Source organism: Micromonospora sp. DT15 (genome assembly GCF_049841475.1).
Classification (GTDB): domain Bacteria; phylum Actinomycetota; class Actinomycetes; order Mycobacteriales; family Micromonosporaceae; genus Micromonospora.
Window position 1 is genome coordinate 1 of record NZ_JBNCKJ010000009.1, and the last position, 55,155, is coordinate 55,155.

The window sequence follows — 55,155 nt, forward strand, 5'->3', positions numbered from 1 at the left end:
CCAAGCAATCATCGACGCCGAACCTAGCGGCAACCAGCCGAACCGATCACCACGTACATAGAAGCGTCTTGCAGTTTCGGTTGTCGAGAAGCGTGGAATGCCACGGATGTCGGGACAGTAAGTGCAAGATCGCGGCCAGACCCGGTGGATCATGGAGTTATGGTGCCTGGTTTGGCGTCATTCGAGGGCTTTGTCCCCCACCACAACTCCATGATCGACGGAGCGGGCCGGGGCAGGAGCGGGCCGGGGCAGGGCGGGGCGGGCCGGAGCGGGCCGGGGCAGGAGCGGGCCGGGGCAGGGCGGGGCGGGCCGGGGCAGGGCGGGGCGGGGTGAGGCCGGGGCGGTCGGGCCGGGGGTGGGGCGGGTCGGGTTAGTGCGGGGTGTGGTTGTGACTGGTTAGGCCGGTGGTTATGCGGACGGTGGTGCCGGCGGTGCCGGTGACCACCTCCATCGCGTCGGTCAGCTCGCGGGCCAGCCACAGGCCCCAGCCGCCGGCGGTGTCCGGGGCGGGCCGACTGCGGTCGCCCAGTCGTTGTGGGCTGATCCCGTGCCCGTGATCGGCGACCTCGCAGACCAGCGCACCCGACTCGTGCCAGAGTCGCAGCCAGCCGCGCCCGCCGCCGTGCCGCACCGCGTTGGTGATCAATTCGTTGATCGCGAGCACGAAGTCGTCCAGCCGTTGGCCCCTGAGGCCGGAGGCATGCGCGCAGGAGGTGACCGAGTGTCGAATCTCGGTCACCTGGGCCTGGTCAAAGGCTTCGGCGATCAGGAGGGCAGGTTCGATGGGCACAACCGTACGCGGTGCGTGCGGATCTGCGTTTGTCATGGGCCCGTCCCGGCGGCACATCTCGGAGTAATTCGCGGCTTTTCCACCGTACGTCAGGGTTTCCTGAACCGCACTCGCTGCTCGCCGTGTGCCGGCCCGGTTGTGGCATCCTGACCGCCATGCCGTCGCCGCCGGGTGGGTTCGAGGTGCCGCTGTGGCGTGCGCTCACCGTGTTCAGACTGGCCTCCCTGGCGTACGTCTGCGTGCTCGCGGTGCGCGACGCCGACCGGTACGCCCACCCGTACGCCGTCGGTGCCCTGATCATTTTGATGATCGCCTGGACCGGCGCGACAGCGGTCGGGTACGCCCGGCCGGCCTGGCGGCGCTGGCCGCTGCTGCTGGCCGACCTCGGGGTGGTGGTGGCCATCGTGCTGGCCACCCCGTGGGTGGTGGGCCGGACGGCGCTCGCCCACGGCGTACCCACCCTGGGGGTGGCCTGGATGGCCGGCCCGGTGCTGGCCTGGGCCGTCTCCGGTGGCCGGCGGCGGGGCACCGTCGCCGCGCTGCTGGTCGCCGGCGCGGACCTGGCCACCCGGGAGCGCATCGGTCAGTCCTCGTTCACCGGGGTGATCCTGATGCTGCTCGCCGGGGTGGTGGTCGGGCACGTGGCCCGGCTCGCGGTGAGCGCCGAGGAGCGGTTGCAGCGCGCGGTGGAGCTGGAGGCCGCCACCCGGGAGCGGGAGCGGCTGGCCCGGGACATTCACGACTCGGTGCTCCAGGTGCTGGCGCTGGTGCAGCGGCGCGGCGCCGACCTGCCCGGGGAGGCCGGCGAACTGGCCCGACTGGCCGGTGAGCAGGAGGTTGCTCTGCGGGCGCTGATCGCCGGGGCCGGCCCGGCCGCCGCGAGCCTCCCGGACGGCGGCGAGGCGGTGGACCTGCGGACCATGCTCGGCCGGTACGCCTCGGCGGCGGTGGCGCTCTCCGCCCCGGCCAGCCCGGTGCCGCTGCCCCGACGGGTGGCCGCGGAGTTGGCCGCCGCGACCGGCGCGGCCCTGGACAACGTGGGGCGGCACGCCGGCGGGCGGGCCTGGGTGTTGATCGAGGACGAGGGGGCGACGGTGACCGTGTCGATCCGCGACGAGGGGCCGGGCATTCCGGATGGCCGGCTGGACGAGGCGGCCGCCCAGGGTCGGCTCGGCGTGACCCAGTCGATCCGGGGACGGGTGGTCGACGTGGGCGGCACCGTGCGGATCGTGTCCGCCCCCGAGGCGGGCACCGAGATCGAGCTGAGCGTGCCGAGGTGACGGCGGCGAACCCGGTCCGGGTGATGGTGGTGGACGACCATCCGATGTGGCGGGAGGGCGTGGCCCGCGACCTGACCGAGGCCGGTTTCCTGGTGGTGGCGACCAGCGGCGAGGGACGACAGGCCATCCGCGTGGCCGCCGCCGCCCGGCCCGACGTCGTCGTCCTCGACCTGCAACTACCCGACATCTCCGGCGTCGAGGTGATCCTGGGGTTGCGCGCGGCGCTGCCCGCCGTACGGGTGCTGATGCTCAGCGCCAGCGGCGAACAGCAGAGCGTGCTGGACGCCGTGAAGGCCGGGGCCACCGGTTATCTGGTGAAGTCGACAGCGCCCGCCGAGTTCCTGGAGGCGGTGCACCGCACCGCGGCCGGCGACGCGGTCTTCACTCCGGGCCTGGCCGGGCTGGTGCTCGGCGAGTACCGCCGGCTGGCCGCCGGACCGGGGCGGGGGCCCGGCCCGGCCGGCGTTGCCGAACCCGCGACGCCCCAGCTCACCGAACGGGAGACGGAGGTGCTGCGGCTGGTGGCGAAGGGGATGTCGTACAAGCAGATCGCCCAGCGGCTCGGCCTGTCGCACCGCACCGTGCAGAACCACGTGCAGAACACCCTGGGCAAGCTGCAACTGCACAACCGGGTCGAGCTGACCCGGTACGCCATCGAACGCGGTCTGGACGACTGAGCGGACGTCAGACCGAGCGGGGCGGCTCCGTCTCGTGGATGGCCAGCTCCTCGGCGGTGGCCCCGCCCCCGGCCGATCCGGCGTCGTACGCCACCGAGTCGGTTTCCTGGTCGGTGTGCGCCCCCTCGTCGGGTTCCACCAGCCGGCCCACCGTGGCGTCGGCAACGGTGCCGAGCTGACCGTGGTCGTAGAGGGAGACCGGTGAGTTCGGGTCCGAGGTCGGCCCGGGATCCATCACGTCGGCGTCCAGCTGAGCCTCCGCCGCGGCTTCCAGGTTGTCCGCCTCGAAGGCGATCTTCGGGTCGATGGTGCCGGCCAGCGGGTCGTCCGCCGGGCGCTCGTAGACCTCGCGGTCGAGCTTGTAGTCCAACGACTCACCGTCGAGCTGCTCCTCGGCGGTCGTGCCGAACCGGTCCACCGCCACCGGCGTCCGGTCGCCGGGGAGTTGGGCCGGGTCCGGGCCGTCCGCCTCGCGCCCGGTGAGGACGTCGTCGTTGGCGGTCGAGTCGTCATCGGCGGTGTCGGGCAGCCCTTGCGCCTCGGTGTCGGACACGGGGGTCGGGTACTCGTTGTCGCGCATGTCTGATCACTACCCGCTGCCCTGCCGCCGTAACCGGGCGGCAGTCGACGGTACGGCGCCGAATCGGGCGCCGACGGCGAAAGCCCCGTCAGGCGGCCTCGTCGTCGGGGTGCAGCACACACCAGACGACCTTGCCGTCCGGTACGGCAGTGCTGCCCCAGCGGCGGGTCACCGTGTCGATCAGCAGCAGTCCCCGACCGCCGGCCCGGTCTGGTGGGGACATCCCGGCGAACGTCGGCTGACGCGCGGAGTGGTCGCGAACCGCCAGGTGCAGGGTGGTCTCCCGGGGCGCCAGCCGAACCGTCATCGGGGTCCGGGCGTGCGCCACCACGTTGTTGACCATCTCGGTGATCGCGATGCACGCCGGGTCGGTGAGCGTCGGCATGCCCCAGCGCTCGCAACCGGTGCTGACCAACTCGCGTGCCTGCCTGGCGGCTCCCACCGCCGGAATTAGCTCGGCGCTGAGGACCGCCGCCAGTGGTGTCGCCGCCACAGCGGCCAGGGCCCCGTCGAGCGTCGGCCAGGCCGGCACACCGTCGAGCGCGGCGTCCGGGTGGGCGGGCCCGTCGACCGCCGGATCACACAGCAGCAGATCCGCGGCGGGCCAGTCGGCGACCTCCCGGCGGACCTCGGCGAAGACGCTCCGCCCGGCCGGGTCGACGACCCGCAGACCGGTGACGTCGGCCACCACCGGGCCGGGCCGGTCGGCCAGGCGGGCGAGCAGCGCGCCGCGTACCTCCTCGGCGCTGGCGGCCTCGAGCACACCGGTCAGCCGGACCACCGCTGACGAGTCGTCGATTTCCACGAGACAGCTCGACATGATCGCCCCATTGTGCGCGCCGGTGACGGTCAGCGCATTCGGGCGCTCGACATCCGCCATCAGCGGTCCGACCGGGAACGGCGGTTGATGGCCGCCAGGGTGCCGACAGCGGTGCCGGCGGCGGCCAGACCGAACGCGGCGGTCATCCGCGCCAACTGTCGCCGCCGACCGTGCCAGCCACCGTCCTGGCGCGCCTGAGCATCGGGGTGGAACACGTTGCCGCTGCTGTCCACCCGGGCGCCCGGGCCGAACTGGGTCCGGTGGGCGTACCAGCCGAGGGTGCGCTCGACCAGCGCGGGCGCCAGCCGCCACTGGAGGCCGATCAGCCGGGCGGCGCCGCCGGCGTACGCCTCGCGGCGAGGCCGGCGCAGCAGCCGGACGATGGTCTCGGCCACCACCTCCGGCGGGTAGATCGGAGGAGGTGGCACCAGCTCCCGGCCGCTGTGGTTGCCGGTGTGCCGGAAGAACGGGGTGTCGATCGTGGCCGGCAGCACGGTGCAGACGGAGACGTGACCGCGACCGGTGACCCGCAGCTCCTGTCGGACGGTGTCGGCCAGCCCACGGATGCCGTGCTTGGTGGCGTTGTACGCCGACTGGTACGGCATTGCCACCTCGGCCAGCACCGAGGCGTTGTTGACCAGCACACCGCCGCCGGCGGCACCCAGGTAGGGCAGGGCCGCCTTGATGCCGTGCACCGTCCCGAGCAGGTTGACCTCCAGCACCCGGCGGAACTCGGCGACCGGGATCTCGTCGAACAGCCCCACCGCGCTCACCGCGGCGTTGTTCACCCAGGCGTCGATCCGGCCGAACTCGGCCGCCGCCTGGTCGGCCAGCCGCCGCACCGACTCCAACTCGGTGACGTCGGTCGGTACGACCAGCGCCCGGCCGCCCAACTCCCGGCAGCGCTGCGCGACCTGTAGCAGGGCCGGCTCGCTGCGGGCGGCCAGCACGACGGCGGCACCACGGCGGGCCAGCGCGTACGCGGTCGCCGTGCCGATCCCGCTGGACGCACCGGTGATCACCACTGTCGAATCGGCGAGACTGCGGGTCAGCGGCATTTCTGAGCGGTACCCCCGGCCGGGCCTGGTCACACCGACGACGGCTTGTCGATCATCGTCGAAGTGCTGTCGCGTGTCGCGTGTGCTTGCCGTGGCGCAAGTGTCGGTGGCACTCGCGGGGACTCTTCCTGATCTGCCAGGTTTCGGCTCAGCGTCGCGGGGTTAATGGGACGCTCTGACCGGGAGGACCACCGCCGAGGAAAGATCGCAGGGAGGTGACCCATGCGCGTCGGCCTCGTCTGCGCGCACGCCAGTTCCTACCGCCACGCCGACGGCCCGCCGGTAGGCACCCGACAGCACACCGCGAGGGTCGCCGCCGAGCTGGCCGAACGAGGCCATGACGTCCGGCTCTACGTGCGCCGGGACGACCCGACGCTGCCGGCGACGATGAACGTCGACGGCTACCAGGTGCACCAGGTGCCCGCCGGCCCGCCCACCCCACTGCCCACCGCCGAGCTGATCCCGTACGTGACGGAGGTCGGCCGCTGGCTGGCCGACGAGTGGTCGGGGTCCTGGCGGCCCGAGGTGGTGCACGGGCACTACTGGGTCGGTGGCCTGGCCGCCGCGCACGCCGTCCGGGAGACCGACATTCCGGTGGTGCAGACGTTCCACTCGCTCGGCATCGAGCAGCTGCGTCACCTGGGTGGTCACTACGACGGGCCGGGCCAGCGGATCACGCTGGAGCGCGCGTTGACCCGCGCCGTCGACATCGCCGTGGCCCAGTCCAACGACGAGGTCGACGAGCTGACCCGGATGGGTCTGCAACGCAGCTCGGTCGCGTTGGTGCCGGCCGGCGTCGACATCGACCTGTTCCATCCCGACGGCGAGGCGGCCCCGCGCGAACAGCGGTCCCGGATCCTCTCGGTGGGCTCGCTGGCCGCCGGGCACGGCCAGGAGGACCTGATCCGGGCGATGCGCCTGGTCGGTGACGCCGAGCTGGTGATCGCCGGCGGGCCGCCGGCCGACCAGTTGGTCAACCACGCCGAGGCGCGACGGCTGCGCGAGTTGGCCGAACAGCTCGGCGTCGTCGACCAGGTACGGCTCGTCGGGGCGGTGCCGCACGACCAGATGGCCACCTGGTACCGGTCGGCGGACGTGGTCGCCTGCACGCCGCACTACTCCTCGGCCGGACGGGTCTCGCTGGAGGCAATGGCCTGCGGTGTGCCGGTGATCGGCTACGCGATGGGCGGTCTGGCGGACGCCGTCGTCGACGAGGTCACCGGCCGCCTGGTGCCCCCCGGTGACGTGCGGGCACTCGGAGTGTCGCTGCGCCGGCTGCTCGGCGACAACGCCGGTCGGTTCGCGTACGGGCACGCCGCTGTGGACCGGGTGCGCAGCAGCTACACCTGGGAGCGAACCGCCGGTGCGCTGGAGCGTCTCTACGAACGGGTGGTGAGCCGGCGCAAGCCGGTCGAGGCGTGAGTCGGCGGAGCTGCGGGACCTCAACCGTGGTGCGGTGCCGGACGGTCAGCCCGGCTGGCCGGCACCGACCATGGCGGGGTCCCGACGGCGTGTCACCGAACGGTGCTGCTGCGGTTCGGCGTACCGGGTCAGGCCGATGACCGCGGCCAGGGTCACCAGGAAGCCGACCGCGGCCAGCCACTCCCGCCCCGGCCAGATCTTGTCGTTGAGCAGCAGCAGGCCGACGATCGCGGCCGGCACCGCGCCGGCGGCGTCCATCGCGGCGACCGCGGCGGTCGTCGAACCGCGCTGCATGGCCAGACCGAGCAGCAGCTGACCCACTATCGAGTGGGCGATCAGCAGGTAGAACAGCGGGTCGGCGAGGAACGCCTCGGCGGACGGCGCGGATGCCAGTGGCCGGGCGGCGACAGCGGCCGAGCTGAACGCCAGCCCGGCCAGTGAGCCGAGGGCCACCGAACCCGGCGCCCCGTGCAGCCGGACGGCGAAGAACCCGAGCACCGCTATCACGCCCAGCGCCACCAGCAGGGCGATCGAGCCGGCGGTGCCGAGCTGCTTCGACGGCGCCGGCCGGGCGGACAACACCAGCGCGGTGATCCCCGCGAAGAGCAGCGCCAGCAGCACCACCTCCGCCGCCGGCAGCCGCCACTTCAACACCAGCACCCCGAGGATGGCGGTCACCCCGAGCCCGGCGGCCACGCTGGCCTGCACGAGGAACAGCGGCAGGTCCCGCCGGGCCAGGAAGGCGAGCACGAAACCGGCGATCTGACAGCCGAGACCGACCAGGTACGTCCGGTGCCCGGCGAGGCGCAGAAGCAGGCTCGGATCGAAGGTGTGGTGGACGGTGGTGCGGGCCGCCGCCACCGACTGGAGCAGATTGGCGAAGCCGTACGCGACGATCATCGCCGCGAGGAAGCACCAACCGGAGGAGACCACCTGGCGAGGATAGAGGTTGCCGGGGGTCAGCGCTCGGCTGGTCGGTTGAGGCGCACGAGGATGTCGGCGTGCAGCACACCGTTGGTGGCGACCACGCTGCTGTCGGTGCCCGGAGCGCCGGCGGGAGCCGGTTGTCCGGCCAGATCCGTGACCGTGCCACCCGCCTCCGTGACGATCGGCACCAGCGCCGCCACGTCCCACAGTGACAACTCCGGCTCGACCATCACGTCCAGTGCCCCCTCGGCCAACAGCATGTAGCCGTAGAAGTCGCCGTACGCCCGGTTGCGCCAGCTGTCCCGCATCAGGTCGAGCACCGCGTCGAGCCGCCCGGCTTCCTCCCACCCGTTCAACGACGAGTAGCAGAAGCTGGCATCCGCCACCCCGCGCACCGCGGACACGCCGATCCGCTCACCGGCCGTGGGGCCCGGCCCGGCGTACGCGCCCGCGCCCGCGCTGGCCCACCAACGTCGTCCGAGCGCTGGTGCGGACACCACGCCGACCGCCGGCCGGTCGCCGTCGTAGAGCGCGATCAGGGTGGCCCAGATCGGCACGCCACGGACGAAGTTCTTGGTGCCGTCGATCGGGTCGATGATCCACCGGCGGCCGTTCGGGTCGGCGGACGGCTGCGCGCCGAACTCCTCACCGAGCAGCCCGTCGGCCGGTCGCTGCTCGGCCAGCAGGGCGCGGATCTCCCGCTCCACAGCGGTGTCCGCGTCGGAGACCGGGGTCAGGTCGGGCTTCGCCTCGACGCGCAGGTCGAGCGCACGAAACCGGGCCGTGGAGATGGCGTCGGCCCGGTCGGCGAGCAGGTGGGCGAGGGCGAGGTCGTCGGCGTACCCGGTCATGCCGGCAACCTAGCCCACGCCCGTCGCGTCACTCGTCGGGGCCGCGCCGGTCATCCTCGCCGGGGCCGCGCTGGTCGCTGTCGCCGCGCGAGTCGCCCTCGCCGGCCCGGGAGGCGAGCAACCGACGGTACGAGGCCAGCCGGCGCGGGTCGGCCTTACCGGCGGCCACCCAGGCGTCCAGCCCACACTCGGCCTCGTCGGCCGTGTGGGGGCAGTTCGGTGGGCAGTCGACGGTGCCCTCGACCAGGTCCGGAAAGCCGTGCAGCAGGCTGTCGGCCGAGACGTGCGCCAACCCGAAGCTGCGGATCCCGGGCGTGTCGATGATCCAACCCGGGTCGGTGTCGATCCCGGGCACCGGTGGCAACCGCAGCGCCACCGCGCTGGTCGAGGTGTGCCGGCCCCGGCCGATCGCGCTGACCACGCCGACCGCCCGCAGCGCGTCCGGAACGAGGCGGTTGACCAGCGTCGACTTGCCCACGCCGGAGTGCCCGACCAGCACCGACACCTTGCCGCTGAGCAGCGCGCGGAGCGCGTCGAGGTCAGAGTCGGGGCGGTTGAGCACGTACGGCAGCTCCAGCTCGGTGTAGTAGCCGAGCACCTCCTCCGGCCCGGCCAGGTCGGCCTTCGTGAGGCAGAGCAAGGGCTCGACGTCCGCGTCGTACGCAGCCACCAGGCAGCGGTCGATGAACCCGGTGCGCGGCGGTGGGTCGGCCAACGCGCTCACGATCACCAACTGGTCCGCGTTGGCCACCACGACCCGTTCCAGCCGACCCTCGGCGGTGGTCTCGTCGTCGTCGGCGGTGCGTCGCAGCACCGAGCGACGTTCGGCGATCCGGACGATGCGGGCGAGCGCGCCCTCCGCGCCGGACGTGTCGCCGACCAGGCTGACCCGGTCACCGACCACCACCGACTTGCGGCCCAACTCGCGGGCCCGCATCGCTGTGACAGTGGGCAGCTCGGCGCCGACCACGCCGCGTTCGGCCCCGGAGAGCACACAGGTGTAGCGCCCTCTGTCGACGGCGATGACGAACCCGTCGACCGCGTCGGCGTGCTGCGGGCGGGTGCGCGTACGTGGGCGCGACGACTTTCCGGGCCGGACCCGCACGTCGTCCTCGTCGTACTCCCGCCGTTTGGTCGCCAGGACCTGTCCTCTTCTCGCGTCAGCTCTTGCCGGTCACCATCGCTGACCATAGTGCCGGGAACTCGGGCATGGTCTTGGAGGTACACCCCACGTCGTCCACCTCGATGCCCGGAACGGCGAGCCCGGCCACCGCGGCGGCGTGCGCCATGCGGTGATCGTGGTAGGTGCGGAAGACGCCGCCGCGCAGCGGTCGGGGCCGGATCTCCAACCCGTCAGGTGTTTCGGTGATGTCCGCTCCGAGCCCGCCGAACTCGCGCGCGAGCGCGGCGAGCCGGTCGGTCTCGTGGCCGCGGATGTGCCCGACGCCGGTGAAGACCGACGGCGAGTCGGCCAGCATGGCCAGCGCGGTCAGCACGAGGGTCAGCTCGCCGACGTCGGAGAGGTCGGCGGTCAGACCGTGCACCACGCCGGTGCCACGGACGGTCAGCCCGTTGGTGGAGAGGGTGACCTCGCCGCCCATCCGCTGCAGCAGCGAGCGGAGTTTCTCGACCGGCTGCGCGCTGCTGTGCGGCCAGCCTTGCAAGGTGACCTCGCCGCCGGTGACCAGTGCGGCGGCGAAGAACGGCACGGCGCCGGAGAGGTCCGGTTCGATGTCCCAGCCGCGTCCGGTGAGTGGGCCGGGCTCGACGGCCCAGACATCGGGGGTGCTGTCGTCGACCGCCGCGCCGGCGGCCCGCAGCATCTGCACCGTCATCCGAAGATGCGGCGCGGAGGGCACCGGCAGCCCGACGTGGCGGACCACGACGCCCCGGTCGAAGCGCGGGGCTGCCAGCAACAGCCCGGAGACGAGTTGGCTGGATGCGGACGCGTCGATCACGACCTCGCCGCCGGTGACCCGGCCGGTGCCGAGCACTGTCAGCGGCAGGCTGCCCGTGCCGGTGACGTCGATCCGGACGCCCAGTGAGCGCAGCGCGTCGACCAGCGGGCCGAGTGGGCGGGTGCGTACGTACGGGTCACCGTCGAAGGTGACCTGCCCGTCGGCAAGGCCCGCCACCGGTGGCACGAACCGCATCACGGTGCCGGCCAGCCCGACGTCGACGTGGGCGGGGCCGGCCAGCGGGTGCGGTCGGACCAGCCAGCGCTCGTCGTCGCTGATCGAGACGTGCGCGCCCATCGCCCGCAGGCCCGCGGCCATCAACTCGGTGTCACGGGCGCGCAGTGGACGGGCCAGCGTCGACGGGCCGGCGGCCAGCGCGCTGAGCACCAGGGCCCGGGCAGTCATCGATTTGGAACCGGGCAGGCGCAGCGTCGCCGCCACCGGGTCGGATGCGGTCGGTGCGGTCCACGGCTGCGGCGGCCGGGTCGCGGTCAGGTTGCCCACCGTTACATTCTGCCGTGTCGGCGGGCGGGCGGCGGTACCCGGCGTTCGTACTCCCGGTTGGCGGGACAGCCGACAGGGCCTCCGACGCGTTAGCGTGTGCCCCATGTGCGGCAGGTACGCGACGACCCGGAGCTCCGGCGAGCTGAGCGCGCTGTTCGAGTCCTCCGACGACTCCAACGGCCTGGTTCGGGCGGACCACAACGTCGCGCCGACCGACCCGGTGCCGCTGGTCCGGGTCAGCCCGGAGGGGCACCGCAGCCTCTGCGTCGGCCGCTGGGGTCTGCTGCCGCACTGGTCCCGGTCCCCGTCGGGAGCCGCCCGGATGATCAACGCGCGGGCGGAGACGGTGGCCACCAGCCGGGCGTACGCCGGTTCCTTCTCCCGTCGCCGTTGCCTGGTCCCGGCCGACGGCTGGTACGAGTGGGTCCGGCTGCCCGACGGCGGACGACAGGCGTACTTCATGACCCCCCGGGACGGCTCGGTGCTCGCGCTGGCCGGCATCTGGTCGGTCTGGGAGTCCGACGCCGAGACCCGGCTCACCTTCAGCGTGCTGACCACCATGGCGCTCGGCGACCTGGCCGAGGTGCACGACCGGATGCCGGTGCTGCTGCCGCCTGAGCGGTGGTCGTCGTGGCTCGCGCCGACCGAGGAGCCGGGGCGGCTGCTCACCGAGGCGTCGGCGGAGCAGTTGGCGGGGTTGGAGATCCGGCCGGTGGGTGCGGCGGTGGGGGACGTTCGTAACGACGGGCCGCAGCTGACCGCGCGGGTGGCGGTGGCGCCGACGGTGTCACCGCAGGAACTGACCCTGTTCTGACGCTGCGGCGCATAGTCGGCCGCCGATTTGCCAGGGTTCGCGCGATTCGTCTCCTGGCTGTTCAGTCATGTTCCCGGCAGACCCTTGTCCCGAGGTTGCTAAGTGCGATAGAACACAGCGCCGGTAGTGGCTGTCGGTCCGCACGGGGCGGACGACGTCCACAGCTTTTGCCGGTCCCACGGGGGAGGTGGGCGGATGACACGGGCACGTATGCCGCGCCCGCACGAGGTGGCAGCGGCGCGGCGAGATCCGCGACTGCTGCGGGCCGTGCGAGAACGGCGACAGGACGACGCGTGGCGCACCAGAGGAACCTGCCAGAGCGTCGATCCAGAGACATTCTTTCCGGCACCGAACGAGCCGGCGGACGCCGCCGTCGCGCTGTGTCGCAGTTGTGATGTGCAGGGGTCCTGCCTGGCGTGGGCCCTCGACGTCGGTGACTGCCACGGCGTGTGGGGCGGCACCACGCCGCGGGAACGACGGGCGATGCTGGTCGCCTGGCGCGGCGAGGTCGAACCTGATCCGGACGCCATCGACGACGCCGGCCCGCCGGTGCGCGATCGCCTGCTCGCCCTGGTCCCGCTGAGCTGATCGGCGGCCCGGTTCGCACCCGACACCCGTCCGGCGGCGCAGAATAGGTCGGTGCCAGCCAGCAACGAGATCGACACCCCGCGCGGCCCGGCGTGGATCGACACCGACCTGCCGGTCCGCCCGGCCACCGCCCTGCTCGTCCTCGGGCACGGCGCGGGCGGCAGCGTCGACGCACCCGACCTGCTCGCGGTCCGGGACGCGTCGGTGGCGGCCGGCCTGGCCGTGGTCCGGGTGACGCAGCCGTACCGGGTCGCCGGTCGACGTGCGCCGGCACCGGCAGGTCACCTCGACGAGGCCTGGACGGCGGTGCTCGCCGAGCTGCGCGCCCGGCACGCCGACGTGCCGACGGTGGTGGTCGGTGGGCGTTCCAGCGGCGCACGGGTGGCCTGTCGGACGGCCCGTGCGGTGGGCGCGGTGGGCGTGGTCGCACTGGCCTTTCCACTGCACCCGCCCGGCCGGCCGGAACGCTCGCGCGCCGACGAGTTGGGCACCGGCCTGCCGACGTTGGTCGTCAACGGCGACCGGGATCCGTTCGGGACGCCGGAGCCGGGACCGGCCGTGCAGGTGGTGAGTCGTCCCGGTGAGACGCACGACCTGCGCCGCGATCCGGCCGGCACCGCCGCCGTCGTACGCGACTGGCTGTCCGCCCAGGGCTGGGCGGCCGGCTGACCCGTCGTGCCCGGCTCGCCGGGTCGACCGTTTCCGGCGCGGGCACGGGTCGTTGCATCCGTTGGTGCCGCCGGCCCGAGCAGGGCCGGTGACACCAGTCCTCCCAGGCCCTTCCTGGTCCCAGCGCCGGCCGCCGTCGGGGCCGGGACCAGGAACGGGGAGGGGCGGCCGGAATGCCCCAGTGGTCATCTCGCGTTACTACCCCCGGACGACTTTTCTGCGAGGGGGGTGACCGGTGCCAACCGAGACACGAAGCCTGGAACGGGACGAGCGGGACGCCCGGCAGCTGAAGCGGCTGCTGGACGGCCCGGAATGGCCCGCGACAGCGGGACCGGGCGGGGTGGGTGCGGTGAGCACGGGCACACCGGCCGGAAGTGAATCTGCGGGCAGGTCCGTGCGCGTATCCTCGGCGGGAAAGCATCCGACGCGAGGGGATGTGCGGTTGACCACCGAGAAGACGGACGAGCGCAGGGCCCGATTCGAGCGGGACGCGATGCCATTCGTCGATCAGCTCTACGCTGCTGGGCTGCGGATGACACGCAACCCGGCGGATGCCGAGGACCTGGTCCAGGAGACGTACCTGAAGGCGTACGCGGCCTTCCACCAGTTCGAGCAGGGCACGAACCTCAAGGCCTGGCTCTACCGGATCCTGACCAACACCTACATCAACTCCTACCGCAAGCGGCAGCGTCAGCCGATCCAGGCGCCCACCGAGGAGATCACCGACTGGCAGCTCGCCGAGGCCGAGTCGCACACCTCCAGCGGGTTGCGCTCGGCCGAGACCGAGGCACTGGACCGGCTGCCGGACAGTGACGTCAAGGAGGCCCTCCAGCAGTTGCCGGAGGAGTTCCGCCTGGCCGTCTATCTCACCGATGTCGAGGGCTTCTCCTACAAGGAGGTCGCGGACATCATGGGCACGCCGATCGGCACCGTGATGTCGCGTCTGCACCGGGGCCGTCGTAATCTGCGCAAGCTGCTCGAGCGTTACGCGGGCGAGCGGGGCTTCAGTGCGGCCCGCTCGGCGAAGGGCTCGACCGCCGCTGCCGGCCGGGAGGTGTGACGTGAGCTGTGGGGAGCCGCACGAGACGGACTGCCGCGAAGTGCTCGCGGAGGTGTATCTCTACCTGGATCTGGAGTGCGCCGACGAGCGTCGCTCGCTGATCCGGCACCACCTGGACGAGTGCGGGCCCTGCCTGCGCGAGTACGGGCTGGAGCAGGAGGTGCGGGCGCTGGTGGCGCGTTGCTGTGGCAACGAGACCGCGCCGGATGAGCTGCGTGAGCGGCTGCGGGTCAAGCTCACCGAGCTGGTGGTCTTCGAGACCAGCGACTCCCGTGAGCTGGCCGACTGATCGTCTGAGGAGGCCGACCGAGCGTCGGCACCAGCTGGCAAGACCGGTGGCCCGGGTCGATGTCGACCCGGGCCACCGGTGTACCCGGCCTCGGCCGGCTGAGCGACGACGGGCAGTTGGCCCGCCGACCCGTTCAGGAGTTGGGACGCTTGCCGTGGTTCGCGGCGCTCTTCTTACGAGCCTTCTTCTTCCTGGACTTCTTCGCCATGCTGACCTCCTCGTGATGGGTCGGATCCGTCCTGCGCACGACCTCGGCGCGGATGCGGCCACCGGCGGTCCGGCGTCGGGTCCGACCCGCTGATGGTAGTGCGGTCGACACCCGCCGCCTTCCCCAGGGCGGGCCTGTCATCCCGGCTGCACCGCTGCCCGCCCACCGCCGGTCGACGCATGATTGGATACATCGGCAGGCACGTCGCGAAGAGGGAGGGCCTGGACATGGCCGAGGAGATCCGCGCCGAGATGGTGGCCAACGTCTGGAAGGTCGTCGCCACGGCGGGTGACACGGTGACCGAGGGCGACACCCTGGTGATCCTCGAGTCGATGAAGATGGAGATCCCGGTCGTCGCCGAGTCCGAGGGTGTGCTCCAGCAGCTCGTCGTCAACGAGGGCGACGTCGTGCAGGACGGTGACCTGATCGCCGTGATCGCTTGACCGGGCTGCGCGTCCGTTCGGCCGAGTCGGTCGACTTCCCTGCGGTGGCCCGGCTGACAGTTGCCGCGTACGAGGCGGACGGCCAGCTCAAGGGCGAACACGGGTACGGCGAGGTGCTGGCCGACGTGTCGACCCGGGCGGCCAGCGGCGAGGTGCTGGTCGCTGTCGACGAGGTGACCGGGGCGGTGCTCGGCTCGGTCACGTTCGTGCTGCCGGGCAGCCCGTTCGCCGAGCTGGCCGGGCCGGGCGAGGCCGAGTTCCGGATGCTCGCTGTCGACCCGGGCGCTCAGGGGCGGGGTGTGGGTGCCGCACTGGTCGAGGCGTGTGTCGACCGGGCGACCGAGTTGGGTTGCACGGCGGTGGCGATCTGCGTCCGGGCGGGGATGGCCGATTCGGCGCACCGGCTCTACTCGCGGCGCGGTTTCGTCCGTTCGCCGGAGAAGGACTGGTCACCTTTGCCGGGTGTGGACCTGCTCGGCCTCCGGCTGGAGCTGACGCGCGGCTGAGCCGGCGACCGGCGGGCTCAGGTCGGCCGGCCGGCGGACCACCGACGGGCCGGACCGGCCACATCGATCACGAGATGGTCAGGCGTCAGGTTGCGTGCCGATGGCGGCCAGCAGTTCGTCGGCCACCTCCAGGGCGAGCTTGCGGCGTTCGTCGTCGCTGATGTGCGGCGCGCGGACCGCGAACCAGCTGGTGTGCACCGCGAACAGGGACAGCGCGGCGCGTAGCTGGGCGGCGGGGGAGTCGTCGCCCCGGCAGAGCGCTTCGGCCAGCTCCATCATCCGGCCGCGCATCTTCTGGCCGGAGGAGAGGCTCTTGAGCGCGGTCTGGTTCTGCTCGAAGAAGCGCATCACCGACGGCTGAGTGCCGTCGAACATCGTGTCGGCGTAGCGGGAGATCAGTTCGCGCCGGGTGGCCAGGGTCGCGGGCTGGGTGGCGGCCCAGGCGGTCAGCGCGTCCATCCGCTCCAGCCGGTCCTCGACGAAGCTGGCGACGATGTCGTCCTTGCTCTTGAAGTGGTAGTAGAGCGCGGCCTTGGTGACGTTGAGACGCTCGGCGATCTCCCGGAGCGAGGTCTTCTCGTACCCCTGCTCGGTGAAGAGTTCAAGCGCGACGGCCTTGATCCGTTCCCGCGTTCCGCCGCCTGTGCTCTCGCTCACCCACGCCCCCCAAATGGCTTGACCGTTCCTCGTACCCAACTTACCGTGCGGCTAGTAAGGTGACTAGCCGGGCGGCAAGTAAGTACGGCAATCCTCGGGGGGAGCTTACCTATGACTCAGGCAACCCAGGCCGGCACGCGACCCAACAACATCAGGGTCGTGCTGTTCGGGCTGATGATCGCGATGATGCTCGCGATGCTCGACAACATGATCGTCAGCACCGCGTTACCGCGGATCGTCGGCGAGTTCGGCGGGCTCAACCACTTCACCTGGGTGGTTACCGCGTACGTCCTGGGCACCACCGTCTCCACCCCGATCTGGGGCAAGCTCGGTGACCTCTACGGCCGCAAGTCGGTCTTCCTGACCTCGGTCGTCGTCTTCCTGGTCGGCTCCGCCCTCTGTGGCATGGCCGGCTCCGGGATGTTCGGCGGTCCAGAGGACGGCATGGTCCAGCTCATCGCCTTCCGGGCCGTGCAGGGCCTCGGCGCCGGCGGCCTCATGGTCGGCGTGATGGCGATCATCGGTGACCTGGTCCCGCCCCGCGAGCGCGGGCGCTACCAGGGCATGATCGCCGGCATCATGGCCATCGCCATGGTCGCCGGCCCGCTGGCCGGCGGATTCATCACCGACCACCTCTCCTGGCGCTGGGCGTTCTACGTGAACCTGCCGCTGGGTGGTATCGCGCTGCTCGTGCTGATCAGCACCATGCACCTGCCGAAGTACCGCACCGAGCACCGGATCGACTGGCTCGGTGCCGGGCTGCTCTCGGTCGGCATCACCGCGATCGTGCTCATCACCACCTGGGGTGGCAACGAGTACGACTGGGTGTCACTGCCGATCCTCGGCCTGGCCCTGCTGGCCGTCCTCGCGTTGGCGGCGTTCGCAGTGGTGGAACGCCGGGTCCAGGAGCCGATCCTGCCGCTGGCGCTCTTCGCCAACCGCAACTTCGCGCTGATCTCGGTGATCGGCTTCCTGCTCGGTTTCGCGATGTTCGGCGCGATGAACTTCCTGCCGCTCTACCAGCAGACCGTGCAGGGTGCCTCGGCCACCAACAGTGGTCTGCTGCTGCTGCCCCTGATGTTCGGCATGCTGGTCGTCTCGCTGGTCATCGGCCGGGCGATCACCCGCAACGGCAGGTACCGGGCGTACCCGATCATCGGTGGCGTGGTGATGACCGCGGGCATGGCGCTGCTGTCCATGCTCGACACCGACACCAGCAAGCTGATGTCCTCGCTGTACATGATCGTGCTCGGCGTCGGCATGGGCTTCCTCATGCAGACGTCGATGCTGATCGCGCAGAACAGCGTGGAGCAGAAGGACCTCGGCGCGGCCAGCGGCGCTGCCACCTTCTTCCGGTCGATCGGCGGTTCGTTCGGCATCTCGCTGTTCGGCGCGATCTTCGCCAACCGGCTGGCCAGCTCCGAGGGCGGTCGGGCCTTCGGCGGCGAGTCCGGCGGCGCGGGGATGGACCTGGAGAAGCTCAAGGAGCTGCCCGCCCAGGCGCGCGAAGCGGTGCTCGGTGGTCTCTCCGACGCCATCTCGCACGTCTTCCTCTGGGCGGTGCTGTTCACCATCGTGATCCCGGTGCTCGCCTGGTTCATCAAGGAGATCCCGCTGCGCACCGCGAACGAGGCGCCGCCGCAGGCCACCCCGGAGGAGGACGCCGAGGTCGCCCTCGGCAAGGCCCCGGTCGCCTGACCCCCAAACCCCGCGATCTTGCACTTTGTGCGCGTGCACAAGCACTGTTTCCGACAAGACGGCGACAGTAAGTCCAAGATCGCGGGGTTGCGGGGAATCAGCGGCGGAGCAGGCGTTGCCAGAGGCGGCGCAGGGGGTTGCGGGGGCGGGGAAGCCGGGGGGCATTGGCTCTCAGCAGGTTGGTGGCCAGTGCCGCCGTCGCCGGATCCAACTGCGGGGCGGCGAGTGCCAGGTGAGCCAGCGAGGCGGCGATCGGGACCGGTCGGCTCCGCGCCACGTCAGCCGCGTCGGCCAGCCGCTCCGCCACCACCCGGGCCACGTCCGGCCGCACCGAAGGGTCCACCCAGGCTGCGGTGACCAGGGCGAACAGGGCAGCCTCGGTGACCCAGTCCTCGACGCCCCAGATCAGATCGAGCAGCACCCGGCGTCGGGTCGAGCCCTCCCACGGCTCGTCGGTGCGGTGGTGCAGCAGCCCCAGACAGGCCCACACCTGGACTCCACGCACCCAGACCGACGGGTCGTGGGCCGCCAGCAGCCGACCCACCGCGTTCGCCGGTGCCGCCGGCGGGTGCACCAACAGACCGAGCAGGTCGTCCACGTCGAGGCCGGCCAGACCCACTGCCGCGTCGTACGCCGCCGGCGGGTGTGCCCACGCCGGATGGGCGATCTGCCCGATCCGTTCGACAGCCGTCGCCGAGGGCGCCGCCAGCGCGGGTGTGGGCACCGTGTCCGCGTAGTGCCACAACCGCTGAGCGGACTCCCGCCGGGGCTCGCGCGGGTCGGGCTCGGGCGCGCCGACGACCTCGATCCGCAGCCCGGGGGCTGTGGAGATCGCCGTCCCGACCGCGCTCGGCGGGGCGGCGGCGGAGAGGCGAACGGCACCGCCGAGACCGTTGTCGTCATCGGCCACCGCCTGCCGCATCGCATCGACCAGGGGCCCGCCGGCCGGCGTGAGTTGGCCGAGCCAGGGCCGACCCCGGCAGCACTGGGCCAGGTCGCCGTGCTCGTGGCTGTCGTCCGGGTGGTCCCGTACGAAGTCGGCGAGCGCGACCAGGTGGGCGAGGTCGCCGTCGCGCAGGTGCCGCAGGCGGTGAGCGGTGTGCACCGCGCAGTCGAACGACGGATCGCGCGCCAGCGCCCGCTCGGTCCACTCCAACGCCTCGTCCAGCCGGCCGATCTCGGCCAGGGTGCCGGCGATGTCCGCGTAGATCGCCAGGTCGTCGGGGTCCAGCTCGACGGCCCGACCGAGGGCCGCCAGGCCGTCGCGGGTCCGGCCTGAGCTGCGGTACGCGTACCCGAGCCACACCTCGCCCATCTTCGAGGGCTGTGCGCGTACTCCCCGGGTGGCCCAGCGGACCGCCAGCTCGACCTCGCCGAGGCGCCTGGCCAGCGCGGACGCCGCGCCCAGCAGTAGGCCGTGTTCGAGGTGCACCGTCGCCGCGTTGCGGGCGAGCGTGAGGTACGGGGTCAGCGGAGCCCGGCCGATCCGTGGCACCGGGTCGGGCAGTGCGGCGCAGACCTGCATGAGGACGCGGGCGATGTGCTCCGGTTCCAGTCGTTCGACCAGCTCGGGCGCGGTGACCCAGGGCACGCCGGCCCACTCGGTGCCGGGCGCGTAGGACGTCGCCGCGGCCAGCAGTTCCAGCCCTTCGGCGGGACGCCCGGCGGTGGCGAGGAGGTGGGCGCGGGCGACCACCGCACCGACGAAGGTGTGGTGATTGATTGGGAAGAGGTCGAGGCCGCCGCCGCTCGACACGGCGAGCCGGGCGAGGGTCTCGTGCACCTCCGGCAGGGTGGGGGCCCGTGCCAACGCGCCGGCGAGGTGGCCGGCGGCGTGGTGCAGGTCGCCCTCGTCGAGTGCCAGCCGGGCCAGCGCCAGCTCCTCCGTCGCGGAGAGCGCGGGATCGTCCGTTCCCTCGGGCACGTCGTCCTCTCGTGGCAGTTAGACCGGATGCAACGGGTAAAGCGTAGTTGATATTGAGATCAACTGGTGATCAGCTGCGCAGTCCTGCTCGTTCGATTGCTGAGATACGCTTAAAAGTGCAAGACTGAGCAGGAATCGCGCGGCAACCGCGCAGGGGAGGGGTTTCCGTGACACGTGCAGGGGCTGGAATGGCCGCCGACATCGACGAGCAGCCGGCTGGCTACGCGCGCCTGCTCTCCGCCGCCAACGCCGCCGAGATCGCCCGGGTGGCGGCGGTCATCGCCGAACGTCGGCCACGGCACGTGGTCTTCACCGCGCGGGGCACCTCCGACCACGCGGCGCTCTACGGGGCCTACCTGACCGAGATCCGGCTCGGCCTGCCCGCCGGGCTGGCCTCGCCCAGCGTCGTCACCCTCTTCGGGGCCCGCCCCGACCTCTCCGACGCGCTGGTCGTCGGGGTCAGCCAGAGCGGCGGTTCGCCCGACCTGGCCGAGGTGCTGCGCGCCGCCAGGGCCTCCGGTGCGCTGACCCTCGCGGTGACGAACGCCCCCGACTCGCCGCTGGTCGACGTGGCCGAGCTGAGCGTCGACATCGCCGCCGGGCACGAGCGGGCGGTCGCCGCCACCAAGACGTACACCGCGGAGCTGCTCGCCCTGCTGATGCTGGTGGAGGGGATCCAGGCCGGCGACGGCGTGCTCCCGAACGCCGAACGGGAGGCGCTCGACGCACTGCCCGAGCTGGCCGCCCGCACCCTTGCCGACGGCACCCCGGCCCAGCTCGCCCCGCGCTACCGGTTCGCCCGTCAGCTGGTCACCACCGGCCGGGGGTACGCCTACCCCACCGCCCGGGAGGCTGCGCTGAAGCTGATGGAGACCTCGTACCTGCCGGCGCTCGCCTTCTCCGGCGCCGACCTGCTGCACGGCCCGCTCGCCATGACCGACCCGGAGGTCCCGGTGCTCGCCGTGGTCGGCTCCGGCCCCGGCGGCCGGTCGATGGGTGAGGTGCTGCCCCGCCTCGGCGAACGCCGCGCCGACGTCGTGGTGGTCGGCTCCGCCGACGTTCCGGGCGCCACCCGGCTGGCCGTCCCCGAGGTCGACGAGCGGTACGCCCCGCTGCTGGACATCCTGCCGATGCAGCGCTTGGCGCTGGCCCTGGCGCTCACCCGGGGCGAGGACCCGGACGCGCCGCGCGGGTTGAAGAAGGTCACCGCGACGATGTGAGGCGTGGCGTGGCACCCTGGTCACCGTGTCCACGCTGCGCGACCTCGCCGAGGAGCACACCCATCTCCGTCCGGCCGACATCGACCACCTGCACCGGATCGCGGGCGACTGGCAACTGCTCTCCGATCTGTCCTTCGCTGACCTGCTGCTCTGGGTGCCGGTCGACGCCGAGGGCACGTTCCTCTGCGTCGCCCAGGTGCGCCCGACCACCGCACCTACCGCCTACCAGGACGACCAGGTGGGTCGGATCGTCGGCGGGCCGGAGGTGGCCCACCTGGGGGTGGCGTACTCCCAGGCTCGGATCTGGCGTGAGGGCGACCCGGTCTGGTACGGCGACGTGCCGGCCCGGCACGAGGCGATCCCGGTCCGGCTGCGTACCGCCGAGGGGGAGGCCGGCGAGGTGATCGCCGTGGTGGGGCGGGACACCAACCTCTCCACCGCGCGTACGCCCAGCCAGCTGGAGCTCAACTACCTCACCACCGCCGACGACCTGGCGCAGATGATCGCGGACGGCACCTTCCCGCCGCCGCGGCATCCGGGCGAGACCACCTCGGCGCCCCGGGTCGGCGACGGACTGGTCCGGCTCGACGCCGGCGGCAAGGTCACCTACGCCAGCCCCAACGCGCAGTCCGCGTACCGCCGACTGGGCTACGCCTCCCACTTGGTGGGGGAGGACCTGGCCGCGTTGCACCGCCGGTTGGCCGGTGACCCGCTGGACGGCACCGAGGCATCGAACGGCATCCTGGCCGCCCTGCGTGGTGAGGCGCCACCCCGGCGGGAGATCGACGCACGAGGTGCCACGATGCTCACCCGGGCGCTGCCGCTGATGCCGGCCGGGGTGCCGATCGGAGCGTTGGTGCTGGTCCGGGACATCACCGAGGTCCGCCGCCGGGACCGGGCACTGATCACCAAGGACGCCACCATCCGGGAGATCCACCACCGGGTGAAGAACAACCTCCAGACCGTGGCCGCGCTACTGCGGTTGCAGGCCCGCCGGGTGGCCATGCCGGAGGCGCGGGTCGCGCTGGAGGAGTCGGTACGCCGGGTCGCGTCGATCGCCCTGGTGCACGAGACGCTCTCCATGTCCAGCGACGAGGCGGTGGAGTTCGACGGCATCGTCGACCGGGTGGCCAGCGCGGCGACCGAGGTCGCGGCGACCGAGGTGAGCGTCGGTATGCGTCGGCGGGGCAGCTTCGGGGTGCTGCCGGCGGAGATCGCCACCTCGCTGGTGATGGTCCTCAACGAGTTGCTGCTCAACGCCGTCGAGCACGGCTTCCCGCCGGCCGACGAGGCGGAGGAGGAGGCCCCGGTGGCCTCCGCCTCCGGCATGGTGCCTGTCGCCGCTCCCGAGGTGGACCCGTCGCTGCGGCCCGAGGTCGTGGTCTCCGCGCACCGGTTCCGCAAGATGTTGCACGTCTCGGTGACGGACAACGGGCGCGGCCTACCCCCGGACTTCGACGCCGAACGCGGGAGCCGGCTCGGCCTCCAGATCGTCCGAGCCCTGATCACCGGGGAACTGCGCGGCACCATCGAACTGCGCGCCGGCGCCAACGGTGGCACCGAGGCCATGCTGGTAATCCCGCTGGCCCGCACCACCACCCACGACGGCCGCTCGCAGACCTGACCCGCGCTGCCGCCTCCGGAGGGGCGGGCGACCGGGCCCGCCCACCTCGATGCGCCTGATGACGGTGAGTCATCGTGATGACTGAGAGGCATCACGCCCATCCTGATGTCCGCTCCCGCCGCAGACCCCCGCCGGCACCTGGGGGTCGGGTCAGCGGTCGGGGCGGCTGGTCAGCAGGGCGACGGTCAGGCCGGGGCGCTGCCAGACCTGGGCGACGGTGAAGTCCCTGCGGAGCGCGTCGCCCTTGGCGTCGGGCACGGCGGCCAGCGGCTCGGCGTGCCGGCCGGAGACGACGAGCCACACCCGTGTCGTACCGGCCAGGCACGGTGCCGGCTGGGGGCACTCGGCGGCCCACAGATCGCCGCGGCGGACCTCGTCCTCGGTGACCAGCACGTCGCGTGGTGGGTCGCTGAGGTGGTACTCGATGCCGAGATCGAGGAAGAGCCAGCTGTGCCGGGGTGAGTAGACCACCGCGTCACCGGGGCGTTGACCGTCGGCGATCACCCGGGCCGCCCCCGCGTAGTCCACCGGCGCGCTGCGCGGCCACTCGTGGGTCCGTCGCAGCGCGGCCTGATCGGGCAGGCCGAGCAGCCCGGCCAGCACCACCACGACGAGCGCCGCCGGAGCCGCCACGGCGGCCAGCGCCGCGCCCGCCAGCAGGCACGCGAAGGGCACCACGAAGACCAGATACCGAGGCACCCACAGCGGTACGACAGCGCCGGCGGCGAAGAGCAGCAGTACGGGCAGCAGCACCGCGCTGACCGGCAGCAGGGCGCGCCGCCCGAGCCGGGCCGCGCCCAGCGCGGCGACCCCGAGCAGCAGGCCACCCACCACGCTGCTCTGTGCCACGCCGCCGGGCAGCGCGGTCAGGTCGTCCAGCCGGGCCAGGTGGACCCAGTTCAACTGCCGGGACTGCTGGGTCCGCGCCTTCACCAGCAGCGGGCCGGCCAGCAGCGCGACCGGCAGCACGGCGACCAGCCACCGCCACACCCGCCGGTCCCGCGCGGCGTCGGGCTGCGCCGGGGTGACGATGCCGGCCGGGGTCGGGCCGCGCCACCAGGCGACGAGGACGACCAGCGCATGGGCGGCCAGCAGTGTGAGCGCGATCAGGTGGATGAGCCCGAGAGCGGCGACGGCGGCCGCGTAACCGGCCCAACGGGCCCAGCTCGGTCGGCGCAGCGCGCTCACCAGCAGCAGTGTGGCGAGCACGGCGAGCATGGTGGCCAGCGCGTACGGGCGAGCCTCCTGCCCGTAGCGGGAGGTGCCGGGGAGCACCGCGAACAGCAGCCCGGCGAAGAGGCCGCCGCGCCGGTCGACGAGCCGCGCGCCGAGCACGGCGAGCAGCCCGGCGGCCACCGTCATCGCCAACACCGCCGGTACGCGCAGGGCGATGGTGGAGTCGCCGAAGACCCCCGTCCAGAGGTGCATCAGCAGGTAGTACGGCCCGGTGGCGGCGTCGATGGTGCCTGCCAGTCGGGCCAGGTCGCCGGGCGACCGGGTGGCCGCGCTCCACGTCGCCAACTCGTCGCGCCAGAGCTGGGCGGAGCCCAGCCCGGTCACTGTCACCGCCAGTGTCACCAGCGCCGGGGGGAGCCAGACCGGCAGGCGGCGCAGGTGCTCCCACGCCGCCCCGGCCGACCTCTCGGACAATTGCCCCACGGTTCGAGCCTGCCACGGCCGGCCGGAGAACTCGGCCCGTGATGTGGGATCCAGCACGCGGACATTGGCCGGCCCCCATGGGGTGTGGCAGCATGGGGCCCATGACCGCCGCAGTCGTCCGCCGCTTCGTGGCACGTCGCCACGTCGATTACGGCCGCGTGCGCAGCGCGATCTGTCCGGCCTACTGACGACGCCCGACCAATCCGTCTCGGGCGCGCTCCGCGCCGGCTGTCTGAAGACACCGTTGTCCCGCCCGCTTCGCCGGGCCGGCCGCCGCGCCCCGCGTATCCCGAGGCACAGCAGACAACGGAGGACGCCGCGATGGCGGTCAGCAGCATCCCGGCCCGTTCCGAGGACCCGACGGCTCGTCCGACCCGAGCGCCGCGCCGGCCACGGGGTGAGGGTCAGTGGGCGCTCGGCCACCGCGAGCCGCTCAACCCCAACGAGCGGATCAAGAAGGACGACGACCCGCTCAACGTCCGGGCCCGCATCGAGACCATCTACGCGCACCGGGGCTTCGCCTCGATCGACCCGCAGGACCTGCGGGGCCGGTTCCGCTGGTGGGGCCTCTACACCCAGCGCAAGGCGGGCATCGACGGCGGGCGTACCGCAGTGCTGGAGCCGCACGAGCTGGAGGACGAGTTCTTCATGCTCCGGGTCCGCATCGACGGCGGGCAGCTCAGCCTCGCCCAGCTGCGGGTGATCGCGGACATCTCCCGGGAGTTCGCGCGGGACACCGCCGACATCACCGACCGGCAGAACATCCAGTACCACTGGATCCGGGTCGAGGACATGCCGGAGATCTGGCGTCGGCTGGAGTCGGTCGGTCTGCAGACCACCGAGGCGTGCGGCGACTGCCCGCGCATCGTGCTGGGCAGCCCGGTCGCCGGGGTGGCCCGCGACGAGCTGCTCGACCCGACCCCCGCGATCGACGAGATCGTCTCCCGGTACGTCGGCGACAAGCAGTTCTCCAACCTGCCCCGCAAGTTCAAGACGTCGATCTCCTGGCTGGTGGACACCCCGTACGAGTCGAACGACATCGCCTTCCTCGGCGTCGACCACCCGGAGCACGGGCCCGGTTTCGACGTCTGGGTCGGCGGGGGCCTCTCCACCAACCCGATGCTCGCCAAGCGCCTCGGCGTCTGGGTGCCGCTGGCCGAGGTACCGGACGTGTGGGCCGGGGTGGTCGGGATCTTCCGCGACTACGGCTACCGCCGGCTGCGCAACCGGGCCCGGTTGAAGTTCCTGGTGGCCGACTGGGGCGTGGAGCGCTTCCGTGAGGTCCTGGAGAAGGACTACCTCGGTCGTACGCTGCTCGACGGCCCGGCACCGGTCCTGCCGTCGAAGCCGGTCGACCACGTGGGCGTGCACGAGCAGGCCGACGGGCGGCACTACGTGGGCGCCGCTCCGGTGGTCGGGCGGGTCTCCGGCGCGCAGCTCAGCCAGCTGGCCGACGTGGTCGAGGCACACGGCAGCGACCGGGTGCGGCTCACCCCGTACCAGAAACTGCTGGTGCTCGACGTGCCGTCGGAGCGGACGGAGTCGCTGATCGACGGGCTGCGCGCGATCGGTCTGGAGGCCCGGCCGTCGGCCTGGCGGCGCGGCACGATGGCGTGCACCGGCATCGAGTACTGCAAGCTCGCCATCGTCGAGACGAAGGCCCGCGGCGAGGAGTTGGTGGCCCGGCTCGAGCAGCGGCTGCGCGACTTCGACGCGGACATCTCGATCCACATCAACGGCTGCCCGAACGCGTGCGCACGTACCCAGGTGGCCGACATCGGGCTCAAGGGTCAACTGGTGGTCGGCCCGGACGGCCGACAGGTCGAGGGCTTCCAGGTGCACCTGGGCGGCGGGCTGGGCATGGCCCAGGGGCAGACCGCCGGTTTCGGCCGCAAGCTTCGCGGCCTGAAGACCACCGCCGACGAACTTCCGGAGTACGTGGAACGGCTGGCCCTTCGCTACCTGGCCGGTCGGAGCGAGGGCGAGACGTTCGCCAACTGGGTGATCAGAGTCGACGAGGAGGAACTGCGGTGAGCAGCGAGAACCGAGCGGCACCCCTGTACTGCCCGTACTGCGGCGAGGAGGACCTGCGGCCGCACGAGGCGGGTCACGGCGCCTGGGAGTGCCACGCCTGCACCCGGGTCTTCTCGGTGAAGTTCACCGGGCTGCTGAGTCGGGCGGTGACCTCATGAGTCTCGTCTCGGCTGCGAACCTACGCCTGGTGGGTCCGGGCGGCTCGACGTCGGTCGACCCGGCCCGGCGCGACCCGGACGAGCTGCGGGCCCTGGCCGAGCAGGCCGCTCGGGACCTGGAGGGCGCCCCGGCACTGGAGATCGCCCGCTGGGCGGCGCAGACCTTCGGTGAGCGGTTCTGCGTGACCAGCTCGATGGCCGACGCCGCGCTGGCGCACCTGGTCTCCCGGGTGGCCCCCGGGGTGGACGTGGTCTTCCTCGACACCGGCCTGCACTTCCCCGAGACGCTGCGGGTACGCGACGAGGTCGCCCGGACGCTGCCGGTGAACGTCCGGTCGATCCGGCCCCGGCTCACCGTCGGTCAGCAGGACGGCCAGTACGGCCCTCGACTGTTCAACAAGTCGCCGGACGACTGCTGCCAGTTGCGCAAGGTGGAGCCGCTGGAACGGGCGCTGACCGGGTACGACGCCTGGGCTGCCGGGCTGCGCCGGGACGAGTCGCCGAGCCGGGCCAACACACCGGTGGTGACCTTCGACGCGCGTCGGGGCAAGGTCAAGGTCAACCCGATCGCGGCCTGGTCGCAGAAGGATGTGGACTCTTACATCGCCCGTTACAACGTGCCGGTCAACGAGCTGTTCAAGCAGGGTTACGGGTCGATCGGCTGCTGGCCGTGCACCCGCCGTACGAAGGCCGGCGAGGACGCGCGGGCCGGCCGGTGGGCCATGTTCGAGAAGACCGAGTGCGGGCTGCACGTCTGACCTCCCCGGCGACGACCCCGACCAGCCTCGGTGCGGCCGGCGGGGCGGATCCGGTGGTGTTGGTCGCGCACGGCAGTCGTGACCCACGGGCGGCCGATGCCACCCGGGCGCTTGCTCGGGCGGTGTCGGCGGCCAGGCCGGGCACATCGGTGTGGGCGAGTTGGCTGGACCACACCGAGCCGGGGCCGACCGAGGTGCTGCGCGACCTGGCCGTGGTCGGTCACCGCCGGGCGGTGCTGGTGCCGCTGCTGCTGACTGCCGCGTACCACCATCGGGTGGACATTCCGGCGGCGGTCGCCGCGGCGGCGCGGTCCGGGCCACCGCTGTCGGTACGGGTCACCGATGTGCTCGGGCCGGCGGACGACACGCCCGATCCTGGGCTGCTGGCCGGGCTGTGTCGGCGGCTGGGCGAGACGCGTGAGGGCCGCTTCGACGCGTTGGTGCTGGCCGCGGCGGGCACCCGGGACGCGCGGGCGCGACGGTCGGTGGGCCGGGTCGCCGATGCGCTCGGTGTGGAGTTCGGGGTGCCCTGCCGGGTGGCGTACGCCTCGGCGGCTCCACCGGCTGCCGGTGTGGCGGTGTCCCGCTTGCGGGCGTCCGGCGCGCGACGCGTCGCGGTGTCCGCGTACTTCCTGGCGCCGGGGCTGTTCCACGACGCGGTGACCGAGGCGGCCGGGGCGGCGGGTGCGGTGGCGGTCGCCGCGCCGTTGACCGACGCGCCGGAGCTGGTCGACCTGGTGCTGCGTCGGGTCGACGACCGGCCCGCGCTGGCGTCCACGGGCTGACCCGTGCCGGCCGGCACTGTGGGATCCACGGTGCCGACACTGTGTGATCCGGTGCCGGACGGCAGAACGCCCCGGCGGGCGAACCCACCGGGGCGTACAGCTGTGTCGTTGGGGATCAGGCGGAGTGAGCGCGCAGCACCCGGAGACCGCCGCGCCGCTTGACGGCGCGCCGCTCTTCCTCGCTCATTCCGCCCCAGACGCCGGCGTCCTGACCAGACTCGAGTGCCCACTGAAGGCACTGGTCGGTCACGGAGCAGCGCCTGCAGACGGCCTTGGCCTGCTCGACCTGCAGGAGAGCCGGACCGGACGTCCCGATCGGGAAGAACAGCTCGGGGTCCTCGTCGCGGCAGACACTATGGTGACGCCAGTCCATGGCGGCAACACTCCTCATTCTGGATGGGTGGCGAACAATTGCTTGTCGTGCTTTTCCTATATGCATCCGCAGTGCCGATGGTGACAGTTAGCGTCTGTCCATTCGGCAGTGCGTGAGCAGGCGTTCAGCGCCGGGGACCTGCTGGAACAGCTCAACCTGACGAGCATATCCAGGCAATGTCCCGGTAACTCAAGTTCGCTTGTGAATACTTTCACGAACAGTCGCGATGTCAAGGGTGACGCTCGGAAAAACTCCGGGCGGTGAGCAAGCCCACAACCCATTTGTCCGGGTTCCAGTGCTTTCCTGGTTACCCGCCGTGCCACAGTCGAGGATCAATATAGTACAGTCCGCGTGACATTGCTGACATTTCCGGCACCTGCTCCTCGGTGTGGCGGCGACCAGGTCGATCGGTTGTGGCCACCGTGTCGACCAAGGGCAGTACCCGAGACCTAGCAGATTACTCTCAGTGCGGCGGGAACGGAGGTGAATCTGACTTTCTCCCGCTCGCCGAGATAGTCCCCGTCCAGCTGGAACGCCTGCGGACGGCCTGAGACCAGCGTGAACTCCGGCGTGTCATGGAGTCGTAACACCTGCCGACCGCGTGGATCCGGTTGCCGGGACAGGAACTGCGTCACTGTCCGTGTTGTGCTAGCCACCCGGAGCTGACGCAGCGCCAGCACATCGAGCCCGAGATCGAACGACGCCGCCGGGTTCGGGTTGACCTCGCGGTCGCCCAGGTACGTCCACGGCGCCGTGTTCTGGATGATGACGGTGGCCAGCTCGGCCTCCGCCGGCTCGCCCGGACGCTCCAGGACGATCGCCGGGTGCCGGCGGTCCGAGGCGAAGAAGTACTGATTCATGATTGAACGCAGATAGAGCGACGGCGTCGAGACCCGACCCTTCCGCCGGGCCTGCTCCACCCGGTGGATCACCGCGGCGTCCAGGCCGAAGCCGGCGCAGAAGGTGAAGTAGCGGTCGTCGGCGAGGCCCAGCCCCACCGTCCGGCTCCGGCCCAGCCGCAGCCCTTCCAGGATCATGCTGGTCGCCTCCGGCCACTCCCGGGGCAGACCCACCGCGCGGGCGAACACGTTGGTCGAGCCACCGGGGACGGTCGCCAGCGCGGGCAGCCGCTCGGCCATCGGCGCGTCGTCGGCGCGAGTCGGCGGTTCGGCCGTCATCAGGCCGTTCACCACCTCGTTCACTGTGCCGTCGCCACCCAGGGTGACGACCAGGTCGACGCCCTCAGCGGCTGCCTCCCGGGCCAGCGCCACGGCGTGCCCACGCCGACGGGTGTAGCGCACGCTGAGATCGACTTCGCTGCGCAGCGCCCGGACGAGCACGTCCCGGCTGCGTTCGCTGGTGGTGGTGGCCTTCGGATTGACCACCAGGACGGCCCGCATGGGCGGCACTGTACCTTCCGGCAGCCCGGGTATCGTGGCGCGCGTGACCATCGACTCGGCCCCGATCCCCGTCACGCTCCGCTGGGCGGTCCGGCTGCTGTGGGCGGAGGCCGCCGTCGTCGGGCTGATCGCCGTCTGGCTGGTCTGGGCCGACCTCACCGCCACCCGCACCGACCTGCTGGCGGCACTGCTGGTGACCGTGTTCGCCGTCGGGGCGGCCGTCGCGCTCTGGGCCCTGGGTCGGGCGCTGCTACGGCGTCAGGCGGGCGCACGAGCCCCCGCGATCGTGCTTCAGCTGATGCTACTGCCGATCGGGTGGTTCATGATCCAGGCCGGCCTGGGCTGGCTGGGCGTGCCGCTGATGGTGTTCGGCCTGGGCGTGGCCTGGCTGTTGATCTGCCCACCGACGACCCGCGCCCTCGGCTTCGAGTGACCGCGCCGGTGCGTCGGACCGGTCAGTAGCCGCCGGAGCGACGGGTGAGCAGTGCGATAGTGGCCCGATCGCCGGCGGAGGTGGCGGACGCCGAGGTGGTCAGCGCGGTGAGCACCTTCCAGGCGAAGGACGACTCGGCGGGCAGGGTGGCACCGCGCACCGTCGGCACCGTCACCTCGACCGTCAGCGCGTCGTCGGTGACCGCGAAGCGGCACTCCAACTCGGCGTCGCGGGTGGCGATGGCGAGCAGCATGGCGCACGCCTCGTCGACAGCGATCCGCAGATCCTCGATCTCGTCGAGCGCGAACTGCAACCGGGCCGCGAGACCCGCGGTGGCGGTGCGGAGCACGCCGAGGTAACCGCCGTCGGCAGGCACCGTGAGGTGCACCACGTCGTCGTCGGTCGCTGGCTGGCCAGTCAGTTGAGTCACGCCTCATCCCCCCGGTCGGGGACTCTACCCGGTCGGTCGCCCATTACGCGTGCCGGCGGTAGTGGCTTGCTCGGCCAGCTCGCGGAGCGCGGTGCCGCTGAGCCGGTAGGCAACCCACTCGCTCATCTGTTCGGCGCCGATCGAAGCGTAGAAGCCGGCAGCCGGATTCCAGTCGATCATCTGCCACTCCAGCCGCTGGTAGCCCCGCCGTACGCAGATGTCGGCCAGCGCGGCGAGCAGCAGTCGACCCGCTCCGGTGCCCCGGGCGGACGGCCGGACGTAGAGGTCCTCCAGGTGGATGCCGTGCACGCCGGCCCAGGTGGAGAAGTTGAGGAACCACAGCGCGAACCCGACCGGCTCGTTGTGCTCGTCGACCGCGACGTGACCGAAGAGCGCCGCAGCGGTCGTACCACCGCTGCCGCTCGGCGTGCCGCTACCTGGAGCAGCCGCGAAGAGCGCCGAGGTCAGCTGCTCGTTGGTGAGGTGGCACTGATCCGGGGCACGCTCGTACTCGGCCAACTCGTGCACCATGGCGACGACGGCCGGCACGTCCTCGGGACGTACCGGCCGGATCGTCGGAATGACCGGGGAGGTCACGCCTTCTTGGTCTCCCAGAAGATCTTCGAGATCTCGTCGATCTTCGCGAGCAGCTTGTCGGCGGTGGCCGGGTCGAGGCTGCCCTTGACGCCGCCGGCGCCGGCGAGCTTGGTGGCCTCGTTGAACAGGCTGTGCAGGTTCGGGTACTTCTCGAAGTGCGGCGGCTTGAAGTAGTCGGTCCACAGCACCCAGAGGTGGTGCTTGACCAGCTCGGCGCGCTGCTCCTTGATGATGACGGCGCGGGTACGGAACTCCGGGTCGGTGTTCGACTGGTACTTCTCGCAGATCATTTTGACCGACTCGGCCTCGATCCGGGCCTGTGCCGGGTCGTAGACACCGCACGGCAGGTCGCAGTGAGCGCTCGCGGTGACGCGGGGCGCAAGGATGCGCGGAAGTCGCATCAGGATCCTCCATGGGAAGTTTGCGATGATCAAAGGCGACATTACTCCTGGGAATGCTCCCCGAACCGGGTGGAGGTGAAACCAGTGGCCGCCGATCACCCGGCTGAGGTGCCCCGGTTGCGGAGGCCGCTGACCGCCGTCCTGGTGACCGGCCCGTCCATGGCCCCGACCCTGCGCCACGGTGACGCGGTGCTGGTTCGTCCCGGTGGCCGCCCGATCCGAGCCGGCGACGTGGTGGTCGCGGTCTTCCGGACCCGGCCCGATCTGCTGGTGGTGAAGCGTGCGGTCCGGCCACAGGACGGCGGCTGGTGGCTACGCGGCGACAACGACCTGATCACCGATGACTCCCGGGCGTACGGGGTGGCCGACGTACGTGGACGGGTGGTGGCCCGCTACTGGCCGCGCCCCGGACGGGTGCCTCGTCGTCAGTTATGACCCTGCTCACATCCGGGGGGTGGTGCCGACACTATGCTCGGAAAGTGCCCGGGTGACCCCCCGCACCGCGTGCCACCGCTCGCCGCCCACCTCGCGGCGGGGCAGGCCGCCTCACATCTGCTCGACAGATCCTGGAGTCACCACCATGTCTTCGTCCACCGTGGACCCCGCTGATCCCGTCTTCCTGCTGCACCGGGGCGGCAAGATGGCCGTCACCTCGACCGTGCCGCTCACCAGCCGGGAGGACCTCTCTCTGGCGTACACCCCGGGGGTGGCCCGGGTGTGTGAGGCGATCGCCGCCGACCCCGCCCTGGTGGACGACTACACCTGGGTGTCGCACACGGTCGCGGTGGTCACCGACGGCTCGGCGGTGCTCGGGCTGGGCAACATCGGCCCCCGGGCCGCGCTGCCGGTCATGGAGGGCAAGGCGGTGCTGTTCAAGCAGTTCGCCGGGGTGGACGCGGTGCCGGTGTGCCTGGACACCCAGGACGTGGACGAGATCATCGCGGTGGTGCGGGCACTGGCGCCCTCGTTCGGTGGGATCAATCTGGAGGACATCAGCGCGCCGCGCTGCTTCGAGATCGAGCGCCGGCTCGACGAGGCGCTGGACATCCCGGTCTTCCACGACGACCAGCACGGCACCGCCATCGTGGTGCTGGCCGCGCTGCGCAACGCCGCGATGTTGCTCGACCGCAAGCTCGGTGACCTGCGGGTGGCGGTGAGCGGCGCGGGCGCGGCCGGAGTGGCCGTGACGAAGATGCTGATCGCCGGGGGCGTCAACCCCGACCAGGTGGTGGTCTGCGACTCCAAGGGGATCATCGGCCGGCACCGCACCGAACTGACCGGCACCAAGGCCGAGTTGGCGGCGAGCACCAACGCCGACGGCCGCCACGGCGACATCACCGAGGCGCTACGCGGCGCGGACGTGCTGATCGGGGTCTCCGGCGGGCAGATCCCCGAGGCCGCGGTGGCTCAGATGGCACCCGGCGGGATCGTGTTCGCGCTGGCGAACCCGACTCCCGAGGTGCACCCCGAGGTGGCCGCCCGGCACGTCGCGGTGGTCGCCACCGGGCGCAGCGACTACCCCAACCAGATCAACAACGTGCTGGCCTTCCCCGGGGTGTTCCGCGGCGCGCTGGATGCCGGTGCCATCCGGATCACCGAGGCCATGAAGGTCGCCGCCGCGGACGCCATCGCCGGCGTGGTGGCGGAGTCCCTGACCGCCGACGCGATCGTTCCGTCCCCGCTCGACCCGCGCGTCGCGCCGGCAGTGGCCGAGGCGGTCGCCGAAGCCGCCCGCCGCGACGGCGTCGCCCGCCGGTAAACCGCACGCGTATGGACGGGGTGCCCAGGCGCAGCATGCGCCGCTGGTCCACGCGCACGCGTGGGCCAGGGGCGCTCCGGCGCAGCATGCGCCGCTGGCCTACGCGCACGGCTTCTTAACGAGCGCTCAGCTTGTTACCGTGCCGATCATGCGTGCTGCCTTTGCCTCCCGTTTCGACGACGCCGACCCGCTCGCCGCGCTCACCGTCGGCGAGCGGCCCGAGCCGACCCCGCCGGCCGACGACTGGGTGACCGTGCAGTTGCGGGCCACCTCGCTCAACCACCACGACCTCTGGTCGCTGCGCGGGGTCGGTCTCACCGAGGCCCAGCTACCGATGATCCTCGGCTGCGACGCGGTCGGGCTGGACCCGGAGGGACGCCCGGTGGTCGTGTACCCGGTGGTCGTCACGCCGGGTGACCCGCGCGGGGTTTCCATCCTCTCCGAGCACTTTGCCGGGACGCTCGCCGAGCGGGTGGTCGTACCCCGGTCGAATCTGATCCCGCTGCCCGACGGCATGGCGGCGACCGACGCGGCGTGCCTGCCCACGGCCTGGCTGACCGCGTGGCGGATGCTGACCACCAAGGGACGCGTCGCGGACGCCGACAGCGTGCTGGTCCAGGGCGCGGGCGGCGGCGTGGCCACCGCGGCCGTCGCACTCGCCGTCGCGATGGGCAAGCGGGTGTACGCGACCAGCCGCGACGCCGTCAAGCGGGACCGGATCTCGGCCCTCGGCGCCACCTCCTTCGAGCCGGGTGCCCGGCTGCCGGAGCGTGTCGACGTGGTGATCGAGACGGTCGGCGCGGCCACCTTCGACCATTCGCTGAAGTCGGCCGCGCCGATGGCCCGGATCGTGGTCTCCGGCGCGACAGCCGGGCACGAACCGTCGGTCAACCTGCGCCGGGTCTTCGCCATGCAGCTGGAGATCCTGGGCACCTCGATGGGCACGCCCGGCGAGCTGTACGAGCTGCTGGCGTTCTGCTCCGACAACGAGGTGCGCCCGGTGGTGGACAGCGTCATTCCGTTCAGCCGGGTCGAGGACGCCTTCGCTCGACTGCACTCCGGCGACGCCTTCGGCAAGGTCGTCATCGACCACACCGCCTGACGCCCGGTCCGCGGGCGTGCGCGTCAAGATCCGCGCATCATCGGGGAAACTGCTGCCTCCCGGGTGTCCCGAGGCAGCAACATCCCCGATGTTGCGCAGATCTTGGGCGAGGGCGCGGCGCGGTCAGAGGTGGTCGTCGAAGGTGGCTATGTCGCCGCGCGTCGCGTCGGTGGAGATGCGCTTCTTGGCATCCGCGTCTCCGTAGAGCGACCAGCGCAGGAACTCGATCGACGTGTCCGACACCACCCGCAGCGCGGCCTTGTCCTTGAGCATCGTCCGCCCATGGTCGCCCTTCGGCAGGCTCAGCATCGCCTTCGGCCAGGGCACCTTGTCGTACGCGGCCCTGCCCGCCGCGTACTCGACCACCTCGTCCAACTCGCCGTGTACGAACAGTTGCGGTGCGGCGGCACCGGCGAACGCGGTGCCCACGCCCAGCGCCGTGCCCGCGAACACCACACCCGCGTCCAGCCGCTTGTCCCGGCTCGCGGTGAACAGGCCGATGGTGGTCACCCCGCCGGCCGAGTGCCCGGCCGCGGCCACCCGGTCGGCGTCCAGCCGGCCCTGCAACTGGTCGTCGGCCTTGCTGTCCAACGCGAGCACCTGGTCCAACGCGTACGACACGTCGGCGGGTTGGTTGAGCACGTCGAGGACGTTGTTGTCCGCGCCCCGCGAGGTGTGCGGGAACGTCGGCGCGGCCACCACGAACCCTGCTGCCGCCCACCGGGTCAGTAGCGTGGCGTAGTCGTCCGGCCGGCCACCCAGGCCGTGACTGAACATCACCACCGGGAAGCGGCCGTGCGCCCCCAGCAACCCCGGCGTGACGGGGCCGTTCTCGCCGAGCGCCGGGTACCAGATCCGCACCGGCAGCGCCCGGCCGTCGCGGTTCAGCTTCAGGTCGCGTACGCCGACGGGGTAGGGATTTTCTGGCGCGTGCCCGGCCGGGACCTGTGGCGTCGCCGGGGCGGTGGGCTCCGGCGCGGCCGGCGCCCGCCGTACCGGGGCGTCCGTGGAGCACCCGACGAGAGCGGCCAGAAGCAGGGCGGTGATCAGCATTGTGGGGGTGACGCGACGCGGCATGAATCTGATTGTGCCCTGCCCGGCGGACCCGCCCGGCTGGCTTCGTCGCGCTGTGCCCACCCGGTCACCGGCCGCTGCGTCCCGGCATCAGGCTCAGTCAGGCCGCAGCACGTTCGGTGAGCGGACGTCGCCGTCGTGCGGTGTCGGTCAGCGCGCGCGGAGGGAAGGCGGCGTTGGGGTCGTACCGGTTCGTTCCGGGCGGAACGATCTCGTCGATCCGGTCGAGGGTCGCGTCGTCCAGGGTGAGCGTGGCGCCCTTGAGCAGGTCCTCCAGGTGCGGCATGGTCCGCGGTCCGATGATCGCCGAGCTGACGGCCGGATGGGCCACCGTGAAGGCGATGGCGAGCTGCGGGAGCGTGCAGCCGATGCTCGCCGCGAGGTCGACGAGCTGTTCCACGATGTCGAGCTTGGCGGCGTTCTCGGCGATCGTGGGGTCGAACTGCGCCGGCCGGAGCACGGCCCGCCCGGTCGACAGGTCGATGGGCTGGTCCCTGCGGTACCTGCCGCTGAGGAACCCGAAGGCGAGCGGGCTCCAGACCAGCACCCCCATGCCGTAGCGCTGGCAGACGGGGAGGGTCGACGCTTCGACGCCGCGGGCCAGGATCGAGTACGGCGGCTGCTCGGTGCGCAGGCGTCCCAGGCCACGACGCTCGGACACCTGGTGCGCCTCGACGATCTCCTCGGCCGGGAAGGTCGAGCAGCCGAAGGCGCGGATCTTCCCGTCGCGGACGAGGTCGCTGAGTGCCGAGAGCGTCTCCTCGATGTCGGTCGAGGGGTCGGGACGGTGGACCTGGTAGAGGTCGATCCAGTCGGTGTTCAACCGCCGGAGGCTCCCCTCCACCGCTTTGAGGATCCACCGCCGCGAGTTGCCGCCCTGGTTGGGTCCCTCGCTCATCGGAAAATGCACCTTGGTGGCGAGCACGACGTCGTCCCGGCGGCCCCGCAGCGCCTTGCCCACGATCTCTTCGGACTCGCCCCGGCCGTACATGTCGGCGGTGTCGATGATGTTGATGCCCTGGTCGAGGGCGGTGTGGATGATGCGGGCGCAGTCGTCGTGGTCGGGGTTGCCGACGGCGCCGAACATCATGGTCCCGAGGCAGTGGGTGCTCACCTGGATGCCGGTGCCGCCGAGGTTGCGATAACGCATGTCGATGCTCCTTGGCTGATGTGCTAGCGATCACCGCGCACCCTAGGAGCTAGAGTCAGCTCTAGGTCAACTCCTCGTTACCCTGCTCGGCATGGCCGAGATCACCGCGGGTCTGAGCATCGGGCAGGTCGCCGAACGCACCGGCTTGAGCGTGCACACCCTCCGCTTCTACGAGCAGGAGGGCCTCTTCGTCGGCCCGGTGCGGCGTGGCCCTGCCGGGCGTCGCAGCTACAGCCAGGACGACGTGGACTGGCTGACCGTCTGCATCATCCTCCGCGCCTCCGGGATGCCCCTGCCCGCGCTCCGGCGGTACACCGACCTCGTCCGGGAAGGCGCCGGCAACGAGGAGGAACGGCTCGCGCTGATGCGCGAGCACCACAGTCGCGTCACCACCCAGATCGACAGGCTCACCCAGAGCCTGGACCTGATCACCTTCAAGGTCGGGGTGTACGAGGACCTACTCGACCCGCACCGGAGCGCAGCCGAGCTAGATCCTCGGCGTCCTTCGGGCGACGGGGACGTTCCGGCATCCAGACCGGGTACATCTGCTTGAACTCGATCTGGGCAGCCACCGAGATGGTCGGCGCGCAGAGCGGGCCGATCCGGCCGGGTGGGGCGTCCAGCATCCCGGCCGGCAGCGGGGTGCCGGTCCAAGCCCCGGCGCCCACCGTCGGTCGGCCGGCGGCGTCGCGACCCAGGTACGCGAAGCTGACCTCCACGTCGGCGGCGAACAGGTCGAGCTGCGACTCCACTGGCATCCTCGGGTCGGGAAGCCAGCCCCGGGCCAGCAGCAGGTCGGCCAGCCGGTCGGCGTCGTCGCGCCAGCAGTACCAGTCGACGTCGAGGTGCGGGCGGGTCACCGCGCCGAGCTGGAAGTCCATCGCCCAACCGCCGCGCAGCCACACCGGGATGCCGTCCGCCCCGGTCACCTCGATGACCTCGGCGATGCTCGCCAACTGCCGGCGCGCAAGCTCGTCCACCGGACGACCGTACCGGTGTCGGTCGGTTTCAGTGGGCCGGGCGGGACTCGTAACGGGTCAGGGTGGGGGAGTGGGCGTCGGCGGGGAGGCGGGCAGCGGCGGCCCGGTCGCCGTAGAGGGTCCAGCGTAGGAAGTCGGTGGTGGTGGCGATGACCGGGGCGAAGCCCGGGTGGCCCGGCGCGAGGTACGCGCCGTGGTCCCCGCCGAGCAGGCTGAGGAACGCGGCCGGCCCTGGGGTGCGCGCGTACGCCGCCCGGCCGACCGTCACCGGCACCACCGGGTCGGCGGTGCCGTGCACGAAGAGCACCGGCGCGGCCGGTCCGGCGAAGCTGCCCGGCAGCCCACCGCCGGCGATCACGATCCCGGCGCGTAGCCGGGCCGGGTGGCCCTCGCTGAACATGCCGGAGGTGGTGAAGCCGCCCGCCGAGTGCCCGGCGGCGGCGACCGAGGTCAGGTCGAGGTGCCCGGCGAGGGGATCGGCAGGGCGCCGGTCGAGGTCGCCCAGATAGCGGATCAGTCGCCAGGCATCGGCCGGCTGGTGGCGTACGTCGGCCCGGGTGAAGTGGGCGGCGCCCTGTCGGGTGTGCGGATACGCGGGTGCGGCCACCACGAAACCAGCCGCCGCCCAGCGGTTGGTCAGGCCGGCGTGCAGCTCGGGTCGGCTGCCCAGCCCGTGGCTGTAGATCACCACCGGGAACCGTCCGGCCGCCACCCGGCCGGTCGACGCCGGGTACCAGATCGTCACCGGCAGAGGGCGCGCCGAGCGCGGATCGAGGGTGAGCGTATGCACGCCGACGGCGTACGACCCCTCGGGCGCCCGACGCGCCGACGCCGGCCCGGTGGCCCCGCCAGCCACGGCGGTGGCCGGCGCACAACCGGTCAGCAGCGCTGTCACCAGTACGGCCATCAGCCGGCCCGCCCCCATCGTTCCACGGTAGGTGCCTGGGCGGGCGTAGCGTCCCCGCCGTCCGGCTCGGGTGCACCCGCCACCCGGTCGGGTCACCTCCGTCGGCCGGGTCCACCCCTGGGACGCAGCGGGCCAGGGACGGTGCGGCGTGACCAGCTTCGCTAGGGTCACCGACATGCCTGAGAACTACACGGACCCCAGCGGCAACACCGAGGCGTTCCGCGCCTTCAACCAGACGCCGGAGACTGCGACGCCGACGGAGGCTCCGTCCCGCCTGCCGCTCATCATCGGTGCGGCAGTGGTCGTCGTGGTGCTGGTGGCACTCGTCGCCTGGCTGGCGACCGGCTGACCGAACCGCCTGGCTGGCGACCGGCTGACCGAACCGACCGGCTGGCCTAGCTGCCTGGCTGGCCCCGGCACTGAATGGGCTTCACCGACTCGCGCGCACCCTCGGGCCTCCCGGGGGTGCGCGCCTCAGTGGTGTCAGGCCGCCCCGACCACGTCCCGGGTCTGCCGGGCGATCTCCCGCTCCTCGTCGGTGCGGATGACGCAGACGCTCACCTCGGCGCCGTCGGGTGAGATGAACCGGTCGCCCTCGCCGTCGTTGCGGGCGTCGTCCACAGTGATGCCGAGCCGGCCCAGGCCGGCCAGCGCGGCGGCCCGTACCGGCGCGGCGTGCTCGCCGACCCCGGCGGTGAAGGTGATCGCGTCGACCCGGCCGAGCAGCGCGTAGTACGCCCCGACGTACTCGGTGATGCGCCGGCAGTACACGTCGAAGGCCAGCGCCGCCGCCCGGTCACCGGCGGCCCGGCGTTCGAGCACCTCGCGCATGTCGTTGACGCCGGTCAGCCCGAGCAGGCCGCTGCGGTGGTTGAGCAGGTCGTCGATGTCGTCCACCGACAGCCCGCCCTCCCGGCGCAGATGGAAGATCACGGTCGGGTCCACGTCGCCGCTGCGGGTGCCCATCACCAGCCCCTGCAACGGGGACATGCCCATCGAGGTGGCGACGCTGCGGCCGTTCTCCACCGCGCAGGCGCTGGCCCCGTTGCCGAGGTGCAGGGTGATCGTGTTGACCTGCTCGTACGGGCGGCCCAGCAGCTCGGCGGTGCGCCGGGACACGTACGCGTGTGAGGTGCCGTGGAAGCCGTACCGGCGGATGTCGTACCGCTCGGCGGTGTCCCGGTCGATCGCGTACGTCGCGGCGGCCTCCGGCAGGGTGTGGTGGAACGCGGTGTCGAAGACGGCGACCTGCGGCACGTCGGGCAGCGCCGCGCGGGCCACCTCGATGCCGGCCAGGTTGGCCGGGTTGTGCAGCGGGGCGAGCGGCACCAGATCCTTGATCGCGGCCAGCACCGCGTCGTCGACAAGCACCGGCGCGCTGAACGTCCCGCCACCGTGCACCACCCGGTGTCCGACCGCCGTCAGCCCGGTCAGGTCCAGCCCGTCCAGGATCTGCCGGACCGCCTCGGCGTGGTCCGCCGGGCCGCCACCGGGCTCACCGACGCGCTCGACGGTGCCGTGGTCGATTGCCTGGTCCCCGTCGTAGCGGCGCCACTTCACCGACGACGACCCGCAGTTGAGCACCAGCACCCGACTCACGACGCCTCCTCGGTGGCCGCCTGGATGGCGGTGATCGCCACGGTGTTGACGATGTCCGGAACCGTGGCACCCCGCGACAGGTCGTTCACCGGCCGCCGCAGGCCCTGCATGACCGGGCCGACGGCGACCGCCCCGGCCGAGCGCTGCACCGCCTTGTACGTGTTGTTGCCGGTGTTCAGGTCCGGGAAGATGAAGACCGTGGCGTGCCCGGCGACGGGGCTGTCGGGCAGCTTCGTGGCCGCCACCGCCGGGTCGATCGCCGCGTCGTACTGGATGGGCCCCTCGACCAGCAGGTCGGGCCGGCGCTGCCGGACCAGCGCGGTGGCCGCGGCGACCTTCTCCACGTCGGCGCCCGCGCCGGAGCTGCCGGTCGAGTACGACAGCATGGCCACCCGGGGTTCGATGCCGAACCGGGCGGCGGTGTCGGCCGACGAGATCGCGATGTCGGCGAGCTGGGCCGCGTCCGGGTCGCGGTTGACCGCGCAGTCCCCGTAGACCAGCACCCGGTCGGCGAGCAGCATGAAGAAGACGCTGGAGGCCACCGAAACGTCCGGCAGCGTACGGATGATCTCGAACGCCGGCCGGATGGTCGCGGCGGTGGTGTGGGTGGCGCCGGAGACCATGCCGTCGGCTCGGCCGGTGGCCACCATGAGCGTGCCGAAGTAGTTCGGCTGCGCGACGATGTCGTGCGCCAACTCGGCGGTGACGCCGCGGTGGGCGCGCAGCCGGGCGTACTCGGCGGCGAAGTCGTCGCGCCACTCGCTGGCCCCCGGGTCGACGACCCGCACGTCGCCGAGGTCGATGCCCAGCTCCCGGGTGCGTCGGGCGATGTCGTCCGGCCGGCCGAGCACCGTCAGCTCGGCCACCCCGCGCCGGAGCAGGATCTCCGCCGCGCGCAGGACCCGCTCGTCGGTGCCCTCCGGCAGCACCAGGTGCCGGGGCTTCGAGCGGGCACGGTCGATCAACTCGTTCTCGAACATCAGTGGGGTGACCCGCGCCGACCGGCTGACCCGCAGCCGACGGGCCAGGTCGTCGGTGTCCACACAGCGCTCGAACGCGCCGAGCGCGGCCTCCACCTTGCGGGGATTGGTAGCGCTGGGCCGGCCCTCGATGCGACTGGACGCGGCCACCGTGTCGTAACTGTCGCTGCGCACGGAGAGCACCGCCAAGCCGGTGTTGAGCCCCTCCACCAGCCGCATGACCCTCGGGTCGGGCTGCTCGCCGAGGGTGAGCACCAGTCCGGCCACCGACACCTGTCCGGCCACGTGCGCGGCGCTCGCGGCGACGAGCAGGTCGGCCCGGTCCCCCGGGGTGATCACCAGGGCGCCCTCGGTGAGGTGGCCCAGCAGGGTCGGCACGTGTGCCGCGCCGACCACGAAGTCCAGCACGTCGCGACCGAGCGCGGCGTCGTCCCCGGCCAGCAGGGTGGCGCCGAGGGCTGTCGCCACCTCGGCCACCGTCGGCGCGGACACGCTCGGCACCTCGGGGATGGCGTACGCGGGGACCGGCAGCTCGGGCAGCGTCATCGGCTCGGTGACCCGGTTGGCGATCACCGCGAGCACCGTCGCGCCGAGGTCGGCCAGATCGTGGTACGCCCCCCGCATCGCCGACGCGACAGCCGCCGGCTCCTGCCCGAAGCCGTCCACGACCGGCACCACCACGCTGCCGAACTCGGTGGCCAGCCGGGCGTTGAACGCCAGCTCCCGGGGGTGGGCCGGGTCGCCCGGCTCGTCGAAGTCACTGCCCACCACGACCACCGCCGGGCACTGCCGCTCCACCGCCCGGTAGCGCTCGACGATGGCGGAGATGAGCTGCTCCCGTCGGCCGTCGGCGACCAGTGCCGAAGCCTCGGCGTAGCTCGCCCCGGCGAGTTCGGACAGCGGTACCTCGACGCGATAGCGCTCGCTCAGCAGCGCGAGGATCGGGTCCTGGCCGGTGTCGGCCACCAACGGCCGGAACACGCCGATCCGCCCGACCTGGCGGGACAGCAACTCCGCCAACCCGAGGGCAATCGTCGACTTGCCCCCGCCGGACCCCACGCTCGTCAAATACACACTTCGGGCCACAGCCCCACCCTAGAAGATCGCGAGGCACCCCACCCGGGCCGTCCGACCCTGCCGGTCCGACCCCTCCCTGCGGGCCCGACCCCTCGCCCCGGTAATCATGGAGTTAGCGCCCGACACGCCGACGACACGCGCGGATAACCTCATGATCAACCTGCGGGGTGGGTGGGTGGGTGGGGGGTCAGGCGTCTTCGTCGTCGGGGTCTTCCAGGCGGGCGAGGTAGGTGGCCAGGCGTTCGATGGGAGTTTCGAAGTCGGGGTTGAGGTCGACGAAGTCGCGCAGCCGCTCGCCGAGCCACTCCAGGGTCACCTGCTCCTCGCCCCGGCGCTCGACCAGCTCCTCAATGCCACGGTCGGTGAAGTACATGGGTACGTCCTCGTGCTCGGCCCGGCACGGGCCGGGCGGTGGTGGGTGGATGGTCAACCGGCTGGCGGGACCTACGAGAGCCGGGGCAGGACCGTGGTGAAACGGCCCTACCCCGGCTTCCGTGCTCAGGTCAGGTCACGGGCGGGGGAGAGCCGCCTCGATCAGCGCGTTCTGCTCGACCTCGTGGGTCTTGGCCGAGCCGACCGCCGGAGCGGCGGCGGCCGGGCGGGAGATCCGCCGCAGCCGAACGTCCGTGAGGTGCTCCAGCAGGTTGAGCGCGACGAACGACCAGCCACCCTGGTTGGCCGGCTCCTCCTGCACCCAGGCGAAGTCCTCGGCGTTCGGGAACTGCGCGAGGGCGGCCCGGATCTCCTCCACCGGCAGCGGGTACAGCTGCTCCAGCCGGAGGATCGCGGTGTCGGTGACGCCGCGCTCCTGCCGGGCCTGGAACAGGTCGTAGTAGACCTTGCCGGAGCAGAGCAGCACCCGCTTCACCGCCTCCGGTGCCGGGGCGGCCGTGTCGCGCAGCACCGGCTGGAAGGTGCCGGTGGTGAAGTCCTCCACCGACGAGACGCAGAGCTTGTGCCGCAGCAGCGACTTCGGCGTGAACACCACCAGCGGCTTGCGCTTGGGCGACAGGGCCTGGCGGCGCAGCAGGTGGAAGTAGTTCGCCGGCGTCGTCGGGATGGACACCCGCATGTTGTCCTCGGCGCACATCTGCAGGAACCGCTCGGGCCGGCCGGAGGTGTGGTCCGGGCCCTGACCCTCGTGGCCGTGCGGCAGCAGCAGGGTGATGGCGGAGCGCTGGCCCCACTTCACCTCACCGGACGAGATGAACTCGTCGATCACCGACTGGGCGCCGTTGACGAAGTCGCCGAACTGGGCCTCCCAGGCGACGAGGGCGTTGATGTTCTCCACCGAGTAGCCGTACTCGAAGCCCATCGCCGCGTACTCGCTGAGCAGCGAGTCGTGCACGAAGAACCGGGAGCGGTCGCCATCGCCGGTGAGCGACTTCAGCGGCAGGTAGTCGTCGCCGGTGCGGGAGTCGACCACCGAGGCGTGCCGCTGGACGAACGTGCCGCGGCGGGAGTCCTGCCCGGCGAGCCGGACGGTGACCCCGTCGTGCAGCAGCGCCCCGAGCGCGATGATCTCGCCGAAGCCCCAGTCGATGTTGCCCTCGACGGACATCTTGGCCCGCCGGTCCAGCAGCTGCTGGATCCGCTTGTGCGGGGTGAAGCCCTCCGGCAGGTTGATGTGCGCCTCGCCGATGGCCTTGACCACTGACGCGTCGGTGGCGGTGTCGACCTGCGGCTCCGGCTCCTCCTCGCGGCGCGGCCGGTTGAGCTGGCGCGGTGCCGAGGCGGCGTCCCGGGTGGCCTTGAAGACCTTCTCCAGCTGCGCCTGGTAGTCGCGCAGCAGCTCCTCCGCGTCCTCCACGGTGATGTCACCGCGACCGATGAGCTCCTCGGTGTAGAGCTTGCGGACCGAGCGCTTCGAATCAATGATCTTGTACATCTGTGGGTTGGACATCGACGGGTCGTCGCCCTCGTTGTGCCCGCGCCGGCGGTAGCAGACCATGTCGATCACGACGTCCTTGTTGAACGTCTGCCGGTATTCGAATGCCAGCCGGGCCACCCGGACCACTGCCTCCGGGTCGTCGCCGTTGACGTGGAAGATCGGCGCCTGGATCATCCGGGCCACGTCGGTGCTGTAGAGGCTGGACCGGCTGTACTCCGGTGCGGTGGTGAAGCCGACCTGGTTGTTCACCACCACGTGCACGGTGCCACCGGTGCGGTAGCCGCGCAGCTGGGACAGGTTGAGCGTCTCGGCGACCACGCCCTGCCCGGCGAAGGCGGCGTCACCGTGCACCGCCAGCGGCAGCACGGTGTAGCCCTCCAGCTTGAGGTCGATCCGGTCCTGCTTGGCCCGGACGATGCCCTCCAGCACCGGGTCGACGGCCTCCAGGTGCGACGGGTTGGCCACCACCGACACCTTGACCGCGTGCTCGCCGTCCGGGGTGGTGAACTTGCCGTTCTGACCCAGGTGGTACTTCACGTCGCCGGAGCCCTGCGTCGAGCGCGGGTCCAGGTGACCCTCGAACTCCGAGAAGATCTTCTCGTACGGCTTGCCGACGATGTTGGCCAGCACGTTGAGCCGACCCCGGTGGGCCATGCCGATGACGACCTCGTCCAGCCCGTTCTCGGCGGAGGATTCCAGCACCTCGCCGAGCAGCGGGATCAGCGACTCGCCGCCCTCCAGCGAGAAGCGCTTCTGGCCGACGTACTTCGTCTGCAGGAAGGTTTCGAACGCCTCGGCGGCGTTGAGCCGGTTGAGCACGTGCTTCTGCTCGTCGGCGGACGGCTTCTCGTACTTGCGCTCGATCCGTTCCTGGACCCAGCGACGCTCCTCCGGGTCCTGGATGTGCATGTACTCGATGCCGACGCGGCGGCAGTACGAGTCGCGCAGCACGCCGAGGATCTCGCGCAGCTTCATCCGCTGCCGGCCGGCGAAGCCGTTGACGGGGAACTCGCGGTCCAGGTCCCACAGGGTGAGCCCGTGCTGGAGAACGTCCAGGTCGGGGTGCTTGCGGATCTTGAATTCCAGCGGGTCGGTGTCGGCCATCAGGTGACCGCGCACCCGGTAGGCGTGGATCAGCTCGTGCACCCGGGCGGTCTTGTTGATCTGACCCTCGGAGTTGACAGCGACATCGCGCATCCAGCGCACCGGCTCGTACGGGATGCGCAGCGCGGTGAAGATCTGGTCGTAGAAGCCGTGCTCGCCCAGGATCAGCTCGTGCATCACCTTGAGGAACTCGCCGGACTGCGCGCCCTGGATGATCCGGTGGTCGTACGTGCTGGTCAGCGTGATGATCTTGCTGACCGCCAGCTCGGCGAGGGTGGCCTCGGACATCCCCTGGTAGGGGGCCGGGTACTCCATCGCGCCGACGCCGATGATCGCGCTCTGCCCCTGCATGAGCCGCGGCATCGAGTGCACGGTGCCGATGCCGCCCGGGTTGGTCAGCGAGATGGTGGTGCCGGAGTAGTCCTCCATGGTCAGCTCGTTGCGCCGCGCCCGTCGGACCACGTCCTCGTACGCCTGCCAGAACTGCCGGAAGTCCATCTGCTCGCAGCCCTTGATGGAGGGGACCACCAGGTTGCGGCTGCCGTCCGGCTTGGCGAGGTCGATCGCGATGCCGAGGTTGACGTGTGCCGGGCGGAGCACCGCCGGCTTGCCGTTGGCCTCGGTGAAGGAGTTGTTCATTTCGGGGTGCTGGACCAGCGCGCGCACCATCGCGTAGCCGACCAGGTGGGTGAAGCTGACCTTGCCGCCCCGCCCACGGGCGAGGTGGTTGTTGATCACGATGCGGTTGTCGACCAGCAGCTTCGCCGGGACCGCGCGAACGCTGGTCGCGGTGGGCACGCTCAGCGAGGCGTCCATGTTCTGGACGATCTTCGCGGCGACGCCCCGCAACGGCGTGGTCTGCGGGCCGTCGGCGGTCGGCGCGGGGGCCTTGGCGGCCGGCTTGGCCGCAGCGGCCTTCTCCGGCGTCTTGTCCGGCGCGGCCTTCGGCGTGGCCGGGGCGGCGGGCTTGGCCGGCGCCGGCTGGGCGGCGGCCGACTTGCTCGTGGTCGCCGGCTTGGCCGGGGCGCTCGGCTGGGTGACGGTGGCGGCTGCCTCCGGCTGACCGTCCGGCTCCGGGGCGGCGGCCGGCTTGTCCGACGACTCGGCGCCGCGCGGGGTGCCCGCTCCCGGTGCCGGTCGGTAGTCGGCGAAGAAGTCGTGCCAGGCCGAATCAACGCTCGATGGGTCGGCGAGGTAACGCTGGTACATCTCCTCGACGATCCACTCATTCGGGCCGAAACCCGCCAGTGGGTTCTCCTGCGAAGTCTGCTGGGTCGACACGGCCGGTAATCGCCTCTTTCACGCGGGTTTGTGTGGCACGCGGTGGGTCCGTCGCGCCCGATTAGGAGCACGGACTAGACGTCTCCCAGGCTACGCCGTACCGATCCCGCAGGCATTTCCGCCTCGGTCCCGTGGCCGGTTTCACAGAAGATGCCAGAAGTTCGGCAACGCCTGCGCCCACCGTGTCGAACTGGTAACACCAGGGGGCGGACGCCGAGCGGCCGCCCGACCCCGGAACGGCCAGCTCGTTGCCGCCCCGGGGTCGCAGACGCCGTCAGGCGATGTCGCGCCGTCGGGTGAGCAGGATTCCGACGACTCCGCTGACCAGCGCGTAGCCGATCAGCACCAGGGCCCCGACCCACCAGGACGGGGTGAACTCCGAGGTGCCCTCCGTGATCATGACCTGGGATGCCACAGCGGGCCAGACCACCTGCCACTTGAGCACCGCCTCGCTGTCGAGGAGGTTCGACAGGAGCAGGAAGAGCAGACCCACCACCTGGGTGCCGATCAGGTAGAGCACCGCCGCCGTGATCACCGCTCCGAGCTGGTTGGTGATCAGCGTGCCGATGCCCACCCCGAGGATCGTCCAGATGGCGTAGGCCAGCAGGTTGAACAGCAGCGCCCGCTGCACCGGCCACTCACCGAGCTGAGTGCCGTAGTCGTTCGCGGACAGGAAGATCGCGCCGGCGGCCAGGTCGATCAGCGTGGTGGCCAGCCAGAACATGAAGCCGAGCAGGCTGGCGGCGACGAGCTTGCTGACGATGACCGACGTTCGCCGGGGGGTCGTCAGGAACGTCGTGGTCGCGGTCTGGTGGAAGAACTCGTTCGTGACCATCAGGATGCCGATGAGCATCACGAACATCAGCCCGAGGTACTGGCCCGAGGTGTAGAGGTTCGCCGCCTGCGCCGGCGCGGTCGCCTGCTCGGGGCTGACACCTATGTTCTCGGCGTCCCCGCCGAGCGCCGTGACGGCCAACCACGCGTTGATCGCGAACGCCAGGGCGATCGAGAGGAGCGCGCCGATAGCCAGCCACCACCAGGTGCTGGTGGTACGGATCTTGAGTAGCTCGGATCGGACCAGGTTCATCGGATGCCCGCCTTTCCGGCCGTCAGCTCCAGGAAGACCCGTTCCAGATCGGGCCGTTCGGTGGTCAGTTCGTGCAGCTCGACCCCGGCCGCGAGAGCGGATCGGCCGATCGTCGGAGCGTCCACCCCGCCGACCAGCAGCACACCCTGCTCGTCAGTCTCGACGGTCGCCGACTGCGCCTTCAGGGCGGCTGTCAACACCTCGGCCTGCGGGGTGCGGACCCGGACCCGGGCGCCCTGGGCCATCGACCCGAGCACCTGGTCGACCGGACCCTGCCGGACCAACTGCCCGGCCGCGATGATCACCACGTCGTCGGCGAGCAACTGCATCTCCGACAGCAGGTGGCTGGAGACCAGCACCGTACGACCCTCGTGGGCGAGGTTCTTGAGGAACCCACGCATCCACCGGATGCCCTCCGGGTCCAGCCCGTTGGCCGGCTCGTCGAGGATCAGCACGCGGGGGTCACCGAGCATCGCGGCGGCGATGCCGAGCCGCTGCTTCATGCCCAGCGAGTAACCCTTGAACTTGCGCTTCGCCGCCGGGGTCAGCCCGACCAGGGCCAACGCCTCGTCGGCCCGCTGCTTGGGCAGCCCGGCCGCGGCGCAGATGACCCGCAGGTGGTTGATGCCGGTGCGGCCCTTGTGCGCGCTGGAAGCCTCCAGCACCGCCCCGACCTGCCGCAGCGGGGTGGCGAGGTCGGTGTACCGCTGGCCGCTGATGGTGGCCGTGCCGGCGGTCGGCGTGACCAGGTTGAGCAGCATGCGCAGCGTGGTGGTCTTGCCTGCGCCGTTCGGGCCGAGGAAGCCGGTCACCCGTCCCGGCGCCACTGTGAAGGACAGGTTGTTCACCGCCCGGACGTTCTTGTACTGCTTCGTCAGACCGGACACCACGATCTGACCGTCGCTGGTGGGGCTTCGCTGCCCGTCAGTCATCGTTCTCCTCCCGTGTGTGGCGTAGAGGTACGCCGTGGCACAGCGTGACGGCCCGTGGCAACAAGGTCAATCAGGCGCGGTCGGTACGTCTGCCTCCGTCGCGGGGCGGAGGCGACTCATCCCTGCGGACTACGGCCCGGGTTCAGCGGGCGATCCAGGTTGCCCGCGCCGCGCCGAGCAACGACCCGTCCGGGCCGTACAGGCTGGTGTGCACGAGCGCCTTGCGCCCGTCGACGCGCAGCAACGCCCCGGTCACCACACACTCGTCGCCCGGCCCGGGCAGCGCCGCGACCACGGCGGCGATCCGGCCCAGCAGGTACGGGCGGCCCGGCGCGAGCACCGCCCAACCACCGGGACAGTCCAGCGCAGCCCAGACCGTTGCCGCGTCGACCTGCGCGGGCGCGCGGAACGGTGCGGCGGTCCGCCCGTCCGGCAGTCGGCCGGGGAAGATCCGCAGCCCATCGGCCCGCTGCGGCCCGCAGACGTAACAGGTGGGGAACGGATGCTCGACCAGGCCGGGGTATCGGGCCGCGGCGGCGACCGCCGTCTCCAGGTCGACAGGGGGTACGACGGCGTCGATCACCCCGGCCGGGCGTACCTCGGCCACCAACTCGCCGGCCGGGTCCCGAACCTCGCCGTCGACAAGGGTCAGCTCGGTCTCCAGTGGTGGTGGCCGGCGCAGCGTCACCTCGACCGGACCGTCGCCGCCCGCCTCGGCGGCGAAGATCCCCGCGCTCCAGCCGCCGTTGCCGGAGCCGGCGGGCCCGTTGTAGCGGGTTTCGATGCGCATTGTCGGCCTCCGGTAGAACGTGCCGGCGTCGTCGCCGGGCCGTACCGCAGCCTCGCACGATCGCGGTGAGAGCCATCTGCCGGCCGGCGTTCATCCTGCCGACACCAGTGGTCCCCGTGAATGGCAACCCGGGCCCTTACACAGATCCCATGGCCGTTCTGCATGCCGCTGGCGCACCCCTGAAGACCAGCGGATACACCCTGCTGATCGCCGACGACCCCACCCAGGTCGCGGCCGCGCAACGCCTGCGCCACGAGGTGTTCGCCACCGAGCTCGGCGCCACCCTCCTCCCCGGCGAGACCGGGTTGGACGTGGACCCCTTCGACGCGTACTGCGACCACCTGATCGTCCGCGAGGACAGCACGGGCGAGGTGGTCGGCACGTACCGGCTGTTACCGCCGGGGCGCACCAGCCGGCGCTACGCCGAGGACGAGTTCGACCTGAGGCCGCTCGACCCGCTCCGCGACGACCTGGTCGAGGCGGGCCGGTCCTGTGTGCACCCGGACCACCGCTCCGGCGCGGTGATCAACCTGATGTGGGCCGGCATCATCCGGTACCTGCACCTACGTGGCTCCCACTGGCTCGGCGGCTGTGCGTCGGTGCCGGTGGCTGACGGCGGGCGGACGGTGGCCGAGGTGTGGACCCAGGCCCAGGCCCGGCACCTGTCGCCGCCGCCGCTGCGGGTCCGCCCGTTGCGGCCCTGGTTCACCGGGGCGGCTGCCGCCGGCCCGGTCGCCGGTGCCCCGGCCGGGCGGGTGGCGGTTCCGCCGCTGCTGCGTGGCTACCTCCGGCTCGGCGCGTGGATCTGCGGCGAGCCGTCCTACGACAGCGACTTCGGGTGCGCGGACTTCTACGTCCTCTTCTCCCTGGACCGGATGAACCCGCGCTACCTGCGGCACTTCCTGGGCGGTGAGCAGCGGTGAGCGCCGTGCCCCTGGACCTGTGGCGGCCCTCCTCGGGCTGCGACGACGACTGCCTGCCAGCGGCCGGCGAGGTGCCCACGGTGCCGCTGGCCCGCCGGGTGCTCCGGCTGGTCGCCGTGCTCGGCATGCTGCTGGCCGGGATTCCGGTGGTGGCGCTGCTGCCGGTGCTTCCCACTCCGGAACGGCAGGCGCTGGTCAGTGGCTGGGCGCGGACCACTGTGCGCGCCTTCGGCGTCCGCCTCGTGGTCCGGGGTCGGTTGCCCCGGCGGCGCGCGCTGCTGGTCGCGAACCATGCCTCCTGGCTGGACATCCTGGCAGTGCTGGCGGTCGCGCCCACCCGGATGGTGGCGAAACGGGAGATCCGCTCCTGGCCGGTGGTTGGTCTGCTGGCCGCGGCGGCGGGCACGGTCTTCGTGGACCGCGCCCGGCCGTTGGCGCTGCCGAGGACCGTCGCCCGGGTCGCCGACGCGCTGCGCGCAGGGCGGTCGGTGGCGGTCTTCCCGGAGGGTACGACGTGGTGTGCCGGGAAGGATGCCACCGACTGCCGCCCCGGCGGTGGGTTCCGGCCCGCGACGTTCCAGGCGGCCATCGACACGGGCAGCCCGGTGGTCCCGCTGCGGCTCACCTACCGCTGTGCGGCCACCGGGGCGACCACCACGGCAGCCGCCTTCCTCGGCGCGGACACCCTGCTGCGCTCGGTGGCGCGGGTGGTGGCGGCGCGGGAGCTGGTGGTCTCGGTGACGATCGCCGCCGCGTTGCACCCGGCCCGTGACGCCGACCGGCGGTTGCTGGCCCGGGCCGCCGAGTCGGCCGTACACCTGGTGCCCACGGCGGGTGTCGTGGCGCGGCCCCGGCTGCGGCCGGTCCCGACGGCGACCCCGGCCGTTTCCGTGCCACCGCCCGCCACGGGCAGCGACCTGGACCTGGCCGCCTAGGGGGAGGCACGCCCGCCCCTGCCGTCCCGGCGGCGCGAGAGTCGCGACAGTCTTGTGATGTCGCGATGTATCGCGTTACAGTCTCCTTCTGTTCGGCGTGCCTTCCGCGCGTCGTCGAGAGGGGGACGCCATGGCCGGTTGGACGGTCGAGAGCCCGCAACGGCTCACAGTGGACGCTCCGGTCGTCCGACTGGACGTTCGACTGATCAGTGGACGGCTCAACGTGGTCGCCACCGACGGGCCGACCCGGATCGACGTGACCCAGGTCGGCCGTCGGCCGGTCCTGATCGACCACACCGACGGTCGGCTCAGCATCCGCCAGGAGCGTGATCGGGGCTGGTCGGACGTCCTGCGCTGGTTCCGGATGATCCACCGCTACCCCCGGGTGGACGTCTCCATCGCCGTGCCCGCCGACGTCCTCGCCGATCTGGGCCTGGTCGCGGGTTCGCTGGTCGCCTCCGGCCTGCGTCGCCAGACCACCGCCCACGTCGTCGCCGGCCAGATCACCCTGATGGGGTTGCGCGGCAGCACCTCGGCGAAGCTCACCTCGGGCCCGGTGGAGGCGCTCGGCGTCCGCGGTGACCTCACAGTGGAGACGATCTCCGGGGAGGTGATCCTCGCCGACAGCGCCGCCGACCGGGTGCGGGCCCAGACCGTCTCCGGCGCCATCACCTGCGATCTGGACAACCCCCGGGGCAGCGAGATCCGGTTGACCACCATCTCGGGCAGCATCACCGTCCGGGTCCGCGCGGACAGCGACCTCGCCGTCCAGTTGAACACCGCCTCCGGCCGGATCACCAGCGGCTTTCCCCAGCTGCGCAGCTCGACGTTCCCGCTGCCCAGCAGCGAGGGGGTGCTCGGCGCCGGCGACGGTAAGCTCTGGGCTTCCGCGACCTCGGGGAGCATCGCCCTGCTCGCCCGAGCCGTCGACGACGATGGAGAGGAGCTGCCGTGACCGCCGTGTTCAGCCACGGGCGGCTCCGGCTCTACCTGCTCAAGCTCCTCGACGACGGCCCGAAGCACGGCTACGAGCTGATCCGCCTGCTGGAGGACCGCTTCCTCGGTCTGTACGCGCCCAGCGCCGGCACCATCTACCCCCGCCTGCAACGGCTGGAGGTCGAGGGTCTGGTCAGCCACACGGCGGCCGGCGGCCGCAAGACGTACGACATCACCGACGCCGGCCGGGCGGAGCTGCGCCAGCGGGCCGGTGAGTTGACAGCGCTGGAAACGGACATCGCGGCCTCCGTGGCGGACCTCTCCAGTCTGGCCGGCGAGATCCGCAGCGAGGTCCGCGGATCGGCCCGCGACCTCAAGCGGGAGTTGAGCGAGGCCACCCGGCAGACCCGGCGGGCCCGGTGGGAGGCTCCCGCACCGCCGCCCAGGCCGGCGTCGACCGCCGGGCCGCAGGCCGAGCTGTTCGACGAACTCGATCAGCGGCTGGCCGCGTTCACGGCCGAGGTGGGCCGGCTGATGCGCGCCCGGCAGTTCAGCGACACCCAGCTGCGCACCGCGATCCGGCTGCTCGACGGCGCCCTGGACGGGTTGCGTCGCCTGCTGCGCTGACCGGCGTCGTCGAACGGTCGGCGACTCACAGCCTTTTTGCAGGAAGCGTCCAGCGGTGGCGCAGTGACGTCACCGATGATGGGCGCATGCCCGCTACCCAGACCGAGGCGCGACTGCTTGTCGTCGAGGACGACCCCAACATCCTCGAACTGCTCTCCGCGAGCCTGCGGTTCGCGGGCTTCGACGTGGCCACCGCGACAAGTGGAAGCGCGGCGCTCAACGCCGCCAAGGACCACCGGCCCGACCTGGTGGTACTCGACGTGATGCTCCCCGACCTCGACGGTTTCGAGGTCATCCGGATGCTCCGCGAGGGCGGCACGCGTACGCCCGTGGTGTTCCTGACCGCCCGGGACGCCACCGACGACAAGATCCGTGGGCTGACCCTGGGCGGCGACGACTACGTCACGAAGCCGTTCAGCCTGGAGGAGTTGACCGCCCGGATCCGCGCCGTGCTGCGTCGCACCACCACCGGCGAGCAGGCCCCGTCCCGGCTCACCTTCGCCGACCTGGAGCTGGACGAGGAGACCCACGAGGTGCACCGGGCCGGCCAGCGGGTGCAGCTCTCGCCGACCGAGTTCAAGCTGCTGCGGTACCTGATGCTCAACGCCAACCGGGTGCTGTCCAAGGCGCAGATCCTCGACCACGTCTGGAACTACGACTTCCGTGGCGACGACAACATCGTCGAGTCCTACATCTCGTACCTGCGGCGCAAGGTCGACACCACCCAGCCCCGGCTGATCCACACTCTTCGCGGGGTCGGGTACGTCCTGCGCAAGCCGGCGGCGTGAACGCAGTCCAGCAGGCGAAAGGGCGGGTGCGAAGCGTTCCGCTGCGGGTGAAGCTGGTCGCCTCGGTGCTCGCGCTGGTCGCCGTCGCGCTTCTGGTGATCAGCTCGTTGACCGCGTACTTCCTCCGCAACTACCTGGAGGGCCAGGTCGACGGGCAGGTCCGGTCGACCGCCCAGGGCCTCGGCCAGTTTCTTCAGAAGCTGCGCAGCGGTGAGGTCGGCGCGATGCTGCCCAGCGACTACGTCGTGATCGTGGCCGACGAGCGGCAGGTGTACGACCCCCAGTACGACACGCGCAACTTCTACCCCGCACAGCTGCCCACGTTTCCCGCCACCCGCAAGGACTTCGAGGCGGCGGAGGGCGAGCCGCGCACCGTCATCTCACACGATCGCCTCACCCGCTGGCGGGTGTACTACGCCCCCCAACCGGACGGCTCGGTGCTGGCCGTGGGTCAGCCGCTGACCGAGGTGGACCGGGCGGTGAAGCAGCTCGTCTGGATAGACCTCCTGGTCGGTGGCGCAGTGCTGATCATGCTGGCCTCGGTCGGCGCCGCGATCGTCCGGACCAGCCTCAAGCCCCTCGTCGAGATCGAACAGACCGCCGCCGCGATCGCCGGCGGTGACCTGACCCGCCGGGTGCCCGACCCGGAGGAGGGTCAGGCCGAGCCAACCTCGGAACTGGGCCGGCTGTCGCGGGCGCTGAACGCGATGCTCACCCAGATCGAGGCGGCGTTCACCGCCCGAGCCGCGTCGGAGACCTCGGCCCGATGGGCGGAGAGCGCCGCCCGGGATGCCGCCGCCGCAGCTCAGGCGTCCGAGGCGCGGGCCATCCGCTCCGAGGAACGGATGCGGCAGTTCGTCGCCGACGCCTCGCACGAGCTGCGGACTCCGCTCACCACGATCCGCGGCTTCGCCGAGCTGTACCGGCAGGGTGCGGCCCGTGAGCCGGAACAGACCGCCGGCCTGTTGCGCCGGATCGAGGACGAGGCGTCCCGGATGGGTCTGCTGGTGGAGGACCTGCTGCTGCTCGCCCGGTTGGACATGGAACGGCCGCTCTCGCTGACCCCGGTGGAGTTGCCGGTGCTCGCCTCCGACGCGGTGCAGGCCGCGCGGGCGATGGCACCGGAACGGCGGATCGAGTTGGAGATCGCTCCCGAATCGGGCCCGCTCGTCGTCTCCGCCGACGACGCGCGGCTGCGGCAGGTGATCGGCAACCTGGTCACCAACGCGCTCACGCACACCCCACCGGAGGCTGAGGTCCGGGTACGGCTGCGCGCCGAACCCGGGGGCTTCGCCGTCGTGGAGGTGGTCGACACCGGCCCCGGTCTCTCGGCCGAGCAGGCGGAACGCGTCTTCGAACGGTTCTACCGGGCCGACGCGGCCCGTACCCGACGAGCCGACGGCAACACCGGGACCGGCCTTGGCCTGGCCATCGTGGCGGCGCTGGTCGCCGCCCACCACGGCTTGGTCGAGGTGGCCGAGACGCCTGGCGGCGGGGCCACCTTCCGGGTGCGGCTGCCGCTGCTGGCGCAGGTCGACAGCGCGGGGGAGTGACTTTCAGCCAACTTCCAGGACGGTTCCAGGTTGATTGCAGTGCGGAGGGAGAAGGTAGTCCCATGACCGAGTTCGAGTCCGACCC

Annotated in this window: 58 protein-coding genes (1 of these 58 only partly in view); 30 read left to right on the top strand and 28 right to left on the bottom strand. The window is 71.8% G+C overall.

Translation table 11 applies throughout. The features are described from left to right. Positions 1-370 precede the first annotated feature (370 nt). Positions 371-826 (bottom strand): ATP-binding protein, encoded by a 456-nt coding sequence (locus ACLQ3F_RS20160; RefSeq protein ID WP_425850759.1) that lies wholly within the window; start codon positions 824-826, stop codon positions 371-373. Positions 827-945: 119 nt separating this feature from the next. Between ACLQ3F_RS20160 and macS the strand changes: the two genes are divergently transcribed. Together macS and ACLQ3F_RS20170 are read left to right on the top strand one after the other, a co-directional pair. Beyond that, positions 946-2,070, top strand: coding sequence for a MacS family sensor histidine kinase (gene macS, locus ACLQ3F_RS20165; protein WP_425850760.1), 1,125 nt, complete (start codon positions 946-948; stop codon positions 2,068-2,070). Positions 2,071-2,093: 23 nt separating this feature from the next. Beyond that, entirely contained in the window at positions 2,094-2,747 is a 654-nt protein-coding gene (locus ACLQ3F_RS20170) for a response regulator (RefSeq protein WP_425851039.1), read from the top strand. A 7-nt stretch (positions 2,748-2,754) separates the two neighbouring features. Here the strand turns inward: ACLQ3F_RS20170 and ACLQ3F_RS20175 are convergent, their stop codons facing one another. The 3 genes from ACLQ3F_RS20175 to ACLQ3F_RS20185 form a co-directional block, all read right to left on the bottom strand. Continuing rightward, complete coding sequence (locus tag ACLQ3F_RS20175) at positions 2,755-3,327, bottom strand: DUF5709 domain-containing protein (RefSeq protein ID WP_099848385.1); 573 nt, start codon at positions 3,325-3,327, stop codon at positions 2,755-2,757. An 88-nt stretch (positions 3,328-3,415) separates the two neighbouring features. Further along, positions 3,416-4,207: an ATP-binding protein gene (locus ACLQ3F_RS20180; protein ID WP_425850762.1), complete on the bottom strand. Its 792-nt coding sequence runs from the start codon at positions 4,205-4,207 to the stop codon at positions 3,416-3,418. Further along, positions 4,207-5,205 carry an SDR family oxidoreductase gene (locus tag ACLQ3F_RS20185; RefSeq protein ID WP_425850764.1) on the bottom strand — a complete coding sequence of 333 codons (999 nt, stop codon included), beginning with the start codon at positions 5,203-5,205 and terminating at the stop codon, positions 4,207-4,209. The genes ACLQ3F_RS20180 and ACLQ3F_RS20185 overlap by 1 nt, the downstream gene beginning before the upstream one ends. 222 nt (positions 5,206-5,427) lie before the next feature. Here ACLQ3F_RS20185 and ACLQ3F_RS20190 point away from each other — a divergent pair, with 222 nt between their 5' ends. Continuing rightward, positions 5,428-6,627 carry a glycosyltransferase gene (locus ACLQ3F_RS20190; protein ID WP_355008166.1) on the top strand — a complete coding sequence of 400 codons (1,200 nt, stop codon included), beginning with the start codon at positions 5,428-5,430 and terminating at the stop codon, positions 6,625-6,627. Positions 6,628-6,672: 45 nt separating this feature from the next. Here ACLQ3F_RS20190 and ACLQ3F_RS20195 read toward each other — a convergent pair whose 3' ends face one another. Genes ACLQ3F_RS20195 through aroA form a run of 4 tightly spaced genes read right to left on the bottom strand, consistent with a single transcriptional unit; the run spans position 6,673 to position 10,867 of the window. Then, positions 6,673-7,527, bottom strand: coding sequence for a hypothetical protein (locus ACLQ3F_RS20195; RefSeq protein WP_425851040.1), 855 nt, complete (start codon positions 7,525-7,527; stop codon positions 6,673-6,675). A 59-nt stretch (positions 7,528-7,586) separates the two neighbouring features. Then, positions 7,587-8,405: a histidinol-phosphatase gene (gene hisN, locus ACLQ3F_RS20200; RefSeq protein WP_357202993.1), complete on the bottom strand. Its 819-nt coding sequence runs from the start codon at positions 8,403-8,405 to the stop codon at positions 7,587-7,589. Positions 8,406-8,433: 28 nt separating this feature from the next. Further along, on the bottom strand, positions 8,434-9,510 hold the full coding sequence (rsgA, locus tag ACLQ3F_RS20205) for a ribosome small subunit-dependent GTPase A (RefSeq protein ID WP_355008164.1): 1,077 nt from the start codon (positions 9,508-9,510) through the stop codon (positions 8,434-8,436). A gap of 55 nt (positions 9,511-9,565) precedes the next feature. Continuing rightward, positions 9,566-10,867, bottom strand: a complete 1,302-nt coding sequence (aroA, locus tag ACLQ3F_RS20210) for a 3-phosphoshikimate 1-carboxyvinyltransferase (protein ID WP_425850768.1) — start codon at positions 10,865-10,867, stop codon at positions 9,566-9,568. Positions 10,868-10,970: 103 nt separating this feature from the next. Between aroA and ACLQ3F_RS20215 the strand changes: the two genes are divergently transcribed. The 5 genes from ACLQ3F_RS20215 (at position 10,971) to rsrA (ending at position 14,287) form a co-directional block, all read left to right on the top strand. Beyond that, positions 10,971-11,681, top strand: a complete 711-nt coding sequence (locus ACLQ3F_RS20215) for an SOS response-associated peptidase (protein ID WP_425850771.1) — start codon at positions 10,971-10,973, stop codon at positions 11,679-11,681. Between the two features lie 195 nt (positions 11,682-11,876). Beyond that, positions 11,877-12,269 (top strand): WhiB family transcriptional regulator, encoded by a 393-nt coding sequence (locus ACLQ3F_RS20220; protein ID WP_091406097.1) that lies wholly within the window; start codon positions 11,877-11,879, stop codon positions 12,267-12,269. 51 nt (positions 12,270-12,320) lie between these two features. Then, a complete protein-coding gene (locus ACLQ3F_RS20225) occupies positions 12,321-12,938 on the top strand; it encodes an alpha/beta hydrolase family protein (RefSeq protein WP_357202983.1) in 618 nt (205 codons plus the stop codon). Positions 12,939-13,173: 235 nt separating this feature from the next. Further along, entirely contained in the window at positions 13,174-13,998 is an 825-nt protein-coding gene (locus tag ACLQ3F_RS20230) for a sigma-70 family RNA polymerase sigma factor (RefSeq protein ID WP_112583674.1), read from the top strand. 1 nt (position 13,999) lies between these two features. Beyond that, positions 14,000-14,287, top strand: coding sequence for a mycothiol system anti-sigma-R factor (rsrA, locus tag ACLQ3F_RS20235; RefSeq protein WP_030336658.1), 288 nt, complete (start codon positions 14,000-14,002; stop codon positions 14,285-14,287). A 133-nt stretch (positions 14,288-14,420) separates the two neighbouring features. On the opposite strand, the gene ACLQ3F_RS20240 is transcribed toward rsrA, so the two are convergent. Beyond that, positions 14,421-14,495 (bottom strand): 50S ribosomal protein bL37, encoded by a 75-nt coding sequence (locus ACLQ3F_RS20240; RefSeq protein ID WP_369814844.1) that lies wholly within the window; start codon positions 14,493-14,495, stop codon positions 14,421-14,423. A 221-nt stretch (positions 14,496-14,716) separates the two neighbouring features. On the opposite strand from ACLQ3F_RS20240, the gene ACLQ3F_RS20245 reads away from it, so the two are divergent. Beyond that, complete coding sequence (locus ACLQ3F_RS20245; protein WP_425851042.1) at positions 14,717-14,938, top strand: biotin/lipoyl-binding carrier protein; 222 nt, start codon at positions 14,717-14,719, stop codon at positions 14,936-14,938. Next, the gene (locus tag ACLQ3F_RS20250; RefSeq protein ID WP_357202775.1) at positions 14,935-15,444 is read left to right on the top strand and encodes a GNAT family N-acetyltransferase; all 510 of its coding nucleotides are present in this window, start codon (positions 14,935-14,937) and stop codon (positions 15,442-15,444) included. Before ACLQ3F_RS20245 ends, ACLQ3F_RS20250 begins: the two co-directional genes overlap by 4 nt. A 78-nt stretch (positions 15,445-15,522) precedes the next feature. Here the strand turns inward: ACLQ3F_RS20250 and ACLQ3F_RS20255 are convergent, their stop codons facing one another. Next, positions 15,523-16,101: a TetR/AcrR family transcriptional regulator gene (locus ACLQ3F_RS20255; protein WP_355008158.1), complete on the bottom strand. Its 579-nt coding sequence runs from the start codon at positions 16,099-16,101 to the stop codon at positions 15,523-15,525. Positions 16,102-16,212: 111 nt separating this feature from the next. Here ACLQ3F_RS20255 and ACLQ3F_RS20260 point away from each other — a divergent pair, with 111 nt between their 5' ends. Beyond that, positions 16,213-17,799: an MDR family MFS transporter gene (locus ACLQ3F_RS20260; protein ID WP_357202778.1), complete on the top strand. Its 1,587-nt coding sequence runs from the start codon at positions 16,213-16,215 to the stop codon at positions 17,797-17,799. A 97-nt stretch (positions 17,800-17,896) separates the two neighbouring features. Here the strand turns inward: ACLQ3F_RS20260 and ACLQ3F_RS20265 are convergent, their stop codons facing one another. Beyond that, positions 17,897-19,723, bottom strand: a complete 1,827-nt coding sequence (locus tag ACLQ3F_RS20265) for a tetratricopeptide repeat protein (protein WP_425850777.1) — start codon at positions 19,721-19,723, stop codon at positions 17,897-17,899. Between the two features lie 188 nt (positions 19,724-19,911). Here ACLQ3F_RS20265 and ACLQ3F_RS20270 point away from each other — a divergent pair, with 188 nt between their 5' ends. Together ACLQ3F_RS20270 and ACLQ3F_RS20275 are read left to right on the top strand one after the other, a co-directional pair. After that, complete coding sequence (locus ACLQ3F_RS20270) at positions 19,912-20,943, top strand: SIS domain-containing protein (RefSeq protein WP_425851043.1); 1,032 nt, start codon at positions 19,912-19,914, stop codon at positions 20,941-20,943. A gap of 25 nt (positions 20,944-20,968) precedes the next feature. Then, positions 20,969-22,567 (top strand): histidine kinase N-terminal domain-containing protein, encoded by a 1,599-nt coding sequence (locus tag ACLQ3F_RS20275; RefSeq protein WP_357263066.1) that lies wholly within the window; start codon positions 20,969-20,971, stop codon positions 22,565-22,567. 150 nt (positions 22,568-22,717) lie between these two features. Here the strand turns inward: ACLQ3F_RS20275 and ACLQ3F_RS20280 are convergent, their stop codons facing one another. Beyond that, positions 22,718-24,226: a glycosyltransferase family 39 protein gene (locus tag ACLQ3F_RS20280; protein ID WP_425850781.1), complete on the bottom strand. Its 1,509-nt coding sequence runs from the start codon at positions 24,224-24,226 to the stop codon at positions 22,718-22,720. Between the two features lie 321 nt (positions 24,227-24,547). Here ACLQ3F_RS20280 and ACLQ3F_RS20285 point away from each other — a divergent pair, with 321 nt between their 5' ends. Genes ACLQ3F_RS20285 through ACLQ3F_RS20300 form a run of 4 tightly spaced genes read left to right on the top strand, consistent with a single transcriptional unit; the run spans position 24,548 to position 27,961 of the window. Beyond that, positions 24,548-26,260 carry a nitrite/sulfite reductase gene (locus ACLQ3F_RS20285; protein WP_357202791.1) on the top strand — a complete coding sequence of 571 codons (1,713 nt, stop codon included), beginning with the start codon at positions 24,548-24,550 and terminating at the stop codon, positions 26,258-26,260. After that, positions 26,257-26,418, top strand: a complete 162-nt coding sequence (locus ACLQ3F_RS20290; protein ID WP_165435836.1) for a hypothetical protein — start codon at positions 26,257-26,259, stop codon at positions 26,416-26,418. The genes ACLQ3F_RS20285 and ACLQ3F_RS20290 overlap by 4 nt, the downstream gene beginning before the upstream one ends. Further along, entirely contained in the window at positions 26,415-27,176 is a 762-nt protein-coding gene (locus ACLQ3F_RS20295) for a phosphoadenylyl-sulfate reductase (RefSeq protein ID WP_425850785.1), read from the top strand. The genes ACLQ3F_RS20290 and ACLQ3F_RS20295 overlap by 4 nt, the downstream gene beginning before the upstream one ends. After that, positions 27,158-27,961: a sirohydrochlorin chelatase gene (locus tag ACLQ3F_RS20300; protein WP_425850787.1), complete on the top strand. Its 804-nt coding sequence runs from the start codon at positions 27,158-27,160 to the stop codon at positions 27,959-27,961. Before ACLQ3F_RS20295 ends, ACLQ3F_RS20300 begins: the two co-directional genes overlap by 19 nt. A gap of 115 nt (positions 27,962-28,076) precedes the next feature. Here ACLQ3F_RS20300 and ACLQ3F_RS20305 read toward each other — a convergent pair whose 3' ends face one another. Both ACLQ3F_RS20305 and ACLQ3F_RS20310 read right to left on the bottom strand, forming a co-directional pair. Continuing rightward, positions 28,077-28,334, bottom strand: a complete 258-nt coding sequence (locus tag ACLQ3F_RS20305; RefSeq protein ID WP_088950012.1) for a WhiB family transcriptional regulator — start codon at positions 28,332-28,334, stop codon at positions 28,077-28,079. Positions 28,335-28,783: 449 nt separating this feature from the next. Further along, positions 28,784-29,734 carry a diacylglycerol/lipid kinase family protein gene (locus tag ACLQ3F_RS20310; RefSeq protein ID WP_355008151.1) on the bottom strand — a complete coding sequence of 317 codons (951 nt, stop codon included), beginning with the start codon at positions 29,732-29,734 and terminating at the stop codon, positions 28,784-28,786. A 43-nt stretch (positions 29,735-29,777) separates the two neighbouring features. On the opposite strand from ACLQ3F_RS20310, the gene ACLQ3F_RS20315 reads away from it, so the two are divergent. Continuing rightward, a complete protein-coding gene (locus tag ACLQ3F_RS20315; protein WP_355008150.1) occupies positions 29,778-30,167 on the top strand; it encodes a hypothetical protein in 390 nt (129 codons plus the stop codon). A 22-nt stretch (positions 30,168-30,189) separates the two neighbouring features. On the opposite strand, the gene ACLQ3F_RS20320 is transcribed toward ACLQ3F_RS20315, so the two are convergent. The 3 genes from ACLQ3F_RS20320 to sodN are packed head-to-tail and all read right to left on the bottom strand — an operon-like array spanning position 30,190 to position 31,595. Beyond that, on the bottom strand, positions 30,190-30,597 hold the full coding sequence (locus ACLQ3F_RS20320; RefSeq protein ID WP_355008149.1) for an ATP-binding protein: 408 nt from the start codon (positions 30,595-30,597) through the stop codon (positions 30,190-30,192). Positions 30,598-30,621: 24 nt separating this feature from the next. Then, positions 30,622-31,194: a GNAT family N-acetyltransferase gene (locus ACLQ3F_RS20325; protein ID WP_425850792.1), complete on the bottom strand. Its 573-nt coding sequence runs from the start codon at positions 31,192-31,194 to the stop codon at positions 30,622-30,624. After that, entirely contained in the window at positions 31,191-31,595 is a 405-nt protein-coding gene (gene sodN / locus ACLQ3F_RS20330; RefSeq protein WP_030490383.1) for a superoxide dismutase, Ni, read from the bottom strand. Before sodN ends, ACLQ3F_RS20325 begins: the two co-directional genes overlap by 4 nt. An 84-nt stretch (positions 31,596-31,679) precedes the next feature. Between sodN and ACLQ3F_RS20335 the strand changes: the two genes are divergently transcribed. From ACLQ3F_RS20335 to ACLQ3F_RS20345, 3 genes are all read left to right on the top strand, one after another. Beyond that, positions 31,680-32,030 carry a S24/S26 family peptidase gene (locus ACLQ3F_RS20335; RefSeq protein ID WP_220090464.1) on the top strand — a complete coding sequence of 117 codons (351 nt, stop codon included), beginning with the start codon at positions 31,680-31,682 and terminating at the stop codon, positions 32,028-32,030. Positions 32,031-32,175: 145 nt separating this feature from the next. Beyond that, positions 32,176-33,354 (top strand): NAD(P)-dependent malic enzyme, encoded by a 1,179-nt coding sequence (locus ACLQ3F_RS20340; RefSeq protein WP_425850797.1) that lies wholly within the window; start codon positions 32,176-32,178, stop codon positions 33,352-33,354. Between the two features lie 139 nt (positions 33,355-33,493). Then, positions 33,494-34,456, top strand: coding sequence for a zinc-binding dehydrogenase (locus tag ACLQ3F_RS20345; RefSeq protein ID WP_425850798.1), 963 nt, complete (start codon positions 33,494-33,496; stop codon positions 34,454-34,456). Between the two features lie 123 nt (positions 34,457-34,579). On the opposite strand, the gene ACLQ3F_RS20350 is transcribed toward ACLQ3F_RS20345, so the two are convergent. Together ACLQ3F_RS20350 and ACLQ3F_RS20355 are read right to left on the bottom strand one after the other, a co-directional pair. Continuing rightward, positions 34,580-35,533, bottom strand: coding sequence for an alpha/beta hydrolase family protein (locus ACLQ3F_RS20350; protein ID WP_425850800.1), 954 nt, complete (start codon positions 35,531-35,533; stop codon positions 34,580-34,582). 97 nt (positions 35,534-35,630) lie between these two features. Beyond that, positions 35,631-36,680, bottom strand: a complete 1,050-nt coding sequence (locus ACLQ3F_RS20355) for an aldo/keto reductase (protein WP_425850803.1) — start codon at positions 36,678-36,680, stop codon at positions 35,631-35,633. 91 nt (positions 36,681-36,771) lie between these two features. Here ACLQ3F_RS20355 and ACLQ3F_RS20360 point away from each other — a divergent pair, with 91 nt between their 5' ends. Then, positions 36,772-37,233 carry a MerR family transcriptional regulator gene (locus tag ACLQ3F_RS20360; RefSeq protein ID WP_357202815.1) on the top strand — a complete coding sequence of 154 codons (462 nt, stop codon included), beginning with the start codon at positions 36,772-36,774 and terminating at the stop codon, positions 37,231-37,233. Here the strand turns inward: ACLQ3F_RS20360 and ACLQ3F_RS20365 are convergent. Together ACLQ3F_RS20365 and ACLQ3F_RS20370 are read right to left on the bottom strand one after the other, a co-directional pair. Further along, positions 37,115-37,660 carry a nucleotidyltransferase domain-containing protein gene (locus ACLQ3F_RS20365; protein ID WP_425850806.1) on the bottom strand — a complete coding sequence of 182 codons (546 nt, stop codon included), beginning with the start codon at positions 37,658-37,660 and terminating at the stop codon, positions 37,115-37,117. The two genes, ACLQ3F_RS20360 and ACLQ3F_RS20365, sit on opposite strands and share 119 nt — an antisense overlap. Before the next feature lie 28 nt (positions 37,661-37,688). After that, complete coding sequence (locus ACLQ3F_RS20370; RefSeq protein WP_425850809.1) at positions 37,689-38,585, bottom strand: alpha/beta hydrolase family protein; 897 nt, start codon at positions 38,583-38,585, stop codon at positions 37,689-37,691. A 157-nt stretch (positions 38,586-38,742) separates the two neighbouring features. On the opposite strand from ACLQ3F_RS20370, the gene ACLQ3F_RS20375 reads away from it, so the two are divergent. Continuing rightward, positions 38,743-38,916, top strand: coding sequence for a hypothetical protein (locus tag ACLQ3F_RS20375; protein ID WP_355008141.1), 174 nt, complete (start codon positions 38,743-38,745; stop codon positions 38,914-38,916). Between the two features lie 134 nt (positions 38,917-39,050). On the opposite strand, the gene ACLQ3F_RS20380 is transcribed toward ACLQ3F_RS20375, so the two are convergent. The 7 genes from ACLQ3F_RS20380 to ACLQ3F_RS20410 form a co-directional block, all read right to left on the bottom strand. Further along, positions 39,051-40,166, bottom strand: a complete 1,116-nt coding sequence (locus ACLQ3F_RS20380) for an acetate/propionate family kinase (RefSeq protein WP_425850812.1) — start codon at positions 40,164-40,166, stop codon at positions 39,051-39,053. Beyond that, positions 40,163-42,232 carry a phosphate acetyltransferase gene (gene pta / locus ACLQ3F_RS20385; RefSeq protein WP_357205118.1) on the bottom strand — a complete coding sequence of 690 codons (2,070 nt, stop codon included), beginning with the start codon at positions 42,230-42,232 and terminating at the stop codon, positions 40,163-40,165. The genes ACLQ3F_RS20380 and pta overlap by 4 nt, the downstream gene beginning before the upstream one ends. Before the next feature lie 178 nt (positions 42,233-42,410). Further along, positions 42,411-42,596, bottom strand: a complete 186-nt coding sequence (locus ACLQ3F_RS20390) for a DUF6104 family protein (protein WP_355008138.1) — start codon at positions 42,594-42,596, stop codon at positions 42,411-42,413. Between the two features lie 135 nt (positions 42,597-42,731). Beyond that, positions 42,732-46,499, bottom strand: a complete 3,768-nt coding sequence (locus ACLQ3F_RS20395) for a multifunctional oxoglutarate decarboxylase/oxoglutarate dehydrogenase thiamine pyrophosphate-binding subunit/dihydrolipoyllysine-residue succinyltransferase subunit (protein WP_425850816.1) — start codon at positions 46,497-46,499, stop codon at positions 42,732-42,734. 274 nt (positions 46,500-46,773) lie between these two features. After that, complete coding sequence (locus ACLQ3F_RS20400; RefSeq protein ID WP_355008136.1) at positions 46,774-47,586, bottom strand: ABC transporter permease; 813 nt, start codon at positions 47,584-47,586, stop codon at positions 46,774-46,776. After that, positions 47,583-48,518 carry an ABC transporter ATP-binding protein gene (locus ACLQ3F_RS20405; protein ID WP_355494508.1) on the bottom strand — a complete coding sequence of 312 codons (936 nt, stop codon included), beginning with the start codon at positions 48,516-48,518 and terminating at the stop codon, positions 47,583-47,585. Before ACLQ3F_RS20405 ends, ACLQ3F_RS20400 begins: the two co-directional genes overlap by 4 nt. Before the next feature lie 142 nt (positions 48,519-48,660). Beyond that, positions 48,661-49,308, bottom strand: a complete 648-nt coding sequence (locus ACLQ3F_RS20410; RefSeq protein WP_425850819.1) for a hypothetical protein — start codon at positions 49,306-49,308, stop codon at positions 48,661-48,663. 149 nt (positions 49,309-49,457) lie between these two features. Between ACLQ3F_RS20410 and ACLQ3F_RS20415 the strand changes: the two genes are divergently transcribed. The 7 genes from ACLQ3F_RS20415 to ACLQ3F_RS20445 form a co-directional block, all read left to right on the top strand. Next, on the top strand, positions 49,458-50,231 hold the full coding sequence (locus tag ACLQ3F_RS20415) for a GNAT family N-acetyltransferase (protein ID WP_425850822.1): 774 nt from the start codon (positions 49,458-49,460) through the stop codon (positions 50,229-50,231). Continuing rightward, complete coding sequence (locus tag ACLQ3F_RS20420) at positions 50,228-51,166, top strand: lysophospholipid acyltransferase family protein (RefSeq protein WP_425850824.1); 939 nt, start codon at positions 50,228-50,230, stop codon at positions 51,164-51,166. The genes ACLQ3F_RS20415 and ACLQ3F_RS20420 overlap by 4 nt, the downstream gene beginning before the upstream one ends. A gap of 130 nt (positions 51,167-51,296) precedes the next feature. Then, complete coding sequence (locus ACLQ3F_RS20425) at positions 51,297-52,121, top strand: DUF4097 family beta strand repeat-containing protein (protein ID WP_425850827.1); 825 nt, start codon at positions 51,297-51,299, stop codon at positions 52,119-52,121. After that, the gene (locus ACLQ3F_RS20430; protein ID WP_357205138.1) at positions 52,118-52,729 is read left to right on the top strand and encodes a PadR family transcriptional regulator; all 612 of its coding nucleotides are present in this window, start codon (positions 52,118-52,120) and stop codon (positions 52,727-52,729) included. The genes ACLQ3F_RS20425 and ACLQ3F_RS20430 overlap by 4 nt, the downstream gene beginning before the upstream one ends. A gap of 86 nt (positions 52,730-52,815) precedes the next feature. Next, positions 52,816-53,517 carry a response regulator transcription factor gene (locus ACLQ3F_RS20435; protein WP_030336721.1) on the top strand — a complete coding sequence of 234 codons (702 nt, stop codon included), beginning with the start codon at positions 52,816-52,818 and terminating at the stop codon, positions 53,515-53,517. Next, on the top strand, positions 53,514-55,070 hold the full coding sequence (locus ACLQ3F_RS20440; RefSeq protein ID WP_357205140.1) for a sensor histidine kinase: 1,557 nt from the start codon (positions 53,514-53,516) through the stop codon (positions 55,068-55,070). Before ACLQ3F_RS20435 ends, ACLQ3F_RS20440 begins: the two co-directional genes overlap by 4 nt. Before the next feature lie 62 nt (positions 55,071-55,132). After that, positions 55,133-55,155, top strand: the start of a protein-coding gene (locus ACLQ3F_RS20445) for a trypsin-like peptidase domain-containing protein (protein ID WP_425850829.1). 1,588 nt of this gene lie beyond the right edge of the window; the window shows 23 of its 1,611 coding nt (coding positions 1-23); the start codon lies at positions 55,133-55,135; its stop codon lies off the right edge, out of view.

Excerpts from the sequence above, each read along its gene's own strand:
- ACLQ3F_RS20160 (WP_425850759.1), bottom strand. The coding sequence starts at position 826 with ATGACAAACGCAGATCCGCACGCACCGCGTACGGTTGTGCCCATCGAA.
- macS (WP_425850760.1), top strand. The coding sequence starts at position 946 with ATGCCGTCGCCGCCGGGTGGGTTCGAGGTGCCGCTGTGGCGTGCGCTC.
- ACLQ3F_RS20170 (WP_425851039.1), top strand. The coding sequence starts at position 2,094 with ATGGTGGTGGACGACCATCCGATGTGGCGGGAGGGCGTGGCCCGCGAC.
- ACLQ3F_RS20175 (WP_099848385.1), bottom strand. The coding sequence starts at position 3,327 with ATGCGCGACAACGAGTACCCGACCCCCGTGTCCGACACCGAGGCGCAA.
- ACLQ3F_RS20180 (WP_425850762.1), bottom strand. The coding sequence starts at position 4,207 with ATGGCGGATGTCGAGCGCCCGAATGCGCTGACCGTCACCGGCGCGCAC.
- ACLQ3F_RS20185 (WP_425850764.1), bottom strand. The coding sequence starts at position 5,205 with ATGCCGCTGACCCGCAGTCTCGCCGATTCGACAGTGGTGATCACCGGT.
- ACLQ3F_RS20190 (WP_355008166.1), top strand. The coding sequence starts at position 5,428 with ATGCGCGTCGGCCTCGTCTGCGCGCACGCCAGTTCCTACCGCCACGCC.
- ACLQ3F_RS20195 (WP_425851040.1), bottom strand. The coding sequence starts at position 7,527 with ATGATCGTCGCGTACGGCTTCGCCAATCTGCTCCAGTCGGTGGCGGCG.
- hisN (WP_357202993.1), bottom strand. The coding sequence starts at position 8,405 with ATGACCGGGTACGCCGACGACCTCGCCCTCGCCCACCTGCTCGCCGAC.
- ACLQ3F_RS20215 (WP_425850771.1), top strand. The coding sequence starts at position 10,971 with ATGTGCGGCAGGTACGCGACGACCCGGAGCTCCGGCGAGCTGAGCGCG.
- ACLQ3F_RS20220 (WP_091406097.1), top strand. The coding sequence starts at position 11,877 with ATGACACGGGCACGTATGCCGCGCCCGCACGAGGTGGCAGCGGCGCGG.
- ACLQ3F_RS20260 (WP_357202778.1), top strand. The coding sequence starts at position 16,213 with ATGACTCAGGCAACCCAGGCCGGCACGCGACCCAACAACATCAGGGTC.
- ACLQ3F_RS20270 (WP_425851043.1), top strand. The coding sequence starts at position 19,912 with ATGGCCGCCGACATCGACGAGCAGCCGGCTGGCTACGCGCGCCTGCTC.
- ACLQ3F_RS20285 (WP_357202791.1), top strand. The coding sequence starts at position 24,548 with ATGGCGGTCAGCAGCATCCCGGCCCGTTCCGAGGACCCGACGGCTCGT.
- ACLQ3F_RS20295 (WP_425850785.1), top strand. The coding sequence starts at position 26,415 with ATGAGTCTCGTCTCGGCTGCGAACCTACGCCTGGTGGGTCCGGGCGGC.
- ACLQ3F_RS20305 (WP_088950012.1), bottom strand. The coding sequence starts at position 28,334 with ATGGACTGGCGTCACCATAGTGTCTGCCGCGACGAGGACCCCGAGCTG.
- ACLQ3F_RS20310 (WP_355008151.1), bottom strand. The coding sequence starts at position 29,734 with ATGCGGGCCGTCCTGGTGGTCAATCCGAAGGCCACCACCACCAGCGAA.
- sodN (WP_030490383.1), bottom strand. The coding sequence starts at position 31,595 with ATGCGACTTCCGCGCATCCTTGCGCCCCGCGTCACCGCGAGCGCTCAC.
- ACLQ3F_RS20340 (WP_425850797.1), top strand. The coding sequence starts at position 32,176 with ATGTCTTCGTCCACCGTGGACCCCGCTGATCCCGTCTTCCTGCTGCAC.
- ACLQ3F_RS20350 (WP_425850800.1), bottom strand. The coding sequence starts at position 35,533 with ATGCCGCGTCGCGTCACCCCCACAATGCTGATCACCGCCCTGCTTCTG.
- ACLQ3F_RS20355 (WP_425850803.1), bottom strand. The coding sequence starts at position 36,680 with ATGCGTTATCGCAACCTCGGCGGCACCGGCATCCAGGTGAGCACCCAC.
- ACLQ3F_RS20360 (WP_357202815.1), top strand. The coding sequence starts at position 36,772 with ATGGCCGAGATCACCGCGGGTCTGAGCATCGGGCAGGTCGCCGAACGC.
- ACLQ3F_RS20370 (WP_425850809.1), bottom strand. The coding sequence starts at position 38,585 with ATGGGGGCGGGCCGGCTGATGGCCGTACTGGTGACAGCGCTGCTGACC.
- ACLQ3F_RS20375 (WP_355008141.1), top strand. The coding sequence starts at position 38,743 with ATGCCTGAGAACTACACGGACCCCAGCGGCAACACCGAGGCGTTCCGC.
- ACLQ3F_RS20390 (WP_355008138.1), bottom strand. The coding sequence starts at position 42,596 with ATGTACTTCACCGACCGTGGCATTGAGGAGCTGGTCGAGCGCCGGGGC.
- ACLQ3F_RS20400 (WP_355008136.1), bottom strand. The coding sequence starts at position 47,586 with ATGAACCTGGTCCGATCCGAGCTACTCAAGATCCGTACCACCAGCACC.
- ACLQ3F_RS20405 (WP_355494508.1), bottom strand. The coding sequence starts at position 48,518 with ATGACTGACGGGCAGCGAAGCCCCACCAGCGACGGTCAGATCGTGGTG.
- ACLQ3F_RS20410 (WP_425850819.1), bottom strand. The coding sequence starts at position 49,308 with ATGCGCATCGAAACCCGCTACAACGGGCCCGCCGGCTCCGGCAACGGC.
- ACLQ3F_RS20415 (WP_425850822.1), top strand. The coding sequence starts at position 49,458 with ATGGCCGTTCTGCATGCCGCTGGCGCACCCCTGAAGACCAGCGGATAC.
- ACLQ3F_RS20425 (WP_425850827.1), top strand. The coding sequence starts at position 51,297 with ATGGCCGGTTGGACGGTCGAGAGCCCGCAACGGCTCACAGTGGACGCT.
- ACLQ3F_RS20435 (WP_030336721.1), top strand. The coding sequence starts at position 52,816 with ATGCCCGCTACCCAGACCGAGGCGCGACTGCTTGTCGTCGAGGACGAC.